Genomic DNA, 57,671 nt, shown 5'->3' on the forward strand with positions numbered 1-57,671 from the left:
TTATCTAGATACTTTATGTCCCGGACTCTTCTACTCTTAACTTAATTTTTAATCTTTAAACTTTTTAAATACTAATACTGCGTTATGTCCACCAAAACCTAGACTATTACTCATTGCATATTCAATTTCTAAATCTTGTGCTTCATTAGGAACAATATCTAAGTCACATTCTGGATCTGGTGAATCTGCATGAATCGTCGGTGCAACTTTAGAGTCACGAATAGATAATGCAGAGAAAATTGCTTCAATTCCCCCAGTAGCACCTAATAAATGTCCTGTCATCGATTTAGTTGAACTAATTTTTAAGTTTTTAGCTGCATCTCCAAATGTATTTTTAATCGCTTTAATTTCATACAAGTCACCTACTGGCGTACTTGTACCATGTGCATTTAAGTATTGAATATCTTTAGCTTCAATACCTGCATCATCTAAAGCCGCCTGCATTGCACGAGAACCACCTTCGCCTTCAGGTGCTGGTGCAGTAATGTGATAAGCATCTCCAGTTGAACCATATCCTACAACTTCAGCGTAAATTTGTGCGCCACGTGCTTGTGCTGATTCTAATGATTCAATGACTAAGATACCAGCGCCTTCACCCATGATAAATCCATCACGTCCTTCTTGGAAAGGACGACAAGCTGTTTCTTTATCATCATTTGTTGATAATGCACGACTTGCACTGAATCCTGCAAGTGCCATATGCGTAATAGGTGCTTCAGTACCCCCAGTAATCATAGCATCAGCAGCACCTCTTTGAATGATTTTAAATGCTTCACCGATAGAATTTGTACCTGTGGCGCAAGCAGTAACAGTTGAACCATTAGGTCCTTTTGCACCTAAATCAATTGAAACTTGGCCAGTAGCCATATCAGGAATAAGCATTGGAACAAAGAAAGGACTAACTCTTCTTGGTCCCTTATTCTTCAGTATTGTATGTGCAACTTCAAATGTTTCCATTCCACCAATACCTGAACCAATCCATACACCGATACGATTAGCATTATCGTCATTGATAGTTAAATTAGCATCTTCTACAGCTTGTCTTGCCGCTACTACTGCATATTGTGTAAAACGATCCATGCGACGCGCATCTTTTTTCGAAATATAATCTTCAATATTAAAGTCTTTTAATTCACCTGCTAAATGAACGTTATATTCTTCAGTATCAACGCGTGTAATTATATCAATTCCATTGACACCTTTTAAGGCATTTTCCCAATTTGTTTGGGCATCGTTTCCAATAGGTGATAATGCACCCATGCCTGTAATTACCACTCTTTTGTTTTCAGTCATACATTAAATCCTCCTATTTACCCCATTTGATTACCATAGCGCCCCATGTTAGGCCGCCACCGAAACCTACGAGTACTAAAGTGTCATCATCTTTAATTCTTCCGTTTTCTAACTCTTGTTGAATACTTAAAGGAATCGAAGCAGCTGACGTGTTTCCAAAACGGTTAACTGAAACACTCATTTTTTCTCTTTCAATACCCAATCTTTCACGTGCTGATTCCATAATTCTGATATTTGCTTGATGTGGTATAAACATATCAATATCATCAGATTCTAAACCAGCTTTTTCAACTACACGTGTAGACGCTTCGCCCATAATTCTTACAGCGAATTTAAAAACTTCGCGTCCATTCATTACTAGTTTACCAGTCTCTTTATTTAAATATAAGTATTTTCCACCTGACCCATCTGAGCCCATTTCATAGCTAATAATACCTCGTCCTTCTGAGACTTCACCAATTACTACTGCACCTGCACCGTCTCCAAATAATACAGCAGTTGAACGATCAGTTAAGTCAGTGATTTTGGATAATTTATCCGCACCCACTACTAGAATATTTTTATAGTCTCCAGATTGAACATATTGTTTTGCAGTAATCATTGAATACATGAAACCTGAGCATGCAGCAAGTTGATCCATAGTAGGCACTTTACCAGTACCTAATTTTTCTTGTAGTATATTAGCTACAGATGGAAATGGCATATCTCCAGTTGCTGTAGCTACAATAATCATATCTATATCATTCGGTTTAATACCAGCATCTTCAATTGCTTTCTTACTTGCTTCATATGCTAAGTCTGACGTATCTTGGTCGTCACGAGACCAACGTCTTTCTTTAATGCCAGTCATTTTTGAAATCCATTCATCAGACGTATCTAAAAAACCTTCAAAATAGGCGTTATCGACTACTCTCTCAGGTGCATAAGCACCAAAACCTTTTATACCTACGTTCATGAACGTACACCTTCTCACTTCATTTTTTAATACCAGGTATTAATTTAACATACTTTTTAAATCTAACTCAAGTAGTTACACTTGATTAGACGATTTTGTTAAACAGTCACGAGCCAATAATTCATATAAAAAATGGCACAAATTTTTATACATTCTCTACTAATACTATACAAATAATTCACTTTACTTTAAAATGATAATATATATAAATTGGAGGTCATATATATGAAATACCTCGTAACTTTTATTTGGGCGTTAATCTTAACACAAATGGTTAACTTTGTACTTAATAGTTTAAATGGTGGCGGCAGTTTAGATGTGATTAAACCAATTATTATTGCAATCATCATTACCATTGCTATTGCCATTTTAGGTGCTATGATTAAACCTAATGATTTCGCTCGTAAAGGGAATAGAGACGTCTAAATGGTATTGTATTACGTGTTTGGAGTAATATAACGCTCTTAACAAGTTTAATAATAAGAAAAGGCATTGGAAAGCTTTGCTTTCCAATGCCTTTTTATATACTATTCAGCTGAAGGTTTTTGTACATCAAATGTTAATTCTTGACTATCGTTAAGATCAACATTTACTTTTGTACCTTCTGGCATATTTTCTTTAATCATCATACGAGCAAGTGGTGTTTCAATTTGACGTTGTACAAAACGTTTAAGTGGTCTAGCACCAAATTGTGGTTCGTATGCTTCTTCACCTAACCATTTTTTAGCTTCGTCTGATACTTCAATTGAAATACGTTGATCCATTAATCGAATATTTAATTGAGTTAAAATTTTATCTACAATCATACTCATATCATTTATAGATAATGGTTTAAATAATACAATATCATCCATACGGTTTAAGATTTCTGGTTTAAAGAATGCATGTAAACTATCCATAACTGCTTTTTCAGTGCTTTCAGTAATTTCACCAGAATCTTTAACATTTTCTAATAATATTTGTGAACCAATATTACTTGTCATGATAATAATTGTATTTTTGAAATCTACGCTACGACCTTTAGAATCAGTTAAACGCCCTTCATCTAAAATTTGAAGTAACACGTTGAATACATCACTATGTGCTTTTTCAACTTCGTCGAGTAGAATAACTGAATATGGGTTACGTCTTACCGCTTCAGTTAATTGACCACCTTCATCATGGCCTACATAACCAGGAGGCGCACCAATTAATCTAGAAACAGAATGTTTTTCCATATATTCACTCATGTCAATACGAATCATATGTTTTTCAGAGTCGAATAATGATGAAGCGAGTGATTTAGCTAACTCTGTTTTACCTACACCAGTTGGACCTAAGAATAAGAAACTACCTATTGGACGATTAGGATCTTTTATACCTGCACGCGCTCTCACTACAGCATCTGACACAAGATCAACCGCTTTATCTTGCCCTACGACACGTTCATGTAAGATATCACTTAAGTTTAATAATTTTTCTCTTTCTGTTTCGACTAATTTAGAAACTGGAATACCTGTCCATTGGCTTACAATATCTCCAATTTCCTCATCAGAAACAACTTCGCGAATCATGCGTTCATTATCGCCTTGTTCATCATGGAAAGCTTCTTCGTATTCTTTTAATTCTTTTTCTAATTGTGGAATCGTACCATATTGTAATTCTGCTGCTTTTTCATAATTACTTTCTGTTTGCGCATCTTCTAAAGCTTGACGACTACGATCTAATTCAGCACGTTTTTCTTGAACTTTCGCGATTTTTTCTTTTTCTTGTTCTACACGAGATTGTAATGACGCTTGTTTTTCTTTTTCATTTGAAAGTTCTTCTTGTAATTCTTCTAATCGATGTTTACTTGCATTATCTGATTCATTTTTTAATGCACTTTCTTCAATTTCTAATTGCATAACACGGCGATTAACTTGGTCTAATTCAGTTGGATTTGATCCCATTTCTGTTCGGATAGTTGCACAAGCTTGGTCGACTAAATCAATTGCTTTATCTGGTAAAAATCGATCAGTAATATAACGATCTGATAATTCTGCTGCTGCTACTAAAGCACGGTCTTGAATACGCACACCATGATAAACTTCATAGCGTTCTTTTAAACCACGTAAGATTGAAATTGTATCTTCTACGTCAGGTTCACTTACACCTACTTTTTGGAATCGACGTTCTAAGGCTGAATCTTTTTCAATATATTCTCTATATTCATTTAATGTTGTAGCACCGATACAATGCAATTCACCACGAGCTAACATTGGTTTTAACATATTACCAGCATCCATTGCACCATCTGTTTTACCAGCACCAACTAACATGTGAATTTCATCGATAAATAGGATAATACGTCCATCTGATTCTTTCACTTCTTTAAGTACTGCTTTAAGACGTTCTTCAAATTCGCCTCTAAATTTTGCACCTGCAACTAATGCACTTAAATCTAATTCAAAAATAGTTTTATCTAGCAATGATTCCGGCACATCTTTACGTACAATACGTTGTGCTAATCCTTCTACAATTGCAGTTTTACCTACACCAGGCTCTCCAATTAATACTGGGTTATTTTTAGTTTTACGGCTTAAAATTCGAATGGTATTACGGATTTCTTCATCTCTACCAATAACTGGATCCATTTTGCCTTGGCGAACTTCTTCTACTAAATCTCTACCATATTTCTCTAAAGCTTCATAATTTACTTCTGGATTTTGTGAAGTCACATGATTTCCCCCTCTAACTTTAGTAATAATTTCTTTGACTACTTCTTCTTTATTTCCTACAAATTGTTGTGTTGTTTCATCAATGTCCATAGCAGCACGTAAAATATGTTCCATTGAGATATATTCATCTTCATATTCTTTCATATATGACTCAGCTTTATTTAATAATTCGTTTGCTTTTGAGCCAATATATTGTCCATATTGAACATTATCACCTTGTACTGATGGATAGTGTTTTAATTTTTCACTATACGCTTGATTTAGTTGATCAGTGTCTATATTTGCACGTTCTAAAATACTTTTAAACAAGCTTTCGTCTTCTTCTAAAGTTCCTTTTAGTATTGCTTCAATTTCAATATTTTGTAATTCATTTTCTTTACTTAATTCAATTGCTTTTTGCAAAGCTTCTTGTACTTTATAAGTCATTTGATTGATATCCAAATGTATTCACCCCTACTTTTTGTATAAGAGTATGGTCAAATACTCCTTCGTTTGACTTTGACTTTCTTTGACCTTAATTACATTATAGACCTTCTTTACTAATTAATCAACACTTTTACTCATCTTTTTAACAATTCAATAAATCCTATCATATCAAGCATTCATTTACGTTTCATTCATTACTTATCATATTACCTTACTATTTAAACATTGTTACCTTAATTTTTTCTTAAATGCTAAAAAAGGATTAACTTTGTGAGCATCCTCAACTAGTTAATCCTTTTTAATTATTTATTTTTTAGTCATATTTTTTAGTATTTCATCCGATAATGCTTGTACCCCACTATGTTCTAAGTGCACACCATCAGATGCAAAATATTCAGTGTGACCGGCAGAACGTTTATACCAGTCTACTAAAACAACATTTTTATGTCGCTTAGCTGCGTCTGAAAGTTGTTTATTTACATTATCTTGCCAGCTTCTCGGTACCCTTGTATTAACTAAATATATTTTAGCTTTACCAAATTTACTAATAAGTTGATCAAGCTCATCTTGAGTAAAATCTCCATTTGTACCAAGTTCTAATACAACTTGATTTGATGGTTTATTATAATTAGTATAATTATTTGCAACTATCAGGGCTTCTTGTAAATGACGACCTACTTTACCATCTATAGTTGCTTTAGGAACTTGAGATTTAAATTCTTCACCAATATCTACCATAACTGAATCGCCAATAAGTAATGGGCTGATATTTGTGTAAACTTTATCTTTATTCTCACTCTTACTTGTTTGTCCATTTAACTTAATATTTTCACCGGGCATCATTTTGACTAAATATTTATCAGCAGTACTTGTATTAAAACTGTTTGCTTTATTTGCAATTTCATCTTTTCCAAATCGATCAAATGCACCCATAAATATTAATAACAATGGAATCACAGCTATGATAGTAACTATTGTTCTTATAAATTTAGGTCTACGTAATCGGTCAAAAGAAAATGCGCTTAACCCTTCACGTCTAAATGGTGTTTCAATATAACGATAAGATAATTCTGCAAACGCCACAGTTAATAGTATATCTAAGATATATACATATATTGGTAACTGACCATCAACAAAATGTATATGTAGAAAACTAATGACGGCGAAATGCCATAAGTATAAACTATATGAACGTTTTCCGATATACACTAACAAAGGATGTCCTAGAAATTTAGCAATCATTGTAGATGGGTGAACGACACTTGCAATAACAAATAATGTCACTAAAGATATCAAATAAAACCCGCCATTGTATATCCAATCATTATCGTCGTTAACAGTGAAGAATAAAATAATTAAGATAAGTAGGCTACCTATACCAATTCCATCTATTGCACGACGTAATCGTTGTGGTGGATTAACTTTTAATTTAAATGGTGGCCAAACAAACGCCAATATGACGCCTAATAATAATGTTTGTAAACGAGTATCTGTACCAAAATAAACACGCGAATATCCCACATTTGGTTGTGATATAATGACCATTTCTAATAAAGAGGCCAATGATACTATCCAAAATATAAGTGTCACATTACGATATTTTTTAATCGTAAGTAATAATATCACTAAAATGAATGGGAAAAATAAATAAAATTGTTCTTCGATAGCAAGAGACCATAAATGTTTAAGAGGCATGAATGAAAATTGTTCAAAATAGTTAACGTCTTTAGCGATATACCACCAATTTGAAACATAAAATAGCGCTGCAATAATATCATGTTTAACTCTAATAATTTGTTGAGGTTCAAATAATAAGGTTGCAATACCTACTGTTATTAATAAAGCTATCACCGCTGGCAGTAGACGTTTTATGCGTCTAATCCAAAATTGTTTAAGATTAATAATTCCTTTTTCTTCATACTCTCTCAAAAGTAAACTTGTAATTAAATATCCTGAAATAACGAAGAAAGTATCTACACCAATAAAACCTCCAGTTAGCCACTTTCTATTCAAATGATATATAATGATGCCTAATACGGCAATTGCTCTTAGACCATCTAAACCAGGCATATAGCGCATTTTTGTTTTATCCTGCACGCCCTTTTCTAAATTTTGTTTCATTGTTCACATTCTTTCCCTATTAAATAATAAATTTTCAATAAATTCATTAGATATAAAAGCACTAAAATCAGAATAACAATAAAGTTAATTATAGAAGTTTATATGTATGATTGGTCATTCTATAGTCTATGAATTTAATACACTGTATAATATGATTCTGTGTTTTATACTAAGTTGACTGAAAACTTGATATACAATTAAATAAAATATAAATTCATTTTCATTGATTAATTCTTAATTGTTGAAAATTATACTTTTCCTAAGATATAAGTCTTATGTATTGTAGTATAACCTAGACGTAAATTCAATTTATATTACAATTGTGTCATTTCTTTTTTACTCATTTAAAAATAAAATTGTCACATTCTTATATATTAAAAAAGAGAGTAGAAGAAAAATTCATCCCCTACTCTCTATTAAATATTGTATCTAGCGCTTCATAATAAATAGCTTCATACATTAATGCTATCGAGCTCGCTTAAATTTATCCAACGCCTAATGCGATTTTTGCATATCTAGACATCATATCTTTATTCCATGGCGGATTCCAAACAATATTAACTTCTGTATCTTGAATCTCTGGAATTTCGGCTAATACTGTCTTAATTTGATCGATGATTTGTGGTCCAAGTGGACAGCCCATAGACGTAAGTGTCATTTCTACAGTACATAATCCTTCATCATCAACGTTTACTTTATATACTAAACCTAAATTAACAATGTCTATACCTAATTCAGGGTCAATTACCATTTCCAAAGCGCCAAGGATACTATCTTTTAATGCTTCTTCCATTAGTATCACCTCTCCATAATTATCTTTACACTAATATATCAAATATCCGACAAAACGCCAATAAAATGCTATGATACAAATAAACTAATATTTATGAACTGTAATGCAAGGAGATATTTATGAAACCTTATTTAATTTGTTTAGATTTAGATGGAACATTATTAAATGATAATAAAGAAATTAGTGATTATACAAAAAAAGTTTTAACTTCTTTACAAAAACAAGGTCATTACTTAATGATTGCAACTGGACGTCCTTATCGTGCAAGCCAAATATATTATCATGAACTTAATATGAATACACCTATTGTTAATTTTAATGGTGCCTACGTTCATCATCCAAAAGCAGATGACTTTGAAACCAAACATGAGGTATTAGATGTAGATATCGCTAGAAGTATTATAGAGGCACTTCAAAAATCTAATGTTACAAATATTATTGCTGAAGTTAGAGACAGTGTCTTTATCAATAATCATGATCCTCGATTATTTGAAGGTTTTTCAATGGGTAATCCTAAAATTCAAACAGGCAATTTATTAGAAAAACTTGATGAATCTCCAACTTCCATATTAGTGGAAGCTGAAGAAGTGAATATCACACGTATTAAACAAATGTTAACTCGTTTTTATGCTGAAAATATTGAACATCGTCGTTGGGGTGCACCCTTTCCTGTTATTGAAATCGTAAAACGAGGTATTAGTAAAGCTCGTGGCATTGACTATGTTAAATCATATTTAAATATAGATTCTTCTAATATTATTGCATTTGGAGATGAAGATAATGATTTAGAAATGATTAAATATGCTCAATACGGAATTGCTATGGACAATGGTTTAGATGATTTAAAACATATCGCTAATCATATCACTTATTCCAATAACGAAGATGGAATTGGGCGTTACCTAAATGAATTTTTCAAACTAGAAATACCTTATCAATAATAAAAATGAGAGTACTTAAAGTAAGATTCTAAAAATTATAATTGTATCTCACTTGTTTACTTCTTAGTTATGGAGGATATGTATGTCTAAAATTATTATAGTTGGTGCTGTTGCTGGGGGCGCAACATGTGCAAGTCAAATTCGTCGCTTAGATAAAGAAAGCGACATTATCATTTTTGAAAAAGATCGAGATATGAGTTTTGCTAATTGTGGTTTACCTTACTATATTGGACATCTCGTTTCTGATCGTCATCAAATATTGCCTATTACACCAGACATTTTTAAAGAGAAGAAAAATATTGTAGTTAAAACACATCATGAAGTAATTGAAGTAAACGATCAACAACATGTCGTACGTGTATTAAATCATCAAACAGGCGAAACATTCGACGAAACTTATGACAAATTAATCTTAAGTCCTGGCGCTAGTGCGAATACTCTTGGATTTACTAATAATTTTACTTTCACTCTAAGAAATGCAGAAGATATGGACCAAATCGATCAATATATTTCTCGTCATAAAGCTAAGCGAGCATTAGTTGTCGGTGCTGGTTACATTTCATTAGAAGTATTAGAAAACCTTTATCAACGTGGTCTTGATGTGACATGGATTCATCGTTCAGATAAAGTCAATAAATTAATGGACCAAGATATGAATGCAGCCATTTTTAGCGAAATTGATCAAAGAAACATTTCATATAGATTAAATGAAGAAATTGAATCAATTCAAGCGCATACTGTTTATTTTAAATCTGGTATACATGAAGATTTCGATATCATTATTGAAGGTATAGGAACTCATCCTAATTCATCATTTTTACGTTCATCAAATATTCATATAGATAAACAAGGTTTTATTCCTGTTGATGATTGCTTTAAAACAAATATACCTGATATTTATGCTCTAGGTGATGTCATCACCTCACATTATCGCCATGTAAATATGAATGCTCAAGTACCTTTAGCTTGGGGTGCTCATCGTGCAGCAAGTATTATAGCAGAACAACTCTCAGGTAATAAACATATTACATTTAAAGGTTTTCTTGGTTCAAATATTGTAAAATTTTTTGACTACACTTTTGCGAGCGTAGGAATAAAACCTGAAGAATTAAGTCTATTTAATTATGAGATGGTTGAAATTAAGTCTGGTGCACACGCAGGATATTACCCAGGTAATACACCCCTACACTTACGTGTCTATTTTAATAAAGACAATAGACAATTAATACGCGCCGCAGCAGTTGGAAAACAAGGCGCCGATAAACGTATTGATATTTTATCAATGGCTATGATGAATCAACTTACAGTAGATGAATTGGCTGAATTTGAAGTTGCCTATGCGCCTCCTTATAGTCATCCTAAAGATTTAATCAATATGATTGGTTACAAAGCACGCAATATATAAAAAGAATCGTTTGAGTAGACACTCAAACGATTCTTTTTACTTAACTTAAACCGAACATTTTAGATAATGGACCCCATGGTAAGATAATTCCAAGAGCCATAGTAATAATAATTAAAATAATTGTTGCCCAAAATAAGCCATGACTAGGTGCATGTTTTTTTCTTTTATCTAATGATACTTCCATTAAAGCAACAACACCTAAGCCACATAACATTTTTAAAGTAAGAAGCATGTGGTTGCCACCTTCACCATGACTCGCTGCCATAAACTCTTCAATTAATTCCCAAAATCCTGAGAATATTGTAAGGAGCATAAAGACTCTAAGCCCCATATGTAATGATTTAAAAGTTGGTGTTGGCCCCTGTGATTTTGAAATGTGTAAAAATGCAATAATATATAACACAATGGTTAAAACCCAACTCACAATATGCATATGTAACAAGACTTGATTACCTCCAATATTTATAATCACTTTCTTTTAATTATCATAACATATTTCCACTTTTTAAGTATTAAAATTTAAAAAGGAGAGAAGCCTTAGCTTCTCTCCTTTTAAACATAACTAGCATTATTATTTGGCAATATAAGTTGTCAAAGTACCAATGTTATCAATAGTTACTTTAACTTCATCACCTGGTTGTAAGAATTTTGGTGGTTGTAATCCAGCTCCTACACCCGCTGGAGTACCGGTTGCAATGATATCACCAGGATGTAAAGCAACATATTTAGAAATTTCTTGAATTAAGTCATCAATTTTATTAATCATTTGACTAGTGTTTCCATCTTGGCGAATTTCATTATTCACTTTAGTGACAATATTAACATTTTCTGGAGTAGGTAATTCATCTTTAGTAACAATATATGGTCCCATTGGGCAACCACCTGTTAAACTTTTAGATAAGAATGCTTGATCTTGTGCATTTTGAGCAGTGCGGTCTGTAATATCATTAATGATAGTATAGCCATAGACATAATCTAATGCTAAGCCTTTAGGAATCTTTTCGCCATATTTACCGATAACAATTCCTAATTCACCTTCGTAATCTAACTGATCTGTAATATCTTTATGATTTGGAATTGTTGCGTTATCACCAGTTAAAGAAGAAGCTGCTTTAGTGAACACATATAAACGTTGCACTTCATGATTTAACTCAGAGGCATGATCTTTATAGTTACGACCAAAAGCAATAACATTATTCGGTGGTGTTACAGGAGGTAAAAATTCAATATCATTAAATGAGAATTTATACTGATCTGCTTTTCCACTATTTTCAACAGCTACTATTGCTTTACGTACTTGTTCTTGGAAATCAAGTGTTTGGTTTTGTTGTAAACCTTCAAGTAACGTTTGTGGATGGAAGTCTCCTTCACCAAATTCAGCAAAAATTTGTTTTAAATCCCATACAGCGTCTTCACGCTTTACTTTAACGCCATATGATTCAGCGTTATTGTATTTGAATGATAAAAATTTCATTCATTATCAACTCCTCATCTATATCTTATTTCATATTATAACTTTAATTATTAATAAATAACAAATATATATGTCTGAAATTTTAGAAATTTGACGCATCTTTTCTAAAATAAGATTGATATTATAAAGCATCTTCAATGCTCATTTCACCGAATTGGAAGAAATATAAATAGCCGTTCACTCTTTTATTTAGTATTGTTTCTAAGGTGTTTTTGTAATATTTCATTTGAATTTTATACTTATCACGTAATTGTATTCCAATTTCTTGATCCGTCAGCCCTCTTCTTCGATTAAAAGCGTCTGTTTTGTAATCTACAAAATAATATTGATTATCTTTAATAAAAATCAAATCAATCATACCTTGGATAATGGAGACATCTTCATCTAAATCTGGTATTTCATCTACACGTGCTTGGTTAACTACAAACGGTAACTCTCTGTATACTTCATCAGCTTGTGCAATTTTCATATATAAGTCACTACGAATAAATTCCATAATTCTTTCAAATTGGATATCTTTTTTAGCGTCTTCTTCAATAATGTGTTGATCAATTAACATATGAATATAGTCATCTAACTCTGTTTCAGTTAATCGTTGTTCTCTAAATGGAAGATGCTGCATGACGGTATGCATCAATGTACCAATTTCATTAGCTTTACGTTTTCTTTCTTCTCTTAAGAATTTAGGACGTTCATAAGTATAAGCACCAATGCGATATTGTCTTACCCTATCGTAACTTGTTCCATCTTCTTTAGTTTCTAATTGACGTTTTAATTCAGATACAGATTGTTTTGATGGCTTTTGAGTATTTTTTATAAATGGATACTTAAACGTTAATTGATGAATCATTTGTTGTTCGTTTTCTTTATTATTCGGAGCCTCTTCTTCAATATCATTGATAGTTCGATGTAATGTCTCATTTGAATCACCTATTAAAGATAATTCATCGAAATGAATAATTTTCAAATCTACATATGGTTTCAAGCTGTCATCTAATTGATTGATAGATGTCTCAAATTGATAATCAGATGTGATAGATTGAGATAAGTGTTTCGCTAAAATACTATATACCAGATTAAAAGGTCGTTCTACTGATAATCTTTTATGAAGTGCAATGAGTTGATTTGAAATAGGCAAACGTTCATACTTTCTTAACTTTTCTTCTTTATCTACCGTTCCGATTAGAATGAGCTGTTCTTTTGCACGAGTTAATGCCACATACATTAAACGCATCTCTTCAGAAATCAATTCTTTTTCTGTTAATGATTTAACAACTACAGATGAAAGTGATGGATAAGAAATATTGTCTGTTAAATCATAGTACTCCATTCCTAAACCATATTTTTGATTTAATACTAAAGGTTTCCGAATATCTTCTTTATTAAAATTCTTAGAAAGACCAGAATAAATAACATATGGAAACTCTAAACCTTTACTACTATGAATTGTCATCATTCGAACTACATTATCATTAGGTCCTATCACATTTTCTTCACCAAAATCTTTTTTACGCTCTATCAATTCATCGATAAATCTTATAAATTGATAAAGTCCTCTAAACGTAGAATTTTCAAATTCTATTGCTTTATTAAACAATCCAAAAAGATTAGCGCGTCTGCCTTTACCACCAATCAGTCCACTAAAATATTGAATGACATAATGATCATTATAGAACTTATCAATTAACTGATACACAGGATGTGTTTGCCCATAATCTTGATATAAATGTATATCTTCAATAAAACGACGTAATTTATTAACTAATTGTGCGTTAGCTTGATCATATTTTATATAGTGTAAAATTGATTGATAAAAGTAATCATCGTTTGAACTGACTACTCGAATTTCAGCAAGTTCATCTTCAGTAAATTGATAAATAACAGAGCGCATTAACCCAACTAGATAAATATCTTGCAATGGGTTATCAATCGTTCTAAGAAACGATAGTACTAGTCGTACTTCCGTTTGTTCAAAATAACCTTCCTTACTATTAACATGGAACGGAATATTATTATCTTTAAATACTTTTTGCAAACGTCTAGCATTACTCATTCCACGTTCTAAAATAACAATATCTTTATAAGTTGCTTTACGATAGGCATTGTTTTTCGCATCATAAACGAGTTTATTGTCAAGGATATGCTTTACTTGTTCAACTACATAATATGCTTCTTGTTCTTGTCTATCTAAGTCTGTGTCCTCATTTTCAGATTTAATAAGCGCATGTAATTCGAGTGGCATTGCTTTTTCTGGATAATAATGAGCTCCGAAATATAAACGTGCATCGGCATCATAATTAATTTCTCCAACCGCTTCATCCATCATATGATCAAAAAGATAATTAGTCGTTGAAAGTACTTCCTTTCTTGAGCGGAAGTTATTAGATAAGTCAATTCGAAGTCCCGTTTGTTGCCCTTCTTTAGTGAATCGATGATATTTACTCATAAACAATGTAGGATCCGCTTGCCTAAACTTATAAATAGATTGCTTTACATCTCCCACCATAAATAAGTTGCCATCTAATTCATCACCACGTTTGATAGTAGATATAATTGCCTCTTGTACCTGATTGGTATCTTGATATTCATCAATAAGTATTTCTTCAAATTGATGACGATACTCTTTAGCGATAGTAGAAGGCGTCCCGTTTTCATCTGTTAATATTTGTAAGGCAAAATGTTCATAATCTGCAAAATCTAGTACATTTCTACTACGTTTTTTCTTAGCAAAATCATTAATGATATCTTTAATGATTTGAACTAAATATTTTATCCGAGGCGCTAACTGTTTCATATCGTCTTTAAGTTCATCTACTGAACGCATTAAATATTTATTTTTTACATTTTGAATGGTTTCATTATATTCTTTATAGAAAGATTTAATATCTTCAAGTGTCTCTAAATCTTCATTTTCTTTTTTTATTTTTGATGACATTTGTGGAAACTTTTCAGGTGTATGATTAAGAAGTGCATCTCTATTCAAAACACCATCTTCTAATATTCTTTGGCATATCATTTTCTCTCTTTGAACAACTTCTAAATGTTTTTCAACAGCATTACAATGGGATAAAAGATTTTCTGCTTCAAGAAGTGAGTCAAATGCTGCTTTCATATATATTTCTGCAAGTATTTTTAATTCTTTAAGGTAGTCTTGTTGCTTCTCATCATTCTCGTAAGGATCGACTAATGAATCTAACCATTTAAATGGTGAAGGATTAGCTATACTAAAATAATAAAATCGTTTTAAAATTTCTCTAAATCCATCGTCATTTCTATAATTTGATAGTTGTTCGACTAAAGTCAAAAATTCAATATCAGGATCTTCATAATGATGTTCTAGTACTTCATCAATTGATTGCTCTAATAAAAGTACATTTTCAACTTCACTAATCGTTCTAAAATTAGGGTCTAGTTGGATAACATCATAATGTTGTTGAATCACTTTTAAACAAAAACTATGCAGTGTAGAAATTTGAGCTTGATGTATTTTTATACGTTGACTTTTTAAGTGTTCATTCTTAGGATCCTCTAATGAAGCTTGTTGAATACGTTGTTCTACACGATGTTTCATCTCTCTAGCACTTAAGTTCGTAAATGTTACTACAAGTAATTTATCAACATCTACTTCGTCTCTTAAGATTTTTTGAATAATACGTTCAACTAGAACAGCTGTTTTTCCCGAGCCAGCAGCTGCTGCAACTAGTATATCTTGTCCTTTTGCATATATACTGTTCCACTGTGCATCCGTCCATTGTGCATCTTTAGGTTTTACTGGAATATTATTCATTGTCCTCACCGCTTTCTAATTCGACCTCTTGAATTGCTTGAATTGGATTAATCGATTCATCTACATGGCGATAATGTTTACTATCAATAAGACTATCTACGTGACATACTGACTGGAAACTACAAAATTCACATGGTAATTTGTCTTCAAATTTAAGTGGAGCTACTTCTGTGTGACCATCCATAATATTTGAAGCAGTCTCAATAAAATTATTTTTATTGTGTTGAATAAATTTATGAATCGTTGTTTCATCAGCAACTTGGCTTCCCCGTGCACTAATACCTCCATCTTTTTTTAATGTCACGGGTACAATATCTGATTTAGATATCTCGTTAAGTCTTATATCCATAGCATCTATAACTTCAGCATCACTATTGATTAATCCTTTTAATTTATATTCTTTTAGAATAGCTTGATTAATATTTTCCTTATTCAATGCCTCTTCAGTTAAATCGCCCCATTTTTCAAATTTCAAACGTTCATCATGAATGTGGAAATATAACAATCCACCTGGTTTAACCTCTGAACTTAAACCAAGCCGCTCTGAATTTTGTAATACGATATCCATATACGTCATCATTTGCATCTGTTTACCATAATAAACTTTTTTCAAATTTAAATTGGCGCTATGATTAGATGATTTATAATCTATAATATTTACAAAACTTGTATTATTTTTTGTATAAGCATCGATACGATCAATTTGTCCACGAATATGAATCGGTATCCCTTGTGTCGTCATTAAGGGATGTGCAATCAACTCTTCTTCCGTTCTTGGTTTCTTTCTAAAAGCAGTTTCAAAACGTTTTGGTCTAAATTTTGTATTCTCATTTTGATAACGAAGTGCCTTTAACGTACTTTCAACAATGACACCTATACGTTTAGATACATAACGATAATATGCATTGGAATCCATTAAATTAAATTGCACTTGTGGTAAGACATGTTGTAGAGCTTCTTCAGTAAGTGCATGGATTTTCTGATTATCCAATTGACTAAATTCTCCATTTACTTTATCCGAAATATATTTTAAAGCATTATGAAAAATATTACCTAAATCAAAACTTTCAAGTTGATATTTGGTACGTTCATTTAGACGAAGGCCATAAGTAGCATAATGTTGGAATGGGCAATCATTATAACCTTCAAATCGTGAAACACTAGCATTAATAGACGTTCCATATAATGCTTCTGACAATTGTGGTGTGAGTTGAATGGTTTCATTATCATATGTTAAAGCTGTTGATAAATAGTTTATACTGTCATTTAATTCTTCATTTTCACTTATAACTTTATAAGCATCAAGCCACGTATCTGCTACCGCTTCTTCTTCCAACCACGATTTCAATGCTTCAAATAAATGAATTTTAGTTTGATGTGGATGTTCCATTAATGTAAGAGGATAAGCATAATGAAGATAATGAATATTTTTGATATCCAAATTACTGAACAGTGCTTGAATCTGATTTAAAAATGGACTTTTCTCTTTTTCATCTCCTTGCATCCCCATAAGACTATATGAAAAAGTCATTTGTTCACATGCACGTGTCATAGCAATGTAGCATACAAATGCTTCATCCATTTGTAAGATATCAGAGGTTGGACTTAATTCAACACTTCCTCGTTCCTCTAACAAACGTTTTTCTTCATCAGTGATTAAGCTTGAAGATGACAAGGGCTGTGGCATCACTCCATCGTTCATCCCAACCATATAGACGTGTTTTTTATTATCAACTTTTGCTAAATCCATAGTCCCTATGCTAACTTGATCCAATGTTTGAGGAATCATTACAAATTCAAGTTGCTCAAGTCCAATGTCAAATACTTCTAAGAATCGATTTAAACTCATTTCTTCTTCTTCAAATACTGTGACTAAATCATCTAATATTTGTATTAATCCATTCCATAATTGGTCAATTTCTTCTGCTTTCTCATGGTCTCCTTTTAAATCTAGTTCATCACGGTGGGCCATTAAATATTTAGGCAAATCAAAAGCTTCCATTGTTTCATAAAATGCAGTTGCATAATCTCTAACATTTTTAGAGTGAAGCATGGCTTGTTCAAAACGAAGTATTTTATTTACAACATCATCCTTTAAGCGTACGACGTCTTCAAATGCTTCTTTTTCTTCTTCAGTTAATTGATGCGCTTTACGTCCCATTTTTGTAAAATTATCGATATTAAACAATTTATCATCTAACCATTTTTTACCGTAAATACCTCGTTCAATGACAAAGTTTTCTAATAGATCAATTAAGTAACTACTATTTTTAAATTGATGAGATAAAATATTGGTTTTAAATAGTCTCATCATTGGACTAAGTCCCATATTACTTTGGATAACTTCTAATAAAGAACGTATCATTTCCATTATAGGATGATGTGTCATCGATTTTTTAGTATCAATATTATAAGGAATATCATATTGTGGCAAAATAGATTCAAATAGATAGGCATATGTTTCATCTCTATATAAAATTGCAATATCTTGATATCTAAAGTGTTTATCACGTGTATCTTTAATAATACGTCGTGCTATTTCATTAACTTCTTCTCTCATATTCGATGACTCAAGTAAATCAATATAACTATGGGATTGAGTTGGATTAACTTGAAGTGCGTCAAATTGTTGTTCTAATTGTAATAAATCCTTATTTTTGAAACGATATGGTGTTGTAAAATAATGTTCATTTAAAGGTATATGTAATTCATTTGCAATTTCTTTTAAGTGAATAAGTACGTCAGAAGGTTTTCTAAACATACTAAAGTGATCTTCATTACCATCTGTAGTTAATAATATAGTAACTTGTTTAGCATTTTGTACTAATGCTTTAATAATTTGATATTCAAGTGTTGAAAAGTTATAAAATCCATCTATATAAATATCAGCATGCTTAATCCACTCAGATTTGTGCATTATTTCAATAAAATAATTAAGACTGTCTTCAGCGGTAATAAATTCTCCATTTAATCGTTCTTCAAAATAATGATAAATAAGCGAAATATCTTCTAGTTTATGTCGGGTTCTTGTTTGTAATTCATTATCTTCTAAAAATAAGTCAAGTTGATGAGGTGTTACAGAATATTTCTTAAAATCTTGGATTTGTTCACTTAATTTTTCACTAAAACCATAATAATCTGCTTGAGATTGATATAATTTCATTTCTGATTTGTGTTGTTGAACGATATTGAATATCATCATTTCAATAGCTGCTTTAGTTAAACGTGTTTCAGTTAATCCTCCGAGTTCTTGAAAGATTCTATAGCTCAAACGCTCAAAATGTAAAACTTCCGTTCTTAAACTCCCATTTAACTCTCGATCATTTACGAAAGATTGCTCCAATTGAAACGTACTTTGGGTAGGTGCAATTAAAATGATAGGATCTCCAAGAGGATTTTCTTTCATTTGTTGTTTAATATTTTTAATCATATGATACGATTTACCGGTACCAGCTCTTCCAAGATATGTATTTAATTCCATTATCTACACGCTCCTTTAAACTCATTTTACCACGGAACATACGTTCTTAAAAAGTAAAGTAGATAAAATAAAAGTAGAATGCGAATTCACCTGAATTGACATTCTACTTTCATTTTTAAATTGATATCCTACTTATCTGGATTAAAATTAAATTTAAAATCATTTAATGGCCAAAATCTAAATGATACTTTACCGACGATTTGTTGTTTATCTATTAATCCAAACGCTCTACTATCTTTACTAACTTCACGGTTATCTCCTAATACTAAGTATTTATTTTTAGGAATAACGTTAGAGTTAGGATGAGCATTAAGAAGATCCTTAGTTTCAAAAGATCCTGTAATGTACTCTCCTTGTTTATGTTTTTCATTATAGTCTAAGTAAGGCTCATTTACCTTTTTCCCATTAATATATAGCTGATCTTTTTTATATGTCACACTATCTCCTGGTACGCCTATTACTCTTTTAACATAGTCATCAGATTGATTAGCATGGAAGACAATAACATTTCCTTTTTTTATGTTTCCTACCTTATAACCTAAAATGTTAACCATCACATGTTGCCCATCTTTTAATGTTGGATCCATTGAGTCACCTTTTATTGTATAGGATTTGGCAACAAAAGTGACTACAAGCCATACGAGCAATAAACCTACAGCTATCGCAACAATCCATTCTGTTATTTCTTTTTTCAAATATAACACCTCATCTATTTATTAAACTCATAGTTGAATGATCTAAAAGGATAATATCTTAGACATACATTTCCTATAACATCACTTTTTTTAATTAATCCATATCTTCTCGAATCAGTTAATGTATTACTATAATCATTCAACACTAAAAATGAGTCAGGTGGAATAATATCCCCATCAGTATTTTCTAAATCTCGTAATGCGAAATCATTAATATCTCTATTTTTAGCATAATATTTATTCACTTGTCTATCATCTTTATATAATTTACCATGCCTTATTTCTATCGATTCGCCTGCTTTCCCAATAATACGACTAAAATGAATTTGATTATGATGCCGATACATAATAATATCCCCTTCATTTAATAAATTAAATGTCACTTTCAATTTATTAATCATTACATAATCATTTTTATTTAGAGTGGGGGCCATTTCATTAGTATGAACAATTGCGCTTCTTAGTAAAAAAATTTGAATAAACATCACGAAAATAATTGCTAAAATAATGGATATACTTGTACTTATAATTCGACGCAAAATGTCACTCCTCATGTGTTCCCATAAAATGTTTTTCAACTCTTTTTCCAATAAACCATATGACTATAGTAACAATAATTAAAATAATTGCTCTTATAGGATGAGTTAAAAATGTAGTCACTTCTCTACCCATCACCGCTAAAAATGATATGGAAATAAGCTTTGAAAATAATAAAATAATAAAATAATTCTTCATTTTAATATGAGAAAAACTAGCTACAAAGTTCACTACTGTATTAGGTGTAAATGGAAAACACATTAATATAAAAATAGGAACAAGACCTTGTTTATCTATAAAATGTGTGAGTTTTTTCACACCTTTTTTTGCTTTAACTCTTTGCATAAAAGATGTATCAACGAATTTCCTACAAAAATAAAATACAGTAAATGTTCCAGCGACGATCCCTAACCAACTAATAATAGTTCCTGTAATAAAACCATAAATATGAACGTTTAAGATGACATAGAGAGTTAAAGGAAAAACAGGAATTATAGCTCTTAAATAGAGAATAATAAAACCTGCAAAGTATCCTAATTGTTGTAACACATTAAACCAATGTTCAATTTGATGAAACACTATATCATCAAATCCTTTCTTGAAATTTCATCATTCTCTATTGAGTATAAAATTATTTTACACTCTTTTCTTAAAAAAACTATTAATTCACTAAGAAATCAGTCACAAGTACTAGATAACAGATTTAACATTAGTCATATTAATCTTTTAAAAAAGAATGAGCCTGAATTCACAACGAATTCAATCCTTTTCTCTTGACCCCATCTTACGTTAAACAAAAACTTCTTTTTATGAAAGTCTATATGCTAAAAAAGATTGATATAAGTATATATTCAATTGAGTCATTGACTGCCAATATATTAAAAATGCCTAAGACAGCTCATCGTGTCCTAGGCTTTAAATGATTATTTTATTTAAATTTATGTTGATATTATAAACGTTCTTCTAATTCTTTTTTCTTATCCTCATAACCTGGTTTACCAAGTAAAGCAAACATATTTTGTTTATAAGCTTCTACGCCAGGTTGATTAAATGGATTAACACCTAATTGATAGCCACTCATCGCACAAGCTAATTCAAAGAAGTAAACGACATAACCGAATGTTTCTTCATCTAAACGTGGGATATTCACAACGATATTAGGAACGCCACCATCAGTATGAGCTAATAATGTACCTTCAAATGCTTTTGTATTAACTTCATCGATTGTTTTTCCAGCTAAATAATTTAAGCCATCTAAATCGTCATCATCTTTTTCAATTGTAATATCATGTTTAGGTTGATTTACTTTTACAACAGTTTCAAATAAGAAACGGCGTCCTTCTTGAACATACTGACCTAATGAATGTAAATCAGTAGTATAGTTTGCGCTTGAAGGATAAATACCTTTAAAGTCTTTACCTTCAGATTCACCGTATAACTGTTTCCACCATTCATTAAAGTACTGCATAGATGGTTCGTAGTTAATTAACATCTCAGTTGTATAACCTTTACTATAAAGAACATTTCGAATTGTTGCATATTGATATGCAATATTCTCTTCTAAATTTTCAGATGATAGTTCTTTACGAGCTTTATTTGCTCCATTCATAATTGCTTCAATATCAATACCTGCAGTTGCAATTGGTAATAATCCTACCGCAGTTAATACTGAATAACGACCACCTACATCATCAGGTACAACAAATGTTTCATAACTTTCATTATCTGCTAATTGTTTCAATGCACCTTTTACTTTATCAGTTGTAGCAAAGATACGTTTTTTTGCTTCGTCTTTACCATATTTTTCTTCAACTAATTGTTTAAACAATCTAAATGCTACAGCAGGCTCAGTCGTTGTTCCTGATTTAGAAATCACATTTACTGAAAAGTCTTTATCAGACAAGTAATTCACTAATTCTTGTGTATAACTTGAAGATAAGTGATTTCCTACAAATACAATTTCAGGATATTCTGTATTGTTACGGAAAGATGAAGTAAGCATTTCAATTGCAGCACGTGCACCTAAATATGAACCGCCAATTCCGATAACTACCAATACATCTGAATTCGATTGAATATGTTTCGCTGCTTTTTGAATTCTAGAAAACTCTTCTTTATCGTAATCTTCAGGTAAATTTACCCAACCTAAAAAGTCGCTTCCAGCACCCGTACCTTCATGAATCGTTTTATGAATTGTTTTTACAATATCTTTTTGTTGATCAAGTTCATGTTGACCAAAAAATTCTAACGTTTTGCCATAATCTAATTGAATATGAGTCATTTATAGATCCTCCAATGTTTATGAATTAGTTTCATTTTACTAACTTTAAGTTATCTATTCAATGAACAAGTTCAATTATTCAAAAAATAGTCTGTTTTTTTTTTTAGAATCATTGAATTACTTTACTTTGTAATGAATACACAATTGAAATAGCAATCAACTCTTTAGTTGTAGTAATATTCAATGAATATAGAAATAACAATAAATGATTAATAATATTCCAATTATCTTTATTTTGTATAAATATGTAAAAAAATGGTTTTATTTTCAAAAACAATCTGTTAGTATAGAATTATATTAATTTTCAGAAAAATTTTGAGGTGACAATATGAAAGATAAAATTGTTTTAGCTTATTCAGGTGGATTAGATACTAGTGTAGCTGTTAAATGGCTTATAGATAAAGGGTATGACGTAGTGGCAGTATGTTTAGATGTTGGCGAAGGTAAAGATTTAGATGTTGTTTATTCTAAAGCATTAGACATGGGCGCCGTCGAATGTCATATTATTGATGCAACTAAGGAATTTAGTGAAGATTATGTAAGTTATGCAATAAAAGGAAATTTAATGTATGAAAATAGTTATCCTTTAGTATCTGCGCTTTCAAGACCCTTAATAGCGAAGAAATTAGTAGAAATTGCTGAACAAACAAAGTCAATCGGTATTGCACATGGTTGTACTGGTAAAGGTAATGATCAAGTACGTTTTGAAGTAGCAATTAAAGCACTTAACCCTAATTTGAAAACATTGGCTCCTGTTAGAGAGTGGGGCTGGAGTCGTGAAGAAGAAATCGACTATGCAATCAAACATGGTATTCCTGTAAGTATTAATCATGATTCACCTTATTCAATCGATCAAAATTTATGGGGTCGTGCAAATGAATGTGGTATTTTAGAAGATCCCTATGCTGCTCCACCGAAAGATGCATATGATTTAACTGCTGAATTAGAGGATACACCAGATACACCAGATGAAATTATCTTATCATTTAAAAATGGTGTTCCTGTTCAACTTAACCATAAAGACTATGATTTAGATCAGCTAATTCTAACATTAAATGATTTAGCTGGTAAACATGGTATCGGACGTATCGATCACGTAGAGAATCGTTTAGTTGGTATAAAATCACGTGAAGTATATGAAACGCCAGGTGCTGAAGTTATATTAAAAGCTCATAAATCTTTAGAAACATTAACATTAACTAAAGATGTGGCGCATTTTAAACCAGTCATTGAAAAACAATTTGCTGAACAAACATATAATGGTTTATGGTTCTCACCTTTAACAGACAGTCTAAAGCAATTCATCGATAGCACTCAACACTATGTTGAAGGAGATGTTAGAGTTAAATTATTTAAAGGTAATGCTATTGTTAATGGTAGAAAATCGCCTTATACACTTTATGATGAAAAGTTAGCAACTTATACTAAAGAAGATGCTTTTGATCAATCAGCTGCAGTCGGCTTTATTGATATTTATGGACTGCCAACACAAGTAAATGCTTATTTACATGGAGGTTATAGTAATGAGTAATAAAGCATGGGGAGGTCGTTTTCAACAACAACCTGAAGAGTGGGTAGATGCGTTTAATGCTTCTATTGACTTTGACCAAACGCTTTTAGATGAGGATATTCAAGGTAGTATTGCACATGCAACAATGCTTGCACACCAAAACATTATTTCTGAAGAAGAAAAAAATGCTATCGTAAAAGGTTTGAAAGATATACAGGCAGATTTTCATAACCATAATATTGAATTTAAACACGCTTTAGAAGATATACATTTAAATATTGAACATGAACTGATACAACGCATTGGCGATCCAGGTGGCAAGTTACACACAGGTCGTAGCAGAAATGATCAAGTAGCAACAGACTTACATCTCTATGTAAAAAAACAGGTCATTGAGATTCAAGCACTTATTCGTTCATTCCAAGAGTCTATTTTAACTCTAGCAAAATCTCACGTAGAAACGATTATGCCAGGTTATACGCACTTACAACGTGCTCAACCTATTTCTTTCGCTCATCATATCATGACATATTTTTGGATGTTGGAAAGAGACTATACACGTTTTGCAGATAGTTTAAAACGTATTGATATATCTCCTCTTGGCGCTGCAGCATTGAGTGGCACTACACATCCTATCGATAGACATGAAACTCAAGAATTACTTGGTTTTGAATATATTTATGAAAATAGTCTTGATGCAGTGAGTGATCGTGATTACATTATTGAAACATTGCATAATATATCATTAACAATGACTCACCTATCACGTTTTGCGGAAGAAATCATTTTTTGGTCTACGGATGAAGCGAAATTCATTACACTATCTGATGCATTTTCTACTGGTTCATCTATTATGCCTCAAAAGAAAAATCCAGATATGGCTGAACTCATTCGTGGTAAAGTTGGACGTACGACAGGACATTTAATGAGTATGCTTGTCACATTGAAAGGCTTGCCTCTTGCATATAATAAAGACTTACAAGAGGATAAAGAAGGTTTATTTGATTCAGTTCGTACGATGAAAGGTTCTTTACGTATTTTTGAGGGCATGCTTAATACGTTAACGGTTAATACAAATCGTTTAAATGAAACAGTGCATCAAGATTTCTCTAACGCAACAGAACTTGCAGATTATTTAGTAGATAAAAATGTACCGTTTAGAACAGCACATGAAATTGTAGGAAAAATTGTCTTTGAATGTATTCAACAAGGCATCTATTTATTAGATGTACCATTTGAACGTTATCAAGAATTAAATGATAAAATCGAAGAAGATGTATATGATTACTTAAAACCAGAAAATTGTTTAAATAGAAGAAAAAGTTATGGTTCTACAGGCCAAGATGCTGTTCGTCATCAATTGAACGTTGCAGAAAATATTTTAAAACAATAATGAATACTATTATTAAATGACTATGAATCGAATAAATAAAGATTCTAATAAAGCATCTACTTGAGGATTAACTCTAAATCGCTTAATCGTTTTATAAGAAGGGGTTTGATTTTGTGAAGATCACATCATTTGTGAGAATAAGTACTGAAGTTTCCTTTCGTAGAGTCAGTGAAGTCATGTTAGAATTTTTATACATAAGGTACTTCGTTAATTTAGTTTAGTGTTGTTTATTAAATTATACGAAAGTGCCTTATTTTTTTAAAGATTTCACTGTAAAATTACATATACATACAAAGTAATTGGGCGAGACTCATTTTTAGTTAAATTTAATTTAATTATTTTAACTTTCTCTATATTTATTGTTAATAAATTAATAGTTTTGCTAAAATTTTGAAAAAATCATTCGAAAAATTTCTTCTCTTTGCTAAAGTTTTAATATATTTTTAAATTGAATTGAGAGGATGAGTTTTTTGAAAGTTTCTAAAAAAGCAATGATATCTAGTTTAGCAATAGCCACTATCGGTTTAGTAACATTATATAATCCAGTAGAAGCAAATAATAATCATAACAACCATAGCAATGCTTCTAATTCTGCTACAGCACATCAACAGTTTAATCAATCACAAAATAAATATACGTCAGTAGCGATTAGTAAACATCGTAATCAAGATCATTCGAATTGGATGACCAACTTAACTGGCGAACGTTTTACGACTATCGCTCATAGAGGTGCAAGTGGCTATGCACCGGAACATACGTTTCATGCATATGATAAAAGTCATAATGAGTTAGGGGCGTCGTATATTGAATTAGACTTACAACGTACGAAAGATGGACAACTTGTAGCAATGCATGACGAAACCGTTGATCGTACAACAAACAGTACAGGTCGTGTCGAAGACTATACACTCGCACAACTTAAACAACTAGATGCTGGGTCATGGTTTAACAATGCTCACCCTGAATATGCGAAACCAGAATATAAAAATGCTAAAGTCCCTACTCTAGATGAAATTTTATCTCGATACGGTACAAAGGCTAATTATTATATTGAAACTAAAAATCCTAATGTATATCCAGGTATGGAAGAACAACTACTTGAAACGTTAAAAAAACATCACATGTTAACTGGTAACTCTTTAAATCATGGACATATATTAATTCAATCTTTCTCAGAAGAAAGTTTACAAAAAATGCACCAATTAGATTCAAGCGTACCATTGATTCAATTACTTGATAAAAATGAATTGCAACAACAAAGTGAAGCAGATTTACAACATATTCGCTCATATGCTATAGGTGTCGGCCCAGATTATACTAGTTTAAACGCTGAAAACACTAAGCATTTAAAAGATTTAGGTTTCCTAATTCATCCTTATACAGTAGATAAAACTACAGATATGCAACGTTTAAACCAATATGGTGTTGACGGTCTATTTACAAATTTTGCTGATAAATATAAAGCTACCATTCCAAACGAGTAATTTTATTAATTAAAAACCTCTCAATGACGAGTATATATTTCTCATCATTGAGAGGTTCATTTTTAATAGTTATATTTACGCCCATCCACGATAACGTGCTGCTTCAGCGGTCCGTTTAATTCCTACGATATAAGCTGCCAATCTCATATCAATTTTTCTATTTTGTGCTAATTCATAAATAGTATCAAAAGCCTCGATTAATTTTTCCCGTAATTTTTCATTTACTTCATCTTCTGACCAATAATAACCTTGGTTGTTTTGTACCCATTCAAAATAAGATACTGTCACGCCACCTGCACTTGCTAATACATCTGGTACAAGTAAAATATCACGTTCAGTTAAAATACGTGTAGCTTCTGGAGTAGTTGGTCCATTTGCCGCTTCCACAACAATATCAGCTTTAATATCGTGTGCATTATCTTCTGTGATTTGATTTGAAATTGCAGCCGGTACTAAAATATCACAATCAAGTTCGAATAATTCTTTATTTGAAATTGTATCTTCAAATAAGTTAGTGACAGTACCAAAGCTATCACGACGATCTAGTAAGTAATCGATATCTAAACCATTAGGATCATGTAATGCACCATATGCGTCTGAAATTCCAACTACTTTAGCGCCCATATCATTTAAAAATTTAGCTAAGAAACTTCCAGCGTTCCCAAAGCCTTGAATCACAATACGTGACCCTTTAATTTCTTTACCTCTACGCTTAGCAGCTTGTTCAATAGCAATCACTACGCCAAGAGCAGTAGAACGATCACGTCCTTGTGAGCCACCTAAGACAATTGGCTTACCAGTAATAAAACCTGGAGAATTAAACTTATCTAAAGCACTATATTCATCCATCATCCAAGCCATAATTTGAGAATTTGTAAACACATCTGGAGCAGGAATATCTTTAGTTGGTCCTACAAATTGAGAAATCGCACGTACATATCCTCGTGATAAACGTTCTACTTCATGAATACTCATTTGACGTGGATCACATACAATACCACCTTTACCTCCACCATAAGGTAAGTTGACAATGCCACATTTTAAGGTCATCCACATTGATAAAGCTTTGACTTCTTCTTCATCTACATCAGGATGGAAACGAACGCCACCTTTAGTAGGTCCTACAGCGTCATTATGTTGTGCACGATATCCAGTAAATGTTTTAACTGTACCATCGTCCATACGTACTGGAATACGTACTTGCAAGAATCTTAATGGTTCTTTAATTAAATCATACATACCATCATCAAATCCCAATTTATGCAATGCTTCTTTAATGATGCTTTGTGTAGAAGTCACTAAATTATTATTCTCAGTCATAATCACTTTCGCCTCTTTTTTTCACAAATGTTTTCGCTTTCATAAGTATTGTAACACGCCTATACTTTTTAAAGAAATTAAATCATGCCATATTACGTCATATCTATTTACTTAAATACACTTCTAATTCGATTTAGTGCTTCATCTAATTCTTCTTTAGTAATAACCAAAGGTGGTGCAAAACGAATTACTGTATCATGGGTTTCTTTACATAATAAACCTTTTTCTTTCAACGCTTCACAAAATGGTCTTGCACTTTCGTGTAATTCCATACCAATGAATAACCCGCGTCCACGAACTTCTTTAATTGCAGGGTGATTAATCTTTTGTAATTCTGATTTAAAATATTCACCTAGTTCATTTGAATGTTCTGGTAAATTTTCATCGATAATGACATCTAAAGCCGCAATTGACACTGCACAAGCAAGCGGATTACCACCAAAAGTAGAACCATGAGAACCAGGTGTAAATACATCAAGCACCTCGTTATCTGCTAATACAACTGAAATTGGTAAGACGCCTCCACCAAGTGCTTTACCCAAAATATATACATCTGGTTTAACATTATCCCAATCACATGCAAATAATTTTCCAGATCGTCCTAATCCAGCTTGAATTTCATCGGCGATAAACAAAATATTATGTTCATTACATAAATCTCTAATGGTTTTCAAATAACCTTCTGGAGGAATATTAATGCCTGCTTCGCCTTGAATAGGTTCAACTAAAACAGCTGCTGTGTTTTTATTAATTGCTTCTTTTAATTGTGTTTCATTGCCAAAATCAACTTTACGAAAACCATCTAATAAAGGACCATATCCACGTTGATATTCAGCTTCAGATGATAAAGATACAGGGGCCATTGTACGACCATGGAAGTTCCCATTAAATGCAATAATCTCAGCCTGATTTGGTTCAATACCTTTAACGTCATAGGCCCAACGACGTGCAGCTTTTAAGGCTGTTTCAACAGCTTCAGCACCTGTATTCATTGGTAGTGCTTTATCTTTACCAGCTAATTTACAAATTTTTCCATACCATTCCCCTAAGTTATCACTATGAAAAGCACGAGAGACAAGTGTCACTTTATCAGCTTGATGTTTTAATGCTTGAATAATTTTTGGATGACGATGACCTTGGTTAACTGCTGAATATGCTGATAACATATCTATATATTTATTACCTTCTGGATCAGTAACCCAAATCCCTTTTGCTTCTGAAACAACAATTGGTAGCGGCACATAGTTATGAGCACCGTAATGGTTTGTTAGTTCAATTATTTTTTCAGATTTAGTCATAATATCTCCCCTTTGCTTATTGTTATATTAAAACTAATCACTATATTTACTGGCTTTCGAAACTCTATTTTAAAATATTAAATTCTCTCTAACTTCATGTATGAAAGCCCTTACAAACATAATGACATATCCTCTTATCATTTTACAAGTAAATTATTTCTATTAGCTAAAATTTTAATATATATCTTTTTTTCTTAATAAAAAAAGGTAGTGGACAAAATTCATAATGAATTCTGTCTCACTACCAAACTATTTCATATTTTATTAATTATTTATCTTTACGAGGTAACGGATAAAATCCTTTATTAAATTGTTCCCATAAATTTGGTGGTAACGCATGTTTATCTTCACGATTTGGATCAAAGTATGAGATGATTTCCTCTTCTTTACCCTCTTCAATTTTATTGACAAAGTTATAATCTAGAAGAATGCCACGACCTAATGCTACGAGTTCAATGCCTGTCGATTCTACTGCATCTAAAGCATCATCAGCACTAAATACAGAACCTATACCAATGACTGGTATACGTCCATCTACCCATTGATGGATAAGTTTTAGACGTTCTTCTCCTTCATATTTACCCTCACGTGTTTGTGAATGAATATCCATAATTGAAATATGAACATAATCAATCGCTTTTTTCGTAATTGTTTTAATTAATTTTTCTGTGTGTTCCATTGAAATACCAGGCGATTCTGCTTCTTCTGGTGATAATCTATAACCTACAATAAAATCTTTATTTGCATAAGTTTCCTTAACTTTTAATACTTCATCAATCACTGCAAGTGGAAATTTTAAATGGTCTCCCCATTCATCTTCACGACGATTATAGTATGGAGAGAAGAATTGATGAATTAAGTAATGGTTCGCTCCATGTATTTCTACGCCGTCAAACCCAGCTTCAATGGCACGGCGTGTAGCTTCACCGAAATCTTTAATTGTTTGTTCGATTTCTTCAGTAGTGATTTCTCTCGCATGATGTTCCTGTTGTTGACCAAAACTTTTCATTGAAACGGGACTTGGTGCCACAACATCTCCATTAGGAGTCAATTCAGGTAAAGCTTGTGCACCACCATGATGAATTTGGACTAATGCTTTTGCGCCATTTTTCTTCATTGCTGTCGCTAAGCGTTTTAAACCTTGGATATCTGAATCGTGTGCGACAGAGGGTTGGCCTGGGAAGGCTTTACCAATATCATTTACATTACTTGCAGCATTAATTGCAAGACCTACATCTTTGGCACGTTTCTCAATGTAAGAAATTTCGACATCTGAAATGGTACCATCATCATTTGATGATGTATGTGTTAAAGGTGCAAGTACAAAGCGATTTCTTAATGATACACCGTTTGGTAATGTAACAGTTTCAAATAATTTTTTATATTTATTATTCATAAGTAATTCCTTTCTAAATCTTTTAGTTTTATTATTTTCAAACTATAACATGAACATTTTTATGTCTCTACTTTTATGCTTATATGCATTAACCATCTTTTTAAATTTAGCAATATATTGACATAATAAAAAACGTTACTTAAAAAAGTAACGTTTTAGCGTGTTGACAGTCATTCAATTATTATTACGAATTGCACGTTTAGACTGCTTAATCCAGACCGGTAGGCGTTCTTCAAGCGTTTGAAACCCATACTTTTCTGTCTCTTTAATTTCATCTAATACAGACTGTTTTTCTTTTTTTCGTTCATAATTCTTAAAGTAATCATTATCTTTAAGTGACAAATTAAGCTTTCCTTCATCGTCTATAGAAAGGATTTTAGCTTTTACAATTTGACCTTCTGATAGAAATTTTTTTAGATTATGGACATAATCATCCATAATCTCTGAAATATGGATAAGTCCTTCAGTATGGTCAGGGGTCTCAACAAAAGCGCCATACGGTTGAATTCCAGTCACACGCACTTTAATATGCTGACCTTCTTTATAGTGAGTATTCAACTTGATAACCCCTTATTTCGTTTTTCTTAACATATTAATAATAGCATAAATCCTATACTTGGACTAACGATAAACTAATAAAAAATTAATTTCTTTAGAAATTTATATTTCTTCTTCATAAATTTACATTAAAAAGTCCGTTTTTAATAAAAAAAGTGAGCGTAAATGTCTTATTTAAAACAGTTTACGCTCACCTTTTTTATTTAATGATATTTCATTGATGAATTAAGCTTTTTGGTCTTCTACATCAATAGATTCAATAACAACATCATGTACAGGCTTATCTTGTGCCCCTACTTTAGTATTCGCAATATCTTCTAATGTAGTTTCACCGTCGATTAATTGACCAAACACAGTATGTTTTTGATCTAACCAAGGTGTTCCACCTTTTTCTGCATAAGCTTTAGCAATTGGTTCAGGCCAACCGCCATCAACAAGTTGATTAAGCATTGTATCTGGTACTTCTTTCATTTGAACGACAAAGAATTGTGAACCATTTGTATTTGGACCAGCATTTGCCATTGAAAGTGCACCATATAAATTAAATGCTTCTAATGAAAACTCATCCTCAAATGAACCTCCATAAATACTTTCTCCTCCCATACCAGTAGCAGTAGGGTCTCCACCTTGAATCATAAAATCATTAATGACACGATGGAATGTAATGCCGTCATAATATCCATTTTTTGCATGTGTCACAAAATTTTCAACTGTTTTTGGAGCAATCTCAGGAAACAGCTTAAATGTCATATCTCCTTTATTTGTATGCATAATTACTTTAATTTCATTATCTTGTATTTCTTTATTTAACTGTGGATAGTTAGTCATTTAAATTCTCCATTCATGTTATGATGATATAGATACATATTAACATATTTGAAAGGAAGTAATATAGCATGTTATATCGATTCTCTCACAAAACAGGTACTTATGGTGTAACGATTAAAGAAGATAGCGATCATCAAGTTTTAGTACAAATTGAACAAGTCATTAAACATCCTAAACAAGGAGATTTACATCATCCTGGTGAAACTGAAGGTGTTTTTTTTCATGAAAGACGTGCTTTAAGCCATTATGAAAAACGTTATGCAACACGTTCACAATTGAGAGATTTTAATGTAGAAGAGATGAAATATGAAGATTCTTTACAACAAGCGATTACTAAAATGGAAAACGAATTAAAACAACAACACACAGAATACGCAAAATTGGCATTAGACAATTTAAACAGTCTAAAAAAAGACTATTCTATCCAATATAAACAAAATTTTTTCTAGTCCATTTTACGTCTTTCTTCCTATTTAACAAGATAAGTAAAATTGCTGACTTTACATCTTTTCACAGTTTTTCAGAATAAATTGATTCATGTATAATAAAATTTATAACAATTTTTGAAGGAGGAAAATATAGTGAGTTTGATACATATTGCGGTACTTTTACCGTTAATATTCGCACTCATTATTCCAATCCTTTATCGTTTCTTTAAAAAGATTCATTTAGGATGGTTTGTATTACCTGTTCCTGTTGTCTTATTTATTTATTTTTTAACTTATATTTCAACTACTCAGTCAGGTAATACAGTAATAAAAACTTTCAATTGGATGCCACATATTGGTATGAATTTTGATATTTATCTTGATGGCTTAAGTATACTCTTTAGTTTGCTTATAACTGGCATTGGAAGTTTAGTAGTTCTTTATTCAATCGGTTATTTAGATAAATCTGAACGATTAGGGAATTTTTACTGTTATTTATTACTGTTTATGGGTGCAATGTTAGGCGTCGTACTCTCAGATAACATCATTATCTTATATCTATTCTGGGAATTAACTTCATTCTCAAGTTTTTTACTCATTTCTTTTTGGAGAGAAAAGAAGGCTTCTATATATGGAGCACAAAAGTCACTGATTATTACTGTATTTGGAGGACTTAGTTTACTTGGCGGATTAATCTTAATTTCACTTGCAGGACAATCATTAAGTCTACATTATTTAATCCATCATGTATCTCAAATACAAGACAGTTCTTTCTTTATACTTGCAATGGTTTTAATTATGTTAGCAGCTTTCACAAAATCTGCACAAGTGCCATTTTACATTTGGTTACCTGATGCAATGGAGGCACCTACTCCTGTCAGTGCATATTTACATTCAGCCACGATGGTTAAAGCAGGGTTATATCTTGTTGCACGTTTAACCCCATTATTCGCGGTATCAGAAGGATGGATATGGACTATTACTTTAGTAGGCTTAATCACACTATTTTGGGCTTCATTAAATGCAACGAAACAACAAGATTTGAAAGGTATTCTAGCGTTTTCTACAGTTTCACAATTGGGAATGATTATGTCTATGCTAGGTATTGGAGCTATAAGTTATCATTTTGAAGGTAGTGAAAGTCAATTATATATTGCTGGTTTTACAGCAGCTGCTTTCCACTTAATTAACCATGCTACCTTTAAAGGCGCATTATTTATGATTACAGGTGCCATTGATCATGTGACAGGCACACGTGATGTAAAAAAATTGGGCGGTTTACTTACTATCATGCCAATTTCTTTTACTCTTACTGTAATTACAGCATTAAGTATGGCAGGTGTGCCACCATTTAATGGTTTCTTATCAAAAGAAAAATTCTTAGAGGCTATGATAGAAGCTATACACGCACCTCTATTTAGTTTAAATACTCTAGGTATTATTTTTCCAATTTTAGCGATTGTAGGTAGTATATTTACATTTGTATATTCAATTAAATTCGTACTACATGTATTCTTTGGTAAATATCATTCTGATTTATTACCTAAGAAAGCACATGAAGCATCATTATTAATGTTAATTTCACCAGCAATTCTAGCAACGCTAGTTGTTGTTTTTGGACTATTCCCTGGACTATTAACACATTCTATAATCGAACCAGCTACTAAAGCCATAAGTGGAATATCAACCGTACATGCAGAATTCCATATGTTCCATGGTATTACTCCTGCGTTCATCTCTACTTTAACGATTTGGATTGTAGGTATTATCTTATTATTTACGTTCAATTACTGGATTCGTTTATTAAAAGCACAACCAGACAACTTAAAATTAAATTATTGGTATGATACTACTGGCAAATGGTTACCAAATCATTCCGCTTCTCTAACTAATTATTATGTTAATGGGTATGTACGTGACAGTTTAGTCTTTATTTTTGGTACATTAATTGTGTTAACACTCATCACATTAGTGAGTGTACCGTTTAGCTTTAATTTTAAAAATATAAATACAATTCACATCTATGAAATGATTATTATCATAATACTTACTATCTCAGCGTTCTTAGTTGTTACAGCAACATCTCGTTTATTTAGTATTATTATGCTTAGTGTTGTTGGCTATGCAGTATCGGTTTTATTTGTTTTCTTTAAGGCACCTGATTTAGCTTTAACACAATTTGTTGTTGAGTCTATCTCAACGGGTCTATTTCTATTATGTTTCTATCACTTGCCTAACTTAAATCGCTATAATGAAAAAACATCATTTAAATTAACGAATGCTATCATCTCTATTGGTGTTGGTTTGGCAGTGACAATGTTAGGTCTTATCGCTTATGGTAATAGACATTTTTCTTCTATCGGAGAGTATTACAAGGCACATGTTTATGACTTAGCACATGGTAAAAATATGGTTAACGTTATTCTCGTAGACTTCCGTGGAATGGATACCTTATTTGAATCTTCTGTATTAGGTATTGCAGGTCTTGCAGTTTACACGATGATTAAATTACGAAGTAAACGTAACAAAACAAGTGAGGTGGAAAGCAATGAATAGACAAAATAACAATTTAATGTTTCAGTATTCAGCTGTAATTATTGCTTTCTTAATTGCTCTTTTTGGTATTACTTTATTTTTAGCAGGACATTACACACCAGGTGGAGGATTTGTTGGTGGATTGCTTCTATCAACCGCTTTAACCATTATTATGATTGCATTTGATATAAAAACAATGCGTAAAATCTTTCCTTGGGATTTTAAAATCTTAATTGGTATTGGTTTATTATTCTGTGTAAGTACGCCTATAGCAAGTTGGTTTTACGGAAAAAATTTCTTTACACATACAGAATTTAATATTCCATTACCATTTCTACACCCTGTTCATATGAATACACCAATGTTCTTCGACTTTGGCGTTATGTGTGCAGTAATTGGTACAGTAATGACTATTATTATAACGATTGGAGAGAACGAATAGTGGAAATTATTATGATTATTGTATGTGGCATACTTACATCAATCAGTGTCTATCTCGTTTTATCTAAAAGTTTAATACGTATTATTATGGGAACTACGCTGATTACACATGCATCAAATTTATTTTTAATTACTATGGGAGGATTGAAACATGGTGAAATGCCAATATATGAAAAAGATATTCATCACTATGTAGATCCAATCCCTCATGCATTAATACTTACTGCAATTGTTATTGCATTTGCAACTACTGCTTTTTTCTTAGTCTTAGCTTTTAGAACATATAAAGAATTAGGCACAGACAACATAGAACAAATGAAAGGAGTGCCTAGTGATGATAGCAACTAATATGGTTGTTCTTACATTAGTTATACCAATTATTACCGCTATTATTCTTATCTTTTTAGGACAACGCTATCCATTAAAGCGTGCGGTTACATTGATAGGTTTAGTTTTAACTTTGATTGTAGCGATGGTTAATTTAATTAATGTTAGTAAATTTGGTCCTCTTAAAGTAGAATTAGGTTCTTGGCCAGCCCCATATGGTATTATCTTTTTATTAGATACGTTAGGGGCAATGTTGATTGTAACGAGTATTATCATTACTCTGCTCATTACGATCTATTCTTTTTCAACTGCCGGAATCGATAGAGAGCGTTATTATTTTCATTTTTCAATCGTCTTTATGTTAGTGGGTATTATTGGTGCTTTCACTACTGGAGATATTTTTAACCTTTTCGTATTCTTTGAAGTCTTTTTAATGTCATCTTATGCATTGCTTGTATTAGGTGGTACACGTATTCAACTTCAAGAAACAGTAAAATATTTACTGATTAATGTTGTAACATCGACATTTTTCGTTATTGCTGTTGGTATATTATATTCAATTGTCGGCACTTTAAATATGGCTGACATTAGCGTAAAACTTAATGAATTATCTCATTCACATCAAGGATTATTAAGTATTGTCTTTATTTTGTTCATCTTTGTGTTTGCAACTAAAGCTGGTGTCTTTCCATTATATGTTTGGTTACCTGGATCATACTATGCACCACCTTTTGCTATCATTGCATTCTTTGGTGCTTTATTAACTAAAGTTGGCGTCTATGCTATTTTAAGAACACTTAGTCTTTTCTTCCATAACACAATGAGTTTTTCTCACTATACTATTTTATTCTTAGCACTATTAACGATTATATTTGGATCCATCGGTGCCATTGCTTATTATGATATTAAAAAAATTATTTTATATAATATTATGATTGCAGTAGGTGTCATACTCGTTGGTGTTGCTATGATGAGTAAATTAGGAATTATAGGTGCTATATATTATACCATTCACGATATGTTAGTTAAGAGTGCACTTTTCTTAATTATTGGTGTCATGTATCAAATTACCAAAACATCAAATCTTAAGTCATTCGGTGGTTTAATTAAGACATATCCTATACTTGGTTGGTCTTTCTTTATTGCAGCTTTAAGCTTGGCTGGTATTCCCCCATTTAGTGGATTTTATGGAAAATACTTTATTGTAAAAGCCGCTTTTGAAAAAGGATTTTATATCAGTGCAATTATCGTATTACTTTCAAGTTTAATCGTACTCTATTCTGTGATTCGTATTTTCCTACATGGTTTCTTTGGTGAACCTAAAGGATATAAAATGAATAACAAAGTAAATGTAAAACAAGCTACAATCGTTTCAGTAATTGCCGTTGTCATTACTGTACTATTTGGTTTATCTGCTGATGCACTTTATCCATTTATATCAGAAGCTGCTAAATCTTTCTATGATCCTAATGTTTATATTAAAAGTGTATTAGGAGGTAGATACTAATGGCTCTTCAATTTGTGTTAAATATTATATTAGCTATTATATGGATGTTTTTAAGTGGCAGTTATACATTTAATAACTTTTTACTAGGATTTTTAATAGGAATTGGGCTTGTTTACTTATTTAAAAAAGTATTGCCTGGTAGTTTTTATTTAAAAAGAGTTTATAAAGTCATTAAATTGATTGTTGTCTTTTTTATAGAATTAATGAAAGCCAATATTGATGTATCCAAAATTGTGTTACAGCCAAGACTTAAAAATCAACCTGGCTTCTTTATTTATCACACAGATTTAAAACATGATTGGCAAATTGTTTTATTATCTAATTTAATCACTTTAACACCAGGAACTGTCGTTTTAGGTATTAGTGATGATAGAACTAAAATATACATTCACTCAATTGATTTTAGTACGAAAGAAGAAGAAGTTGAAAGTATTAAATCATCACTTGAAAAAGTAGTGAGAGAGGTGGGCGAAGCTTAATGGTAAAAATAATTATTATTATTGCTTTAATTGTCGTAGTATTATCGATGCTAGCAATGTTTATTCGTATTATTAAAGGTCCCACTTTACCTGATCGCGTCCTTGCATTAGACGCTATTGGCTTACAATTGATGGCGTGTGTTGCATTATATAGTGTGTTTATCGGCTCACAATACTTACTTGTAGTTATTTTACTTATTGGTATTTTAGCTTTCTTAGGTACAGCAGTATTCTCTAAATTTATAGATAAAGGTAAGGTGATTGAACGTGATAGCAAAAATCGTCATTAGTTTAGCCATCATTTTCATTATCTTAGGTGCATTGATCAGTGCAATTACTGCTATTGGTATTATTCGTTTAAAAGATGTCTATTCACGCGGTCATGCTGCAGGTAAATCTGCAACATTAGGTGCTATATTTTTATTATTTGGAACGTTTTTATATTTTATTGGAACAGAAGGATACGCCAATATGCAACTGATATTCGGCATTATTTTCATTTTAATTACTGGCCCTCTTTCTAGTCATTTAATGATGAAAGCATCATATAATAATAAAACGCCTTATACTAAAGATACAAAAATTGATGAACTTAAAGATGAATTTAATAATAAAAAAATATAATTTGATAAAAATCGAGGTACTTTCTTAAAGTGCTTCGATTTTTTGTTTTGAAAAAGATAGTTTTATGTTATTATAAATCGTAATAATTACGTTTTGAAGGAGTTTTATTATGCATTGGACTATTATTGGTGGCGGTATACAAGGAACCACTATAGCAATTAAGTTACGTGAAGCATGAATATCCATCCAAAATCTTACAATTATCGATCCTCATGATTCTTTATGCGAACAATTTCATAAATACACAAATAGAATTGATATGTCTTACTTACGTTCACCTATTGTACATCATATTCATCCTGACCCATTTCATTTAAAAAAATTTGCAAAAATGAATCAGTATATTAATCCAACTTTTGGTCGTTATCAAAGACCTCAAACAGAGATGTTTATGGATCACACATATGCTCAAATACATAACTATCATCTAAATCAATGTCATATTCAAAGTTATGTTCAACGCATTGAAAAAAACAAAGAAAATGGAGTATTACAACAAGTCATCATTCTGTCATTCAAACTGATTGTGTTGTTTTAGCACAAGGATGTCATAATGAGCCTTTTATCCCTTCCGCATTTACTCAAGCTAAAGATGTATGTCATATATTTAGTGACCATTTTAATTCTCAATTATTTTCACAATCATCTCATGTCATTGGAAGTGGTATTTCAGCTGCTCATTTAACATTAAAGCTTTTAAAATTAGATAAAAATAAAATCGTTCATTTATGGATGAATAAAAATATAGATATTCAACATTTTGATGCCGATCCTGGTTGGCTAGGTCCTAAAAAAATGAAGGCCTTTTTAAATCATTCTTCACATGAAGAGAAACTTCAAACAGTGTTAAAAGAAAGACATAAAGGTTCAATGCCTCGCGAGTTATATTTACGCTTAAAGAAATATGTTCAAAATAAAAGACTTATCATCCATAAAGAAGAGATTAAGGACTTAAAATCGCATCAAATTGTTACTGAAAATTTAAATATCCCATATGATTACATTCTTTTAGCAACTGGATTTAAGTCTTCAATTTTGCAGCAACCCATGATACAATCTCTAATTCAAAATGCTAACGCCCCCCTCCTATCTTGTGGATTTCCAAACATCACACATGAATTAGAATGGTTACCTCATTTATTTGTTGCTGGTGGACTAGCTGATTTAGAACTTGGTCCATTTGCTAGAAATATCATGGGAGGTAAAGAAGCAGCTCAAAGAATTTATAGCGTATTTCAAAGAATAGATCACCATAGAGAAGTATCATAAATATAAAATACTAGCCCGTAGATGAATATTTTCTACGGGCTAGTATTTTATAATTTGTTATTTTAATGGTTTAATCCCTATTGTACCTCTCATGATACTAATTAATTTATCTTGCTCACTTTTAATTTCAATATTCCATACTTGTGTCGTATGACCTTTATGAATAATAGAAGCGGTAGCAATCACGCGTCCCTCTTTTACTGAGTGAATATGATTGGCATTCATTTCTAAACCTAATGGGATAAAGTGTTTCGTATCAATTAAATGAGCAGCGCCTAATGAACAAGCTGTTTCACCTAATGCAATACTTGCACCACCATGTAGATAGCCAAAGGGTTGTTTAACCTTATCAGTGACTGGCATAGAAATTACAACTATTCCCTCATCTACTGTTTCGATTTTCATATCTAATGTTTCAAGTAAATTAGACATGTTGTCACCTCTTTTTTTCTATAATACCATTGCAGCTATTGTACCAAAAATCATCAATGGAACATTATAGAAAAGGAAGTTAGGTATACATGTATCTCTAATGTGATCATGTTGACCATCTACATTAAGACCTGCTGTGGGTCCAAGTGTTGAATCACTTGCTGGTGAACCAGAATCTCCAAGTGCAGCAGCTGTTCCTACTAAAGCAATTAATGCCATATTATCTAAACCAAGAGATGAACCTAGTGGTATAAATAAAGCTGCAATAATTGGAATCGTAGCAAAAGATGATCCAATGCCTAACGTAACAATAAGGCCGACAATATACATTGCAATAATAGTAATTAACTTATGTCCATTTGTAATCTCAGTTAAACTAGAAACTAATTTTTCAATATCACCAGTAGCATTCATGACACCGGCAAAACCGTTAGCTGATAAAATAACGACACCAATAAATGACATTATTTTTATTCCTTCTACAAATTGGCTATCTAATTCATTCCATTTATAAATACCAGAAATAAAGAATATCAGCACTCCTGCTAATGCTCCAAAAATCATTGAATCCGTAAATGTTTGAACTAAGAAAGTAGCGAAAATAGCAACAATCGTAATAACTAATACATATGGCCGAATTTCTGCTACTTCTTCTCCATTATCTTTCAATCTCTCTTGCTTATATTCACGTGGTTTACGATAAACAAACAATCCAATAACTAAACCGACAATATAACCAAGTGAAGGAATTAACATTGCTTTCCAAATCATATTAAATTCGATAGGATGATGCGCTTTTTGAAATCCGCTTTGTATAATTTGGTGGAAAATCTGTCCAAAGCCATAAGGTAGTAAAACATATGGCCAACATAAACCAAATCCTATAACTAAACCAATTAATCGTCTATCAATTTTCAAATCGTTAAATAGACTAAGTAATGGTGGAATTACAATTGGTATAAATGCAATATGTACTGGAATTAAGTTCTGACTCATAATACTCATTGCTAGTAATACTAAAATAATAATCACTTTTACTTTAATCCTTGATAAGCGACTATTCTCAGTATGAATCGCACGAATAATTTTATTTACTAAATAATCTGTGATGCCACTATACGATATCAGTGCTGCAAAGCCCCCTAATAAAGCGTAACTTAATGCCACTTCCGAACCATCTACAATATTTTTACCGAATACACTAATTACTTTGTTTAAACTCATGCCAGATATTAGACCACCTACAAGTGAACTAATAAATAAACTAATGATAACATTCAGCCTTAAGAGACATAATATAATCATTAATATTACAGCAATAACTACAGCATTAAACATTATACTCACATCCTTTATTACTCTACCGAACTAAAGTGTATAATTATGTGATTAATAATATCAAGTAGTCAGGCGGTTGTCAACGCCTAATATAATAGTATTTTAAAAATGTTTTAAAAAAATAAACGTCTAAGGTATCAATTTACCTCAGACATTTATCTATTTTGTCTCAAAATGAATGTATATTCATTTCTAATATCTATTCTATTTTGATTGTCGTAACCAATTCACTATGGTCATTATCATGCTTCCTGTCGGACCTTTAGGACCTTTATAGTTATCTTTATTAATCGTCGCAGGACCTGCAATATCAAAATGAATATGTGGCGTTTGCCCACTAAAATGCGTAACGAAAGCTGCAGCAAATAAGGCTTTACCTTGTCCATTTGTATGATTCACTAAATCAGCGACATCTGTATTACGAATCAATTGTTGTTCAGTTTGAGTAATAGGCAATTCAAAAGCGAATTCATCAACTTCTCTAGCACTTTCTAAAATGTGTTTCATATCTTCATCTGCATTCGAACTAAATAAAGCCGCCTTATCTTCTCCTAATGCCGCTATAGCAGCACCTGTAAGAGTAGCAAAATCACATATTAAACGTGGTTGAAATTGATTTGCATAAAATACGCCGTCTCCTAAAACTAAACGACCTTCAGCATCGCTATTTAAAACTTCTACTGTTTCACCATTTAAGGCAGTATATACATCATCTGGTTTCATAGCCTGTTGACTAATCATATTTTCTGCAGAGACAATGACACCTACAATATTTACTGGTAAAGATAATTTAGACGCAGCATCAATCATTCCTACAACGTTAGCAGCACCACACATATCAAATTTCATTGTTTGCATCCCCATTTTAGATTTAATGCTATAACCACCAGAATCATATGTAATCCCTTTCCCAACTAATGCAATAGGTGCTTCATTTTTATCTGTTCCATGATACGTTAAAGTAATAACAACAGGAGGGTGAGTGGATCCTTTACCTACAGCATGTAGTAAACCAAAACCTTCTGATAACAATGTGTCATTATTTTTAATATCTACTGAAACAGAAGACGATTTAAAATGATGTGCTACTTTATTTGCAAAGTATTCTGGAGTAAGTATATTGGGAGGCATATTACTAAAGTCACGTGCTATATTCACCGATTCACCAATTAAATATCCTGCTTTTATATTTTTTATATCCTCATCACTATTAGATGATTCTATATATAATTCCAGTTGATATGGTGTGGATTTGTTAGATTTATAGTTGTTAAATTCATAAATCGATTGTCTACTTTGTAATCCAAAAATCTCTGCAATACTTGTTTTGTCAATTTGTTTTGAATTAAATGTCTCAAAAAGAACATTGGCTTCTGTAACACGTTCTTTTTTTAGATATTGAAAAAGTGTACCAAACACTTTTAAAAATGAAGCATAAGATAATGTTTTCAAATTTCCTAGTCCAACCGTAATTAAACGTTTAGGTTCATTATTTATGTATAAAATAGTCGAAGATGTTTTTCCTAATTGACTACTTACAATATGACGATGTCGGTCATTTTCAATAGTTTGTGTAAGGTCACTATTTTGATACGTGATCTTTCCAATTTGATTAAGATGATCGGGTACTCCTAGAATAATAACGTCGGTCATTTTATTCGAATCATAATTAAAGTTTATCATATAACTCTCCTTTAAAATAAAGGAGTGAGATATTGAAATCTATTTTGCTTCACAGATTTCTGTCTCACTCCTTAATGATTAAATATTTAATTTATTAACTTAGAATTTACCTTTTTTAAATGCTAAGCCAACGCCACCCATTTTGAATACAGCACGTGTATCAATCACTTTTTTCATGAACGCAGCTTTTTTACCAGTAATGTCTCTACCAAACACATGACCTACACCATCATGTGAACCTAAAGAACAAACTGTACCACGATCAATATATTCGAAATCAGTTGTAGCTTGGCCATTTAAGATATTTTCAATATTTTTAGCAACATGCGCACCTTGTTGCATAGCAATTTGAGCAGTTGTTGGTAATGGACGTTCCTCACCTGCTGGGATAAACGCAGAAACATCACCAATAACGAAGATATCATCATGACCATCGATTGTTAAATCTTGTTTAGTTACGATACGACCACGTTTTACACCTTCGAATGATTCTTCCATAAGTTGACTACCGCGAACTCCAGCAGCCCACACTGCAGTATTGGCTTCAAGTTGTTGTTCTTGATCATTTGTTTTAACTTTGAAACCTTTTTCATTACAAGCAACGATTGGCGTACCAATTTTAAATTCAACGCCACGTTCTTCTAAATAATTTACTACATAATTTACAAGATTTTCTGAGAACATTGGTAAAATTTTAGGCATAGCTTCAACACATGTAATTCTAACTTTATTTTGATCTACGCCATATTTATTACATAATTCAGGAATTCTATCTGTTAATTCACCTAAGAATTCAATACCTGTAAATCCAGCGCCACCTACTAAAATTGCTAAATCATTTTCATCTTTCTCTTTTGATGCAGCGTAGTTAGCAAATTTATCTTCAATATGACGAGATAATTCGCGAGCAGTATGAATATTTTCAATTTGGAATGCATGTTCTTTCATTCCATTAATACCGAATGTTTCACTTTCAAATCCTAAAGCAACAACTAAAATATCATATTCAAAAATACCGTGAGTAGTTTCTACTTTTTTAGCATTTCTATCAATTTTAGTTACTTCTGCATTAATGAAGTTGACTTTATTTTTGTCAATTACACTTTCAATTGGATAAATTAAATCTTCATAATTTAACGTACCAGCTGATGCTTCGTGTAACCAAGTTGCTTCATAATGATATTTGTTTTTGTTAACTAAAGTGATTTCTGCTTCATTTGCAGATATTTCTTTTTGTAATTTAGTAACTGCTTGTAAACCTGCATATCCTGCGCCTAATACAAGTACTTTTTTACGATTTTGTGCCATTTCATTCACCTAAGCTTTCGTATTTTTTCTTAAATGTAGATAAAGGCTACAAGTTTCAGAACATGTTGAAACATAGCATTTTTATAATACAATAGTATTGTAAAAATGCTAATTGTTTCGAAAAACTTTGAACTTAACCTATTTGTTCATCCCCATTTATAGTCTTAGTCAACACTTTTATATCCATTTTGTAAACATTTATTCACAAAAAAGACAAAATTTAATCCACTTCCAATTTTATAGTTTTTATATTATATTTTCAAGCAACAACAGAACGATTATTTAAATTTATTATTACTATATTGTATTAACTTAAGAATATGAAACTTAACAATTTTCAGGATGTCCAGCTACTTTTGCTGTTCTAAAAGAACTGCCGCATCCGCATGATGCAATTGCATTTGGATTGTCGATTTGGAACCCACCACCCATTAGTGATTGTTTAAAATCAATTTTAGTGCCATTCAGTACGGGAGCATCATCTTTATCTACTAAAACTTTTAATCCATAATATTCTAATACTTCATCATTTGATCCTGGAGCTTCTTCTGCAGACATACCATATGTTAAACCTGTACATCCGCCACCATTCACTTTAATTTTTAAATAACCGTTTTCCATATGATTACTTTTCAACATGTCTTTTACTTCATAAGCTGCTGCTTCAGTAAGTGTTACTGTTGGCATTTCTAATCACTCCTATAATAAGTTTGTAAAATCATTTTCTTCTATGTGTTTATAAATATTGTCTAACAAATCTTCAGGTGTATCCCCTTCTACGACTTCTCCATCTACCAATGCATATAACCCAGAAGAACATAAACCACAATTATTGAGACATCCATATTCTAACACATCTACTTCAGGATCACTTTCAAGTTTATCGTAAACGTAGTCTCCGCCTTTGGCCATATTCGATATACAGAATTCGACTAATGGAAACATACTTCACCTTCTTTTTAATTTAATTACATTATTATAACAAATCTCTTTATATGTTGCATTGCTATGGTTTTTAACTATTTGTATTTTGCAATAACATTTTACATTCATTTGTCGTTATTATTAAAAACATATATAATAAAATTATATTAATTTTTCATTTATTTGTTAGGGGACAATAAATGAAAAATAAGCGTTAAAATAGGCTAAATCACTTAATATTGAACCTATACTTTATTTATACAATCTGAAATTATAAAGGTCTGACATTCATAATACATAGCCAATTGATTTTAATGTAAAGGGGTAACATAATATGAAAAATTTAGTTCTACTTGGTGGAGGATATGGTAATATGCGTATTATGTCGCGCATTCTTCCAGATGTTCTTCCTCAAGAATACACATTAACTCTTATAGATCGAATGCCGTTTCATGGTTTAAAACCTGAATTCTATGCACTCGCTGCAGGCACAAAATCTGATAGTGATGTGCGAATGAATTTTCCTAATTCACATCGTGTAAATACAATTTATGGAGAAATAAGTGATATTGACTTAGATAACCAAATTGTTTCAGTAGGACAAACTAAAGTCGATTATAATGAGTTGATTATCGGACTAGGTTGTGAAGATAAATATCATAATGTTCTAGGAGCTAAAGAATACACTCATAGTATTCAAACGCTTTCTAAAGCGCGTGAAACGTTTCATAGTATTAGCGAGCTACCTAAAGGAGCGCGTGTTGGAATTGTAGGAGCTGGCTTGAGTGGTATTGAATTAGCAAGTGAACTACGTGAAAGTCGCACAGATTTAGAAATTATTTTATATGATCGTGGACCTCGTATATTAAGAAATTTTCCAGAAAAATTAAGTAATTATATTGCGAAGTGGTTCCGCGAAAATAATGTAAACGTGGTTCCTAATTCATTGATTGATAAAGTTGAGCAAGGAACAATTTATAATAATGGTACACCAGAAACTGTTGATATTGTAGTATGGACAGCAGGTATTCAACCCGTTGAAATTGTAAGAAAACTACCTATTGATACTAATAAAAGTGGTCGCGTTATCGTTAATCAATATCATCAAGTACCGACTTATAAAAATGTTTATGTCGTTGGAGATTGTGCAGCTTTACCACATGCGCCAAGTGCTCAATTAGCAGAAGTACAGGGTGATCAAATTGCCGATGTACTAAAAAAACAATGGAATCATGAACCACTTCCTGAAAAAATGCCTGAATTAAAAGTTCAAGGTTTCTTAGGTTCTCTAGGAGAGAAAAAAGGGTTTGCCTATATTATGGATCGCACAGTCACAGGACGTTTAGCGCATATATTAAAATCAGGTGTTTTGTGGCTATATAAATATCATAATGGATAAATAAAACTGGGAAGCAGGACAGAATTTAATTTTATTCATCATCTCAAGCTTCCCCACATTTTTATAAAAATTGAATACTGCACTTTATATTAATTGTTTATAATATATTGTTCTATAAAATGAGTCACTTTTTTTGACTGAATATAACCGTCAGCCACATATTCATCGTTCATTGTAATAAGCGGGTAAAACAACTCATCATTTTCAATTTGCTCAATATATTGTTGATCATGATCACTTAAATTTTCAGTTTCTTTTTGAAAATCGATATATGTATATTCGAAATGAATATTAGGATATTTTCTTTCTAATAATGGTTTTAGCCACTCATACGTATTTTTAGAAGTTGGTGCATTGACACAACTTGCACACACTACATCTGCACCGTAAACAACAACACTTACTTTCGTCATATATTAATCCCCCGTTTAGTTTTATAGATTTTTCTTTCTTTATCTATTATAATAAATTAATAATAAGTTTATGAAGTATTTTACTTGAAAGGAGACATATCTCATGCCTACTGAGAATGCAACAATGTTTGATCAAGTAGCCGAAGTTATTGAACGTTTACGTCCGTTTTTATTACGTGACGGTGGAGATTGTACATTAGTCGATGTAGAAGATGGCATCGTAAAATTACAATTACATGGTGCGTGTGGAACGTGTCCAAGCTCAACTATTACATTAAAAGCAGGTATAGAACGTGCTTTACACGAAGAAGTACCAGGCGTTATAGAAGTAGAACAAGTTTTCTAACGATATAAATTAAAGACACCCTACACTCAGTATTTAATCAGAGTAGGGTGTCTTTTTTCATTTACTATTTAGAATGAGCTTGATGATCGTTCATATGTTTTTCAATTTGACGATCCATGTATACCCAACCTTTCCAACCTACATGTACCACATCACTTAATACATATTTTTCATAGTCTTTATTTGACATATCATACACTTTGCCACCATGTGCGACAACAGTTTTATGTATTTTTTTATAGACAGGTTCACGTGTTGAACGATGAATACCTAAATGATCGTACCATTTACCATTTACTGGAAGAATAACATATTGTACATCAGCACCTGCTTGATGCATTGTATCTACTAGTAAAGATAAATCCTTAAACTCTGGTGAATTCATTTTAAATTCATATTGGCGACGATTCATTGGTTTTTTATGCATTAGTTGTTTCCAATATTCGTTACGAATACCATAACCATTAGAAGTAGAACGTTTTTCACCAAGTTGCACTGCTTTATTACTCATATTTTTCCAAGAATCATTGGGAGATGTAAGTGAGTGTACATGAGCTAATGGTGATTTATCTAATGAAAAGTATGTTTTTATTGCTTCAATTTTAAGAAGTTGATTTTCTTTAAAATTAGAAATATAACGACCTTTTGTGTTGCTTGGATCTTTTACTAATTCTTTTAAATATTCCTTATTAGGAACACTTCTAAATTTTAATAATCGTTTAGCATAGCGTTGTTTTAACTCTGAAGGCATATCCTTTTGTTGAAATATCTGATTGATTTGATTTGGTGTCGTACGCGCAGCCATATCCATATCATTAACGCCATGTGTACTAAACCATTGTGGTGAAATGATAAATGTCATCTTTTTACCTTTAAGTTGATCATATTGACCCGCTAATTCAATAGCATTAATTAAATCAGTATTACCACCCGTACCAACTAAGAATACGGGCTTTGTATTTTTTCGATGATGCATTGCTATCGCAGGATTAAACGGATCACGTTTATTTAACTCACTTGAACCATAAAGTGGATAATATTTATCATTACTAAATAATTGATTTTGAATGAGCGTCCCTTTAAGTACTTGATCGGTTAGTGACGTCCTATTATCAGCAAGTGTCTTATTGTTAACGAGACCAGTAAACCAACTCGCAGGCATTAATACAAAAGCTAAAAATATGATTCCACTAATAAAAATTGGTAAAAATGGTTTGAATTTCATCGTAATTCTTCTAAAGCTTCAACAATTTTATTAGGAGTTGCCCATTCATCGCGATCAAAGTCCATAATTGATACTTCAATTCCTAATCTATTTTGAATTTCTAATAATAATCCAACGGTTTGAAATGAATCAATAATTCCTTCTTCAAAAATCTCAACATCTGGGTTTTCTTTAACTACGTCATTTTCTGCTACATCTGCTAATACATCTAAAACTTGTTCTCTAAATTCCATCATTTATTTCTCCCTTTAAATTAATTTTCCTGAGAATATTAAGAATCCAAATGCTACAAAATGGAATGTGATAATAACACTTAATGCTATAGTAAAACCATTTTGAAAGCGAGGTGGATGTTTCTTTCTCCAACGTTCATAATATCCATATCCGATAAACATTAAACCGTGATAAATACCATAAACAATGTAAAATACTTCTAATCCGTGCCATACACCCATAATAAAGAAATTTAAGAAGAAGGCAAAATTTGACATTGCAAATTGATTCTTCATTAATTTTTTACGAGACATATAGAACAATGTTCTCATATAAACACAATCTCTAAACCAGAATGATAATGACATATGCCATCTATTCCAGAAATCTTTAATATTACGTGCTTTAAACGGCTGTTTAAAGTTTGGTGGTGTATTAATGCCATATAGATAACTCACTGCTACTGCAAATAAACTATAACCTGCAAAGTCAAAAAACAAGTAAAAGCTATAGGCATACATATATAACCATTTATGAGTAAAACCATGTAAATGCATTAATAATGGCATAATTGCATATACATTAATTAAATGAGCAATAATATATTTATATAAGAAGCCCATCATAATCATATGAATCGCTTTAACTACCATACCTCTGTATTGCTCACCAGTTGGTATTTTTTTATCATCTTTGACAAAACGTTTATAACGGTCGATTGGTCCTGAAGATACTGTTGGAAAGAATGAAATAAATTGAATCAATTTACCCACTTTAATCTCTTTAATAGAACCATCTCTAATCTCCATTATAAGTTGTACACTTTTAAAAGTAACATATGAGATTCCTAAGAATCCGACAAATTCAATTAACTTATGTTCATGGAAATGTATTTGATGTCCACCTAACCATGAACTTTGTAATATTTTAACAAGTGCTAAAGGTAAAATAGATAAAATCATAACAATTAAAAATTTAATAAAAGTATTATTTTTTTGTCGTGATTTGTAATACCACATGATTAACAATACTTGCCATATTAAATAAATTACAAAACTGATTAATTGAACACTTAAATATTTCTGTCCAAATAAATTGTATGTATCTGAAGAGAAAATAATCACAATCATAATCGCTGTACTTATTCCATTGTATACATAGCTTCGCTTACCTAAAAATCCGAGTATGATGACTGGTAAAAGAACGATAAATGCGACTAAGAAGAAGGTAAACGTACCATAAGGGATCATGCGTCAATATCCTCTGCAACTTGTTTACGATCAAGTTTTCCATTTGATGTTAATGGAAGTTGTTCCATCCAAACGAATTTTCTCGGAATCATATATTCAGGTAAGCGAGATTTCAATTCATTTTTAATGTTTCTGGTCATCTCTAAATCATTATCCACTTTCTCAGTAGGTACAATAGCACCTACAAGATACACAACTTTTCCATTTTTATAAATTGGTACAACAACGGTTTCTCTAACATATTTTGAGTGTCTTAGTTGTGTTTCAATTTCTTCTAGTTCCATGCGATAGCCGTTTAATTTTATTTGAAAATCGATACGTCCTTGGATAAACCAATAACCATCTTTTTCAATAGCTTTATCACCCGTGTGATAAATACGAACGCCATTATCAAACTTAAATACTGCTTCAGTTTTTTCTTTGTTTTTTAGATATCCTAAACTCACACTTGTTCCTTTAATAACAAGCTCACCTTCATCAGTTGTTGATAGTGTAGTATTCGGTCTTGCTACACCTACTGGAAGTGGATTATAACATTCTAAAATCTCGGGTGTGATTTTTACACCAGTAACTGCAACTGTCGCTTCCGTTGGTCCATATGTGTTATAAACAATTGCATTTGGATATCTATCAACAAGTGCTTTAGCTGTTCTATGCGGTAAAATTTCTCCACAAAAGAAGAAATGATTTAAACTTGGATAATCTTTTTCATTAAGGTTAGGAAGTAATAAACACATTTCTATAAATGATGGTGTTGATACCCAAGCATTAATTGGCGTTTGAACAAGCATTTCATTTAATAACTTCGGTTTTTTTATCATATCTTTATCTACTAAGTTAAGTGTTCCACCAGATGTTAAACATGGATAAATTGACATTACAGATAAATCAAATGAAAATGGTGCTTGGTTCAACCACTCCTGATGATTATCTGTTTCATTTAATGAGACCATCCATTCTGCAAACTCTATTAAACTCGCATACTCAATTTGCACACCTTTAGGCTCACCTGTAGAACCAGAAGTGAATATAGTATAAACAACATCTGTTTTATCAATTTGACTATCAAAAACAATAGGATAATCAGAATGTTTAATATCTTCGATTGTAAGTTCTTTCCTTGGTTGATTCACACTTGAATCAGTTGTATTTAAAATAAATGTTGGATCTACTTTATTCATAATCATTTCTACACGTTCTATTGGAACTGACGTATCAATTGGGACATAGCCACATCCTGCTTTGATTGCTCCTATCATTCCAACTACCATATATGGTGACATATGACCATAGATGATTAATGGCTTATTTGTATCTTGCAAATAATGTGCTAGCTTACTAGATTCTTCTATAAGTTGACGATACGTTAACTCATCTGATTTATGTCTAATAGCTACTCGATCTGGATTTTTTTGTCCAATATCATTAATTAAATTTATAATATCTGTCATCCTTTGACTCCTTACTAGAATTCGTTATATATAAAGTTATTATGTGTATCGCCTGAACCATATATAAGATACAAAGCTATAAAAATTGCTAAGTATAGAATAGTCAGTAGATATGGTTTTGCTTTTTCATAAAAAACACTTATTTTTTTAGTTTCTCTCAATTGAATATTACACCTCACAAACATTGCTATTTATTTTGAAGAACAATTCTACTTATTTTATATTTAGTAAAGTTATCTTACTATCAAGAAATATTATATCGCACTTTTATTTTTACACTTTATTATATAAAAATATTAATTATATATAAAATTTATTTTATATAATAATTAGTGAGTGTTAAATATGTATCTATCTTATCCGATATGTCCTTATTCTTATCTTTGATATTCTATATATTAGTACTAATGATTACATATCACAATTACACAGAGCATAACAAAACTGTTAGATATAAAAACTTCTTATTACTCATATCATCAATTTAAGTAATAAGAAGTTATCATAGAAATTATTTTTATTAATTAGTATTACTTTCTAATTCAGCTATAGCCACATTCAAATCTTTAAATGAATAGGTTGGCTTTGGTTGTTTAGTTTGAATTTCTTCATAAGATGTTACACCTGTTTGTACATGTACCGTATCCATCCCCACATTAATACCAGACATTATATCTGTATCATACAAATCTCCCACCATAGCCACTTCAGACTTATCTAGTTTCAAAATATCTAAAGCAATTTGCATGATGATGGTTTCTGGTTTACCAATAAATTGTGGCTGTTGTCCAGTAGATACACTAACCACACTTGTAATAGCTCCATTTCCAGGTAAGAAGCCTCTTTCTTTAGGAATTGAGACATCTGGATTCGTAGAGATAAATTTTGCGCCTTTACGTACTGCTAAAGTAGCTATTGCAAGTTTTTCATATGTGACTGCTTCATCTAAACCGATAACTACGTAATCTACATTCTCATCTTCTTTTACGGTTAAACCTGCATCGGTTAATGCTGTTCTTAAACCATTACCTCCTAGCATATACACACTAGCTTGACTATTTTCTTCTGCAATGTAATTTGCCGTAGCTAGAGCAGAAGTAACTACTTCGTCTGGTTTAGCGTCAATCTTCATTTCTTTTAACTTTTCTGTTACTTCTTCAGGCGTCTTAGTAGAGTTATTAGTAACATATAAATGAGGAATATCGTTTTTGTTCAAATAATCGATAAATTGAGCAGCACCATCAATTTCTGCTGTACCCATATACATTGTTCCATCTAAATCGATTAAATAACCTTTATAATTTTTCATTATGAATAATCTCCTTTTCCAAAAGCGGTAATTGGCACATTTTCTTTTTTTAGAAATTGAGTAACTTCTTTCACAAATTGTCGATAATACGGTATTGAGGTGTCAAATAATGGTACAAGTGTTTCAACTTCTAATTCTGTATAATGATGTGCAAACTGTTTTCTGATTTTAACTGTATCATTAATATGGTTTTGTGTATCTTTGGAAATCACCCCTTCAAGTTCTAAAATATCAATAACATCTTTATAGTTACCAGGATCTCTCAAAATAAAAGCGTCAATAATCATATTTCCAATATCTACTGATGATTCAATTAACATTTGCGCAATACGTTCAAATGCATAATGATTTGATTTATTTGTTTCATAATCCTTAATAAGCTGATTTAAATATTTTATTTTAAGTGCTAATTTATCTTTATCTACAAAATACATATCGGTCACCTCTTATTATTATTATCATATCATAGTTTTGCATCATGCATCATTTGTCGTTATACTAATTTCACATATTAAAAATAAAGGAGCATGACTGATATGATAGATATGTTTCTGTACGATGATGAGGAACAATCGCAAGCACAATTTGTAGGATTTGTAGGTGAACATAGTCGCTATGATTTAATGCTTATTCAGACCGATCGTCATTACGGTAAAACACTGGTATTAAATCTTCAAACTAATAAATTTGGCATCATAGGCACAGACGATATTGAAGAAGAAGGATATATTGCTCATATATTAGGTGTGTCTCAAGAAGAAAGCGAAGAAATCATTGAATATCTAAATCAAGTTATTCAATAAATGAAAGGTCAAAACAATGTATATTTTGTGAATATCATTGTTTTGACCTTTCATTATTTATTATTCTTTTTTTCAGTAGATTGTGTAGTTTGTATTGTTGGTTTTATTTTCACATCATGCAATTTATCTTCTACTTCATCTACACTAGCTAATTCTAATCGTTCATTCTCATTAATATGTCTCACTATAAAATATGGACAACCAAAATTACAATATTCCAAAATATAATCTTGGATGGTTGAAAAACGTTTTGAAATTTCAGCTTTTTTATTTGAATCTTTATAAAATCCTTTTAAACGTAATTGATCATAACCAAAATCTCCAACTACAAAATCATATTTATCAAGTATATCTGAATATCTTGAAGCAAATAATTCTTCATCAAAGCATTCTCTATAATCTTCAATTAATTCAAAATACTGTTGATTAACTTTAATCATAATAAGTCACCTTTAATTGTAATTATAATAAAAACTTAGATTGCCTATTTTAAAGAAAAAGAGCAATCTAAGTTTTAGCATCTATCTATTAATAAACATTGTTAATTGACTTTATGTACTTATATTATTGTTTCACAAGATAATATGATTTCATTATGCAATATCACTTAACAGAAAGTTTATTTTAAATTTTTGGGTTAATATTATTTTTGTTGTAACTGTTCTTCTCCAAGACGATGTTTTTCTTTTGCCGCTTCATTTACTTGTTCATCAGCATGATAAGAACTTCGTACCATTGGACCAGCTTCACAATGTTTAAATCCTTTTTCCATTGCAATTTTTCTTAATTTACCAAATTCTAATGGAGTATAATACTTTTCAACTTTTAAGTGTTTACGTGATGGTTGTAAATATTGACCAATTGTTAAAATATCAACATCATTTGCACGTAAGTCATCCATTGTTTCATAAATTTCTTCCAATGTTTCACCTAAACCTACCATTAAACTTGATTTAGTTGGAATATCAGGTTGTAACTCTTTAGAACGACGTAAGAATTCTAATGTTCTGTCGTAAGTCGCACGCGCACGAACTCTTGGAGTTAAACGACGTACTGTTTCAATGTTATGGTTTAAAATATCAGGTCTTGAAGCCATTAGTGTTTCAAGTGCTTCATAATCCCCACCCATATCTGACGGTAAAATTTCAATTGTCGTATATGGATTACGTTCACGTACTTTACGAACCGTTTCTGCATATACATTAGATCCTGCATCTCTTAAATCATCACGTGCAACAGCTGTGATAACAACATGTTTAAGATTCATTAGTTCTACAGACTCTGCAACACGTTCTGGTTCATTTAAATCTAATTCATTAGGTAAGCCAGTTTTTACTGCACAGAAACGACAAGCTCTTGTACATACCGCACCTAAAATCATAAATGTAGCCGTACGTCTAGCTCCCCAACATTCATGTATATTTGGACATTTTGCTTCTTCACAAACTGTATGTAAATTTTTCTCACGCATCATTTTCTTGAGGCCGATGTAGTTTTCATTAGTGTTTAGCTTTATTTTCAACCAATCTGGTTTACGTAAAATCTCTTCATTTTTAGTAGCCATAACAACACATACCCTCCTGTTTAATCTATCTTCAACTATTATAACGAAATTTACATTAAATTAAAATGTAATAACTTATAAAATTAAGACATAACTATGAACATTTGTGTACTAAGAAGAATGATGCATATGAATTAATTTTTCTTTAAAGATATCTCTTAAAAATTCCGGCATTAAATAATCAATCGATGTTCCTTTTAATAATGGGAAATATCTTCCAAATGTATACATATCTACAGTTCCTAATATATAGGTACGGTTATCTTCTATTTCTTGTCCATCTACAAAGAAGCGATGTTCTGATTGAATAAATCCACATTTATATAATATATAACCACCAAAAATATCGCCTCTAAATCCTAACCCTTGGACATGTTCATACATATATTCTTGCTTTTGACTTTTTAATATTACCTTTTTCAATTCAGAACCTTTCAAACGTACACGAACTAAGTTGATTGGATGAGGTAACATAGTATGGATATCGTATTCAGTAAGTTGATCGCTCTCAACACTATTAACAATTAATCCAGCATTAATAATTGTACAATCTGCATTTGTAAACTCATACACACTTTCTGCAAGTAAATAAGTCGTTTTTGTAATCACATTTGTTTTACTAGATAAAGAAACTGGCTTATTAATAATCGCCTTCTTCATCAAATCTTTTCCTTCTTCATCAAAATGTGTTTTAACCACTGGTAATGTGTCTACTGGATGTAATGTAGCCTCTTTAGTAACTACTTTTTTATTTTCAATCGTTAAATTCACTTCTCCAAGATAATATCCATATTTCCCTGCTGCTGCCATAAGTACACCATTATTGACTTCACCATGATTAAAATGATGATGTGTGTGGCTTCCTAGTATCACATCTATCTCTGGGATTTCTTGACATAATTTTTCATCAAAAAAGACACCTACATGACTCATAACTATTAATACATCGTATTGTCCTTTGCGTTGTTCAATTTCGTCTTTGATGGCTTCTAATGGGTCTGTCACAATCCAATCAAGTGCTCGATAGAATGGCGTGAAAGGTGCCGTCGCTGCTACAAATAAAAAGCGTACATCTTCTATTTCTTTTATATAAGATGTGGCAATATGACGGGGTAAGTGGCCATCTTCGTCTAAAACATTAGCACATATGACTTTAAATTGTGCATCATTGTAAAGATTATTTAATGCTTCATGAGAAATAGTCATTCCTTCATTATTCCCAATTGTAGCAATATCACAATGAGCCTCATTTAAAAGTTCAATATTTTTTTTGCCCATAGTTGCTTCTGTTACTGGTGTAGATAAATCAACATGATCACCAATATCTAAATAAAGTGAAGGGTGTTGAAGTTCAGGTCGGTGTTCAGCCATGTACGTCATAATACGTGCATATTCATTAAGGTGACTATGAATGTCATTTGTATGAAAAATTGTAAGCTTCACTTAAATTCCTCCTGTTTTATTATAGAAACGATTTAATAATTAGATATACACCCATAATTAACATTACTGTGCGTAATAATAATACTACTGTTTCTGATTTAATCGAGTGATTTATTTTTACTCCAATTTGAGCGCCAATATAACTAGAAATGATTAGAATAATTGAATATGACCAAGCAACATGACCTTGAATAATATGACCAATTGAACTCATTACACTTGAAAAGAAAATCATCATCATACTTGTCCCTACTGCTACATGAGGTGGAAATCTAAATACTATAAGCA

Annotated in this window: 53 protein-coding genes and 1 pseudogene (1 of these 54 running past the window's edge); 18 read left to right on the top strand and 36 right to left on the bottom strand. The window is 31.5% G+C overall.

The features are described 5' to 3' along the window. Positions 1–48: 48 nt before the first annotated feature. Both fabF and HMPREF3131_RS03900 read right to left on the bottom strand, forming a co-directional pair. A complete protein-coding gene (gene fabF, locus HMPREF3131_RS03895) occupies positions 49–1,293 on the bottom strand; it encodes a beta-ketoacyl-ACP synthase II (RefSeq protein ID WP_048761198.1) in 1,245 nt (414 codons plus the stop codon). 13 nt (positions 1,294–1,306) lie between these two features. Then, positions 1,307–2,248, bottom strand: a complete 942-nt coding sequence (locus HMPREF3131_RS03900) for a beta-ketoacyl-ACP synthase III (RefSeq protein WP_002488368.1) — start codon at positions 2,246–2,248, stop codon at positions 1,307–1,309. A 225-nt stretch (positions 2,249–2,473) separates the two neighbouring features. On the opposite strand from HMPREF3131_RS03900, the gene HMPREF3131_RS03905 reads away from it, so the two are divergent. Next, positions 2,474–2,674, top strand: a complete 201-nt coding sequence (locus tag HMPREF3131_RS03905) for a DUF2929 family protein (protein ID WP_017175830.1) — start codon at positions 2,474–2,476, stop codon at positions 2,672–2,674. Positions 2,675–2,775: 101 nt separating this feature from the next. Here the strand turns inward: HMPREF3131_RS03905 and clpB are convergent, their stop codons facing one another. The 3 genes from clpB to HMPREF3131_RS03920 all read right to left on the bottom strand — a co-directional run bounded on the left by clpB (position 2,776) and on the right by HMPREF3131_RS03920 (position 8,284). Next, positions 2,776–5,385 carry an ATP-dependent chaperone ClpB gene (clpB, locus tag HMPREF3131_RS03910; protein WP_048761195.1) on the bottom strand — a complete coding sequence of 870 codons (2,610 nt, stop codon included), beginning with the start codon at positions 5,383–5,385 and terminating at the stop codon, positions 2,776–2,778. Between the two features lie 291 nt (positions 5,386–5,676). Continuing rightward, complete coding sequence (locus tag HMPREF3131_RS03915; RefSeq protein WP_061544379.1) at positions 5,677–7,491, bottom strand: acyltransferase family protein; 1,815 nt, start codon at positions 7,489–7,491, stop codon at positions 5,677–5,679. Positions 7,492–7,975: 484 nt separating this feature from the next. Continuing rightward, positions 7,976–8,284 carry a metal-sulfur cluster assembly factor gene (locus HMPREF3131_RS03920; RefSeq protein WP_002448080.1) on the bottom strand — a complete coding sequence of 103 codons (309 nt, stop codon included), beginning with the start codon at positions 8,282–8,284 and terminating at the stop codon, positions 7,976–7,978. Positions 8,285–8,403: 119 nt separating this feature from the next. On the opposite strand from HMPREF3131_RS03920, the gene HMPREF3131_RS03925 reads away from it, so the two are divergent. Together HMPREF3131_RS03925 and HMPREF3131_RS03930 are read left to right on the top strand one after the other, a co-directional pair. Continuing rightward, a complete protein-coding gene (locus HMPREF3131_RS03925; RefSeq protein ID WP_061544378.1) occupies positions 8,404–9,225 on the top strand; it encodes a Cof-type HAD-IIB family hydrolase in 822 nt (273 codons plus the stop codon). Between the two features lie 82 nt (positions 9,226–9,307). Next, entirely contained in the window at positions 9,308–10,630 is a 1,323-nt protein-coding gene (locus tag HMPREF3131_RS03930) for a CoA-disulfide reductase (protein WP_061544377.1), read from the top strand. Positions 10,631–10,670: 40 nt separating this feature from the next. Here the strand turns inward: HMPREF3131_RS03930 and HMPREF3131_RS03935 are convergent, their stop codons facing one another. From HMPREF3131_RS03935 to HMPREF3131_RS03970, 8 genes are all read right to left on the bottom strand, one after another. Further along, positions 10,671–11,072 (bottom strand): YisL family protein, encoded by a 402-nt coding sequence (locus HMPREF3131_RS03935; RefSeq protein ID WP_070436470.1) that lies wholly within the window; start codon positions 11,070–11,072, stop codon positions 10,671–10,673. 129 nt (positions 11,073–11,201) lie between these two features. Further along, positions 11,202–12,104, bottom strand: coding sequence for a fumarylacetoacetate hydrolase family protein (locus tag HMPREF3131_RS03940; protein WP_017175836.1), 903 nt, complete (start codon positions 12,102–12,104; stop codon positions 11,202–11,204). Between the two features lie 121 nt (positions 12,105–12,225). Continuing rightward, positions 12,226–15,891: a helicase-exonuclease AddAB subunit AddA gene (addA, locus tag HMPREF3131_RS03945; protein WP_070436471.1), complete on the bottom strand. Its 3,666-nt coding sequence runs from the start codon at positions 15,889–15,891 to the stop codon at positions 12,226–12,228. Beyond that, on the bottom strand, positions 15,884–19,372 hold the full coding sequence (addB, locus tag HMPREF3131_RS03950; protein WP_070436472.1) for a helicase-exonuclease AddAB subunit AddB: 3,489 nt from the start codon (positions 19,370–19,372) through the stop codon (positions 15,884–15,886). The genes addA and addB overlap by 8 nt, the downstream gene beginning before the upstream one ends. A 128-nt stretch (positions 19,373–19,500) precedes the next feature. Continuing rightward, positions 19,501–20,067: a signal peptidase I gene (gene lepB, locus HMPREF3131_RS03955; protein WP_049335139.1), complete on the bottom strand. Its 567-nt coding sequence runs from the start codon at positions 20,065–20,067 to the stop codon at positions 19,501–19,503. Between the two features lie 14 nt (positions 20,068–20,081). Further along, the gene (lepB, locus tag HMPREF3131_RS03960) at positions 20,082–20,606 is read right to left on the bottom strand and encodes a signal peptidase I (protein ID WP_061544373.1); all 525 of its coding nucleotides are present in this window, start codon (positions 20,604–20,606) and stop codon (positions 20,082–20,084) included. A gap of 4 nt (positions 20,607–20,610) precedes the next feature. Then, positions 20,611–21,186, bottom strand: coding sequence for a TVP38/TMEM64 family protein (locus HMPREF3131_RS03965; RefSeq protein WP_037555865.1), 576 nt, complete (start codon positions 21,184–21,186; stop codon positions 20,611–20,613). 367 nt (positions 21,187–21,553) lie between these two features. Further along, the gene (locus tag HMPREF3131_RS03970; RefSeq protein WP_061544372.1) at positions 21,554–22,885 is read right to left on the bottom strand and encodes a glucose-6-phosphate isomerase; all 1,332 of its coding nucleotides are present in this window, start codon (positions 22,883–22,885) and stop codon (positions 21,554–21,556) included. Between the two features lie 328 nt (positions 22,886–23,213). Here HMPREF3131_RS03970 and HMPREF3131_RS03975 point away from each other — a divergent pair, with 328 nt between their 5' ends. From HMPREF3131_RS03975 to HMPREF3131_RS03985, 3 genes are all read left to right on the top strand, one after another. After that, positions 23,214–24,416, top strand: a complete 1,203-nt coding sequence (locus tag HMPREF3131_RS03975; RefSeq protein ID WP_061544371.1) for an argininosuccinate synthase — start codon at positions 23,214–23,216, stop codon at positions 24,414–24,416. Continuing rightward, positions 24,409–25,788: an argininosuccinate lyase gene (gene argH / locus HMPREF3131_RS03980; protein ID WP_002455540.1), complete on the top strand. Its 1,380-nt coding sequence runs from the start codon at positions 24,409–24,411 to the stop codon at positions 25,786–25,788. Before HMPREF3131_RS03975 ends, argH begins: the two co-directional genes overlap by 8 nt. A gap of 461 nt (positions 25,789–26,249) precedes the next feature. Beyond that, complete coding sequence (locus tag HMPREF3131_RS03985; protein ID WP_371106360.1) at positions 26,250–27,272, top strand: glycerophosphodiester phosphodiesterase; 1,023 nt, start codon at positions 26,250–26,252, stop codon at positions 27,270–27,272. Between the two features lie 75 nt (positions 27,273–27,347). Here the strand turns inward: HMPREF3131_RS03985 and HMPREF3131_RS03990 are convergent, their stop codons facing one another. From HMPREF3131_RS03990 to HMPREF3131_RS04010, 5 genes are all read right to left on the bottom strand, one after another. Beyond that, a complete protein-coding gene (locus tag HMPREF3131_RS03990; protein ID WP_002448212.1) occupies positions 27,348–28,592 on the bottom strand; it encodes a Glu/Leu/Phe/Val family dehydrogenase in 1,245 nt (414 codons plus the stop codon). A gap of 107 nt (positions 28,593–28,699) precedes the next feature. Continuing rightward, the gene (locus tag HMPREF3131_RS03995) at positions 28,700–29,890 is read right to left on the bottom strand and encodes an ornithine--oxo-acid transaminase (protein WP_070436474.1); all 1,191 of its coding nucleotides are present in this window, start codon (positions 29,888–29,890) and stop codon (positions 28,700–28,702) included. A 268-nt stretch (positions 29,891–30,158) separates the two neighbouring features. Then, a complete protein-coding gene (locus HMPREF3131_RS04000) occupies positions 30,159–31,286 on the bottom strand; it encodes an NADH-dependent flavin oxidoreductase (protein WP_002488325.1) in 1,128 nt (375 codons plus the stop codon). Positions 31,287–31,460: 174 nt separating this feature from the next. Further along, positions 31,461–31,844, bottom strand: coding sequence for a S1 domain-containing post-transcriptional regulator Ygs (ygs, locus tag HMPREF3131_RS04005; RefSeq protein ID WP_002455545.1), 384 nt, complete (start codon positions 31,842–31,844; stop codon positions 31,461–31,463). Positions 31,845–32,069: 225 nt separating this feature from the next. Further along, positions 32,070–32,672, bottom strand: a complete 603-nt coding sequence (locus HMPREF3131_RS04010) for a peptidylprolyl isomerase (RefSeq protein ID WP_002488356.1) — start codon at positions 32,670–32,672, stop codon at positions 32,070–32,072. Positions 32,673–32,740: 68 nt separating this feature from the next. On the opposite strand from HMPREF3131_RS04010, the gene kapB reads away from it, so the two are divergent. From kapB to HMPREF3131_RS04055, 9 genes and pseudogenes are all read left to right on the top strand, one after another. Further along, positions 32,741–33,121, top strand: coding sequence for a sporulation phosphorelay system protein KapB (gene kapB / locus HMPREF3131_RS04015; protein WP_002448064.1), 381 nt, complete (start codon positions 32,741–32,743; stop codon positions 33,119–33,121). 132 nt (positions 33,122–33,253) lie between these two features. Continuing rightward, positions 33,254–35,656 carry a Na+/H+ antiporter subunit A gene (locus HMPREF3131_RS04020; protein WP_070436475.1) on the top strand — a complete coding sequence of 801 codons (2,403 nt, stop codon included), beginning with the start codon at positions 33,254–33,256 and terminating at the stop codon, positions 35,654–35,656. Further along, positions 35,649–36,077, top strand: coding sequence for a Na(+)/H(+) antiporter subunit B (locus HMPREF3131_RS04025; RefSeq protein ID WP_070436476.1), 429 nt, complete (start codon positions 35,649–35,651; stop codon positions 36,075–36,077). Before HMPREF3131_RS04020 ends, HMPREF3131_RS04025 begins: the two co-directional genes overlap by 8 nt. Continuing rightward, on the top strand, positions 36,077–36,424 hold the full coding sequence (gene mnhC1 / locus HMPREF3131_RS04030; RefSeq protein WP_002448250.1) for a Na+/H+ antiporter Mnh1 subunit C: 348 nt from the start codon (positions 36,077–36,079) through the stop codon (positions 36,422–36,424). Before HMPREF3131_RS04025 ends, mnhC1 begins: the two co-directional genes overlap by 1 nt. Beyond that, positions 36,411–37,910, top strand: coding sequence for a Na+/H+ antiporter subunit D (locus tag HMPREF3131_RS04035; RefSeq protein WP_002455550.1), 1,500 nt, complete (start codon positions 36,411–36,413; stop codon positions 37,908–37,910). Before mnhC1 ends, HMPREF3131_RS04035 begins: the two co-directional genes overlap by 14 nt. Beyond that, on the top strand, positions 37,910–38,389 hold the full coding sequence (locus tag HMPREF3131_RS04040; protein ID WP_002448220.1) for a Na+/H+ antiporter subunit E: 480 nt from the start codon (positions 37,910–37,912) through the stop codon (positions 38,387–38,389). Before HMPREF3131_RS04035 ends, HMPREF3131_RS04040 begins: the two co-directional genes overlap by 1 nt. Next, a complete protein-coding gene (locus tag HMPREF3131_RS04045; protein ID WP_070436477.1) occupies positions 38,389–38,679 on the top strand; it encodes a Na(+)/H(+) antiporter subunit F1 in 291 nt (96 codons plus the stop codon). Before HMPREF3131_RS04040 ends, HMPREF3131_RS04045 begins: the two co-directional genes overlap by 1 nt. Continuing rightward, positions 38,657–39,013: a Na+/H+ antiporter subunit G1 gene (locus HMPREF3131_RS04050; RefSeq protein ID WP_002448137.1), complete on the top strand. Its 357-nt coding sequence runs from the start codon at positions 38,657–38,659 to the stop codon at positions 39,011–39,013. The genes HMPREF3131_RS04045 and HMPREF3131_RS04050 overlap by 23 nt, the downstream gene beginning before the upstream one ends. Positions 39,014–39,122: 109 nt before the next feature. Continuing rightward, a pseudogene (locus tag HMPREF3131_RS04055) lies at positions 39,123–40,282 on the top strand (NAD(P)-binding domain-containing protein). 57 nt (positions 40,283–40,339) lie between these two features. Here the strand turns inward: HMPREF3131_RS04055 and HMPREF3131_RS04060 are convergent. The 6 genes from HMPREF3131_RS04060 to HMPREF3131_RS04085 form a co-directional block, all read right to left on the bottom strand. Then, on the bottom strand, positions 40,340–40,714 hold the full coding sequence (locus tag HMPREF3131_RS04060) for a PaaI family thioesterase (protein WP_070436478.1): 375 nt from the start codon (positions 40,712–40,714) through the stop codon (positions 40,340–40,342). Between the two features lie 18 nt (positions 40,715–40,732). Next, positions 40,733–42,052, bottom strand: a complete 1,320-nt coding sequence (locus HMPREF3131_RS04065) for a Na+/H+ antiporter family protein (RefSeq protein WP_002455553.1) — start codon at positions 42,050–42,052, stop codon at positions 40,733–40,735. Between the two features lie 204 nt (positions 42,053–42,256). Beyond that, entirely contained in the window at positions 42,257–43,735 is a 1,479-nt protein-coding gene (locus tag HMPREF3131_RS04070) for a M17 family metallopeptidase (protein WP_070436479.1), read from the bottom strand. 99 nt (positions 43,736–43,834) lie between these two features. Next, positions 43,835–45,043, bottom strand: coding sequence for an NAD(P)/FAD-dependent oxidoreductase (locus tag HMPREF3131_RS04075; protein ID WP_002455555.1), 1,209 nt, complete (start codon positions 45,041–45,043; stop codon positions 43,835–43,837). Between the two features lie 327 nt (positions 45,044–45,370). Then, the gene (locus HMPREF3131_RS04080; protein ID WP_002448110.1) at positions 45,371–45,730 is read right to left on the bottom strand and encodes a HesB/IscA family protein; all 360 of its coding nucleotides are present in this window, start codon (positions 45,728–45,730) and stop codon (positions 45,371–45,373) included. Between the two features lie 12 nt (positions 45,731–45,742). Further along, positions 45,743–45,988: a YuzB family protein gene (locus HMPREF3131_RS04085; protein ID WP_070436480.1), complete on the bottom strand. Its 246-nt coding sequence runs from the start codon at positions 45,986–45,988 to the stop codon at positions 45,743–45,745. 313 nt (positions 45,989–46,301) lie between these two features. Between HMPREF3131_RS04085 and HMPREF3131_RS04090 the strand changes: the two genes are divergently transcribed. Then, positions 46,302–47,366, top strand: a complete 1,065-nt coding sequence (locus tag HMPREF3131_RS04090; RefSeq protein WP_070436481.1) for an NAD(P)/FAD-dependent oxidoreductase — start codon at positions 46,302–46,304, stop codon at positions 47,364–47,366. 89 nt (positions 47,367–47,455) lie between these two features. Here HMPREF3131_RS04090 and HMPREF3131_RS04095 read toward each other — a convergent pair whose 3' ends face one another. Then, a complete protein-coding gene (locus HMPREF3131_RS04095; protein WP_048679904.1) occupies positions 47,456–47,779 on the bottom strand; it encodes a YuzD family protein in 324 nt (107 codons plus the stop codon). A gap of 103 nt (positions 47,780–47,882) precedes the next feature. On the opposite strand from HMPREF3131_RS04095, the gene HMPREF3131_RS04100 reads away from it, so the two are divergent. Next, positions 47,883–48,125 (top strand): NifU family protein, encoded by a 243-nt coding sequence (locus tag HMPREF3131_RS04100; protein WP_002433501.1) that lies wholly within the window; start codon positions 47,883–47,885, stop codon positions 48,123–48,125. A 64-nt stretch (positions 48,126–48,189) separates the two neighbouring features. Here HMPREF3131_RS04100 and dltD read toward each other — a convergent pair whose 3' ends face one another. The 7 genes from dltD to HMPREF3131_RS04135 all read right to left on the bottom strand — a co-directional run bounded on the left by dltD (position 48,190) and on the right by HMPREF3131_RS04135 (position 54,007). After that, on the bottom strand, positions 48,190–49,350 hold the full coding sequence (gene dltD / locus HMPREF3131_RS04105) for a D-alanyl-lipoteichoic acid biosynthesis protein DltD (RefSeq protein WP_070436482.1): 1,161 nt from the start codon (positions 49,348–49,350) through the stop codon (positions 48,190–48,192). Then, entirely contained in the window at positions 49,347–49,583 is a 237-nt protein-coding gene (gene dltC, locus HMPREF3131_RS04110) for a D-alanine--poly(phosphoribitol) ligase subunit 2 (protein ID WP_002448193.1), read from the bottom strand. Before dltC ends, dltD begins: the two co-directional genes overlap by 4 nt. 15 nt (positions 49,584–49,598) lie before the next feature. Then, positions 49,599–50,813 carry a D-alanyl-lipoteichoic acid biosynthesis protein DltB gene (gene dltB / locus HMPREF3131_RS04115; RefSeq protein ID WP_070436483.1) on the bottom strand — a complete coding sequence of 405 codons (1,215 nt, stop codon included), beginning with the start codon at positions 50,811–50,813 and terminating at the stop codon, positions 49,599–49,601. After that, a complete protein-coding gene (dltA, locus tag HMPREF3131_RS04120; RefSeq protein ID WP_070436484.1) occupies positions 50,810–52,264 on the bottom strand; it encodes a D-alanine--poly(phosphoribitol) ligase subunit DltA in 1,455 nt (484 codons plus the stop codon). Before dltA ends, dltB begins: the two co-directional genes overlap by 4 nt. A gap of 14 nt (positions 52,265–52,278) precedes the next feature. Beyond that, a complete protein-coding gene (locus HMPREF3131_RS04125) occupies positions 52,279–52,449 on the bottom strand; it encodes a teichoic acid D-Ala incorporation-associated protein DltX (RefSeq protein WP_002455559.1) in 171 nt (56 codons plus the stop codon). A 335-nt stretch (positions 52,450–52,784) separates the two neighbouring features. Then, positions 52,785–53,573, bottom strand: a complete 789-nt coding sequence (locus HMPREF3131_RS04130; RefSeq protein WP_002448132.1) for a TIGR01457 family HAD-type hydrolase — start codon at positions 53,571–53,573, stop codon at positions 52,785–52,787. Further along, positions 53,573–54,007: a DUF86 domain-containing protein gene (locus HMPREF3131_RS04135; RefSeq protein WP_017175868.1), complete on the bottom strand. Its 435-nt coding sequence runs from the start codon at positions 54,005–54,007 to the stop codon at positions 53,573–53,575. Before HMPREF3131_RS04135 ends, HMPREF3131_RS04130 begins: the two co-directional genes overlap by 1 nt. A 102-nt stretch (positions 54,008–54,109) precedes the next feature. On the opposite strand from HMPREF3131_RS04135, the gene HMPREF3131_RS04140 reads away from it, so the two are divergent. Continuing rightward, positions 54,110–54,376 carry a DUF3055 domain-containing protein gene (locus HMPREF3131_RS04140; RefSeq protein ID WP_002448201.1) on the top strand — a complete coding sequence of 89 codons (267 nt, stop codon included), beginning with the start codon at positions 54,110–54,112 and terminating at the stop codon, positions 54,374–54,376. A 53-nt stretch (positions 54,377–54,429) separates the two neighbouring features. Here the strand turns inward: HMPREF3131_RS04140 and HMPREF3131_RS04145 are convergent, their stop codons facing one another. The 4 genes from HMPREF3131_RS04145 to HMPREF3131_RS04160 all read right to left on the bottom strand — a co-directional run. Beyond that, positions 54,430–54,816: a YutD family protein gene (locus HMPREF3131_RS04145; protein WP_070436485.1), complete on the bottom strand. Its 387-nt coding sequence runs from the start codon at positions 54,814–54,816 to the stop codon at positions 54,430–54,432. A 203-nt stretch (positions 54,817–55,019) separates the two neighbouring features. Beyond that, a complete protein-coding gene (lipA, locus tag HMPREF3131_RS04150) occupies positions 55,020–55,940 on the bottom strand; it encodes a lipoyl synthase (protein WP_002448197.1) in 921 nt (306 codons plus the stop codon). Positions 55,941–56,051: 111 nt separating this feature from the next. Beyond that, on the bottom strand, positions 56,052–57,383 hold the full coding sequence (locus HMPREF3131_RS04155) for a bifunctional metallophosphatase/5'-nucleotidase (RefSeq protein ID WP_048679484.1): 1,332 nt from the start codon (positions 57,381–57,383) through the stop codon (positions 56,052–56,054). A 19-nt stretch (positions 57,384–57,402) separates the two neighbouring features. Further along, a protein-coding gene (locus tag HMPREF3131_RS04160) for a sulfite exporter TauE/SafE family protein (RefSeq protein ID WP_017175871.1) crosses the window boundary here: on the bottom strand, positions 57,403–57,671 show its 3' portion. It continues 559 nt past the right edge of the window; only the last 269 of its 828 coding nucleotides appear in the window; its start codon lies off the right edge, out of view — the gene reads right to left on this strand; it ends in the stop codon at positions 57,403–57,405.

This window comes from Staphylococcus sp. HMSC14C01 (assembly GCF_001808085.1).
Classification (GTDB): Bacteria; Bacillota; Bacilli; order Staphylococcales; family Staphylococcaceae; genus Staphylococcus; species Staphylococcus hominis.

Coding starts and splice junctions, on each gene's coding strand:
- fabF (WP_048761198.1), bottom strand. CDS start 1,293: ATGACTGAAAACAAAAGAGTGGTAATTACAGGCATGGGTGCATTATCA.
- HMPREF3131_RS03900 (WP_002488368.1), bottom strand. CDS start 2,248: ATGAACGTAGGTATAAAAGGTTTTGGTGCTTATGCACCTGAGAGAGTA.
- HMPREF3131_RS03905 (WP_017175830.1), top strand. CDS start 2,474: ATGAAATACCTCGTAACTTTTATTTGGGCGTTAATCTTAACACAAATG.
- HMPREF3131_RS03915 (WP_061544379.1), bottom strand. CDS start 7,491: ATGAAACAAAATTTAGAAAAGGGCGTGCAGGATAAAACAAAAATGCGC.
- HMPREF3131_RS03920 (WP_002448080.1), bottom strand. CDS start 8,284: ATGGAAGAAGCATTAAAAGATAGTATCCTTGGCGCTTTGGAAATGGTA.
- HMPREF3131_RS03925 (WP_061544378.1), top strand. CDS start 8,404: ATGAAACCTTATTTAATTTGTTTAGATTTAGATGGAACATTATTAAAT.
- HMPREF3131_RS03930 (WP_061544377.1), top strand. CDS start 9,308: ATGTCTAAAATTATTATAGTTGGTGCTGTTGCTGGGGGCGCAACATGT.
- HMPREF3131_RS03940 (WP_017175836.1), bottom strand. CDS start 12,104: ATGAAATTTTTATCATTCAAATACAATAACGCTGAATCATATGGCGTT.
- addA (WP_070436471.1), bottom strand. CDS start 15,891: ATGAATAATATTCCAGTAAAACCTAAAGATGCACAATGGACGGATGCA.
- addB (WP_070436472.1), bottom strand. CDS start 19,372: ATGGAATTAAATACATATCTTGGAAGAGCTGGTACCGGTAAATCGTAT.
- HMPREF3131_RS03970 (WP_061544372.1), bottom strand. CDS start 22,885: ATGACTCATATTCAATTAGATTATGGCAAAACGTTAGAATTTTTTGGT.
- HMPREF3131_RS03975 (WP_061544371.1), top strand. CDS start 23,214: ATGAAAGATAAAATTGTTTTAGCTTATTCAGGTGGATTAGATACTAGT.
- argH (WP_002455540.1), top strand. CDS start 24,409: ATGAGTAATAAAGCATGGGGAGGTCGTTTTCAACAACAACCTGAAGAG.
- HMPREF3131_RS03985 (WP_371106360.1), top strand. CDS start 26,250: ATGAGTTTTTTGAAAGTTTCTAAAAAAGCAATGATATCTAGTTTAGCA.
- HMPREF3131_RS03990 (WP_002448212.1), bottom strand. CDS start 28,592: ATGACTGAGAATAATAATTTAGTGACTTCTACACAAAGCATCATTAAA.
- HMPREF3131_RS03995 (WP_070436474.1), bottom strand. CDS start 29,890: ATGACTAAATCTGAAAAAATAATTGAACTAACAAACCATTACGGTGCT.
- HMPREF3131_RS04000 (WP_002488325.1), bottom strand. CDS start 31,286: ATGAATAATAAATATAAAAAATTATTTGAAACTGTTACATTACCAAAC.
- HMPREF3131_RS04010 (WP_002488356.1), bottom strand. CDS start 32,672: ATGACTAACTATCCACAGTTAAATAAAGAAATACAAGATAATGAAATT.
- kapB (WP_002448064.1), top strand. CDS start 32,741: ATGTTATATCGATTCTCTCACAAAACAGGTACTTATGGTGTAACGATT.
- HMPREF3131_RS04025 (WP_070436476.1), top strand. CDS start 35,649: ATGAATAGACAAAATAACAATTTAATGTTTCAGTATTCAGCTGTAATT.
- HMPREF3131_RS04035 (WP_002455550.1), top strand. CDS start 36,411: ATGATAGCAACTAATATGGTTGTTCTTACATTAGTTATACCAATTATT.
- HMPREF3131_RS04040 (WP_002448220.1), top strand. CDS start 37,910: ATGGCTCTTCAATTTGTGTTAAATATTATATTAGCTATTATATGGATG.
- HMPREF3131_RS04045 (WP_070436477.1), top strand. CDS start 38,389: ATGGTAAAAATAATTATTATTATTGCTTTAATTGTCGTAGTATTATCG.
- HMPREF3131_RS04060 (WP_070436478.1), bottom strand. CDS start 40,714: ATGTCTAATTTACTTGAAACATTAGATATGAAAATCGAAACAGTAGAT.
- HMPREF3131_RS04065 (WP_002455553.1), bottom strand. CDS start 42,052: ATGTTTAATGCTGTAGTTATTGCTGTAATATTAATGATTATATTATGT.
- HMPREF3131_RS04070 (WP_070436479.1), bottom strand. CDS start 43,735: ATGATAAACTTTAATTATGATTCGAATAAAATGACCGACGTTATTATT.
- HMPREF3131_RS04075 (WP_002455555.1), bottom strand. CDS start 45,043: ATGGCACAAAATCGTAAAAAAGTACTTGTATTAGGCGCAGGATATGCA.
- HMPREF3131_RS04080 (WP_002448110.1), bottom strand. CDS start 45,730: ATGCCAACAGTAACACTTACTGAAGCAGCAGCTTATGAAGTAAAAGAC.
- HMPREF3131_RS04085 (WP_070436480.1), bottom strand. CDS start 45,988: ATGTTTCCATTAGTCGAATTCTGTATATCGAATATGGCCAAAGGCGGA.
- HMPREF3131_RS04090 (WP_070436481.1), top strand. CDS start 46,302: ATGAAAAATTTAGTTCTACTTGGTGGAGGATATGGTAATATGCGTATT.
- HMPREF3131_RS04095 (WP_048679904.1), bottom strand. CDS start 47,779: ATGACGAAAGTAAGTGTTGTTGTTTACGGTGCAGATGTAGTGTGTGCA.
- HMPREF3131_RS04100 (WP_002433501.1), top strand. CDS start 47,883: ATGCCTACTGAGAATGCAACAATGTTTGATCAAGTAGCCGAAGTTATT.
- dltD (WP_070436482.1), bottom strand. CDS start 49,350: ATGAAATTCAAACCATTTTTACCAATTTTTATTAGTGGAATCATATTT.
- dltC (WP_002448193.1), bottom strand. CDS start 49,583: ATGGAATTTAGAGAACAAGTTTTAGATGTATTAGCAGATGTAGCAGAA.
- dltB (WP_070436483.1), bottom strand. CDS start 50,813: ATGATCCCTTATGGTACGTTTACCTTCTTCTTAGTCGCATTTATCGTT.
- dltA (WP_070436484.1), bottom strand. CDS start 52,264: ATGACAGATATTATAAATTTAATTAATGATATTGGACAAAAAAATCCA.
- HMPREF3131_RS04125 (WP_002455559.1), bottom strand. CDS start 52,449: ATGTTTGTGAGGTGTAATATTCAATTGAGAGAAACTAAAAAAATAAGT.
- HMPREF3131_RS04130 (WP_002448132.1), bottom strand. CDS start 53,573: ATGAAAAATTATAAAGGTTATTTAATCGATTTAGATGGAACAATGTAT.
- HMPREF3131_RS04135 (WP_017175868.1), bottom strand. CDS start 54,007: ATGTATTTTGTAGATAAAGATAAATTAGCACTTAAAATAAAATATTTA.
- HMPREF3131_RS04140 (WP_002448201.1), top strand. CDS start 54,110: ATGATAGATATGTTTCTGTACGATGATGAGGAACAATCGCAAGCACAA.
- HMPREF3131_RS04145 (WP_070436485.1), bottom strand. CDS start 54,816: ATGATTAAAGTTAATCAACAGTATTTTGAATTAATTGAAGATTATAGA.
- lipA (WP_002448197.1), bottom strand. CDS start 55,940: ATGGCTACTAAAAATGAAGAGATTTTACGTAAACCAGATTGGTTGAAA.